At 74.1% G+C, this 56,779-nt stretch carries 47 protein-coding genes, 1 other RNA gene and 3 pseudogenes (1 of these 51 only partly in view); 22 read left to right on the top strand and 29 right to left on the bottom strand.

All coding sequences use genetic code 11. The annotated features are described in order from the left end of the window. The 7 genes from V9U70_RS23270 to V9U70_RS23240 all read right to left on the bottom strand — a co-directional run. On the bottom strand, nt 1-1,171 hold the 5' portion of the coding sequence (locus tag V9U70_RS23270; protein WP_336678187.1) for an FAD-dependent monooxygenase. 65 nt of this gene lie to the left of the window's left edge; only the first 1,171 of its 1,236 coding nucleotides appear in the window; its start codon is at nt 1,169-1,171; the stop codon falls past the left edge of the window. A gap of 37 nt (nt 1,172-1,208) precedes the next feature. Next, nucleotides 1,209-2,828 (bottom strand): class I adenylate-forming enzyme family protein, encoded by a 1,620-nt coding sequence (locus tag V9U70_RS23265; protein ID WP_336678185.1) that lies wholly within the window; start codon nt 2,826-2,828, stop codon nt 1,209-1,211. 59 nt (nt 2,829-2,887) lie between these two features. Beyond that, on the bottom strand, nt 2,888-4,360 hold the full coding sequence (locus tag V9U70_RS23260) for an AMP-binding protein (protein ID WP_336678183.1): 1,473 nt from the start codon (nt 4,358-4,360) through the stop codon (nt 2,888-2,890). Nucleotides 4,361-4,450: 90 nt separating this feature from the next. Then, nucleotides 4,451-6,571, bottom strand: a complete 2,121-nt coding sequence (gene pabB, locus V9U70_RS23255; protein ID WP_336678181.1) for an aminodeoxychorismate synthase component I — start codon at nt 6,569-6,571, stop codon at nt 4,451-4,453. 51 nt (nt 6,572-6,622) lie between these two features. Next, nucleotides 6,623-7,987, bottom strand: a complete 1,365-nt coding sequence (locus tag V9U70_RS23250) for a 3-deoxy-7-phosphoheptulonate synthase class II (RefSeq protein WP_336678179.1) — start codon at nt 7,985-7,987, stop codon at nt 6,623-6,625. Nucleotides 7,988-8,040: 53 nt separating this feature from the next. Next, nucleotides 8,041-9,420 carry an aldehyde dehydrogenase family protein gene (locus V9U70_RS23245; protein WP_336678177.1) on the bottom strand — a complete coding sequence of 460 codons (1,380 nt, stop codon included), beginning with the start codon at nt 9,418-9,420 and terminating at the stop codon, nt 8,041-8,043. After that, nucleotides 9,420-10,505, bottom strand: coding sequence for an AMP-binding protein (locus V9U70_RS23240; RefSeq protein ID WP_336678176.1), 1,086 nt, complete (start codon nt 10,503-10,505; stop codon nt 9,420-9,422). The genes V9U70_RS23245 and V9U70_RS23240 overlap by 1 nt, the downstream gene beginning before the upstream one ends. A gap of 364 nt (nt 10,506-10,869) precedes the next feature. Between V9U70_RS23240 and V9U70_RS23235 the strand changes: the two genes are divergently transcribed. The 3 genes from V9U70_RS23235 (at nt 10,870) to V9U70_RS23225 (ending at nt 13,164) form a co-directional block, all read left to right on the top strand. Then, nucleotides 10,870-11,346, top strand: a complete 477-nt coding sequence (locus V9U70_RS23235) for a carboxymuconolactone decarboxylase family protein (RefSeq protein WP_336678175.1) — start codon at nt 10,870-10,872, stop codon at nt 11,344-11,346. 67 nt (nt 11,347-11,413) lie between these two features. Beyond that, nucleotides 11,414-12,022 (top strand): hypothetical protein, encoded by a 609-nt coding sequence (locus V9U70_RS23230; protein ID WP_336678172.1) that lies wholly within the window; start codon nt 11,414-11,416, stop codon nt 12,020-12,022. Continuing rightward, a complete protein-coding gene (locus tag V9U70_RS23225; RefSeq protein WP_336678170.1) occupies nt 12,019-13,164 on the top strand; it encodes an FAD-dependent monooxygenase in 1,146 nt (381 codons plus the stop codon). The genes V9U70_RS23230 and V9U70_RS23225 overlap by 4 nt, the downstream gene beginning before the upstream one ends. Here V9U70_RS23225 and V9U70_RS23220 read toward each other — a convergent pair. From V9U70_RS23220 to V9U70_RS23185, 8 genes are all read right to left on the bottom strand, one after another. After that, the gene (locus V9U70_RS23220; protein ID WP_336678168.1) at nt 13,158-14,243 is read right to left on the bottom strand and encodes a ParB N-terminal domain-containing protein; all 1,086 of its coding nucleotides are present in this window, start codon (nt 14,241-14,243) and stop codon (nt 13,158-13,160) included. The two genes, V9U70_RS23225 and V9U70_RS23220, sit on opposite strands and share 7 nt — an antisense overlap. Before the next feature lie 142 nt (nt 14,244-14,385). Then, on the bottom strand, nt 14,386-15,453 hold the full coding sequence (locus tag V9U70_RS23215) for a class I SAM-dependent methyltransferase (RefSeq protein WP_336678167.1): 1,068 nt from the start codon (nt 15,451-15,453) through the stop codon (nt 14,386-14,388). Between the two features lie 28 nt (nt 15,454-15,481). After that, nucleotides 15,482-16,564: an alkene reductase gene (locus V9U70_RS23210; protein ID WP_336678166.1), complete on the bottom strand. Its 1,083-nt coding sequence runs from the start codon at nt 16,562-16,564 to the stop codon at nt 15,482-15,484. Between the two features lie 72 nt (nt 16,565-16,636). Beyond that, the gene (locus V9U70_RS23205) at nt 16,637-17,329 is read right to left on the bottom strand and encodes an O-methyltransferase (RefSeq protein ID WP_336678164.1); all 693 of its coding nucleotides are present in this window, start codon (nt 17,327-17,329) and stop codon (nt 16,637-16,639) included. Between the two features lie 58 nt (nt 17,330-17,387). After that, entirely contained in the window at nt 17,388-18,314 is a 927-nt protein-coding gene (locus V9U70_RS23200; protein ID WP_336678162.1) for a TauD/TfdA family dioxygenase, read from the bottom strand. Between the two features lie 14 nt (nt 18,315-18,328). Further along, nucleotides 18,329-19,867, bottom strand: coding sequence for an AMP-binding protein (locus tag V9U70_RS23195; protein ID WP_336678161.1), 1,539 nt, complete (start codon nt 19,865-19,867; stop codon nt 18,329-18,331). Next, complete coding sequence (locus tag V9U70_RS23190; protein WP_336678159.1) at nt 19,854-20,513, bottom strand: thermostable hemolysin; 660 nt, start codon at nt 20,511-20,513, stop codon at nt 19,854-19,856. The genes V9U70_RS23195 and V9U70_RS23190 overlap by 14 nt, the downstream gene beginning before the upstream one ends. 14 nt (nt 20,514-20,527) lie before the next feature. Further along, nucleotides 20,528-21,973 (bottom strand): amidase, encoded by a 1,446-nt coding sequence (locus V9U70_RS23185; protein ID WP_336678157.1) that lies wholly within the window; start codon nt 21,971-21,973, stop codon nt 20,528-20,530. A gap of 268 nt (nt 21,974-22,241) precedes the next feature. Here V9U70_RS23185 and V9U70_RS23180 point away from each other — a divergent pair, with 268 nt between their 5' ends. Continuing rightward, the gene (locus tag V9U70_RS23180) at nt 22,242-22,709 is read left to right on the top strand and encodes a MarR family winged helix-turn-helix transcriptional regulator (protein ID WP_336678155.1); all 468 of its coding nucleotides are present in this window, start codon (nt 22,242-22,244) and stop codon (nt 22,707-22,709) included. On the opposite strand, the gene V9U70_RS23175 is transcribed toward V9U70_RS23180, so the two are convergent. Next, nucleotides 22,662-23,300 carry a DsbA family oxidoreductase gene (locus V9U70_RS23175; protein WP_336678153.1) on the bottom strand — a complete coding sequence of 213 codons (639 nt, stop codon included), beginning with the start codon at nt 23,298-23,300 and terminating at the stop codon, nt 22,662-22,664. The two genes, V9U70_RS23180 and V9U70_RS23175, sit on opposite strands and share 48 nt — an antisense overlap. Nucleotides 23,301-23,724: 424 nt before the next feature. Between V9U70_RS23175 and V9U70_RS23170 the strand changes: the two genes are divergently transcribed. Next, a complete protein-coding gene (locus V9U70_RS23170; RefSeq protein ID WP_336678150.1) occupies nt 23,725-24,459 on the top strand; it encodes a ScbR family autoregulator-binding transcription factor in 735 nt (244 codons plus the stop codon). Nucleotides 24,460-24,585: 126 nt separating this feature from the next. On the opposite strand, the gene rnpB is transcribed toward V9U70_RS23170, so the two are convergent. Continuing rightward, nucleotides 24,586-24,988: RNase P RNA component class A (rnpB, locus tag V9U70_RS23165), an RNA gene on the bottom strand. A gap of 93 nt (nt 24,989-25,081) precedes the next feature. Between rnpB and V9U70_RS23160 the strand changes: the two are divergent. The 4 genes and pseudogenes from V9U70_RS23160 to eda all read left to right on the top strand — a co-directional run. After that, nucleotides 25,082-25,222 (top strand): annotated as a pseudogene (locus V9U70_RS23160) (MerR family transcriptional regulator); the annotation flags it as partial. 5 nt (nt 25,223-25,227) lie between these two features. Then, nucleotides 25,228-25,383, top strand: a complete 156-nt coding sequence (locus V9U70_RS23155; protein ID WP_336678399.1) for a hypothetical protein — start codon at nt 25,228-25,230, stop codon at nt 25,381-25,383. A 160-nt stretch (nt 25,384-25,543) separates the two neighbouring features. Continuing rightward, nucleotides 25,544-26,344 carry a peroxide stress protein YaaA gene (gene yaaA / locus V9U70_RS23150; RefSeq protein ID WP_336678148.1) on the top strand — a complete coding sequence of 267 codons (801 nt, stop codon included), beginning with the start codon at nt 25,544-25,546 and terminating at the stop codon, nt 26,342-26,344. Between the two features lie 71 nt (nt 26,345-26,415). Continuing rightward, complete coding sequence (gene eda / locus V9U70_RS23145; RefSeq protein ID WP_336678146.1) at nt 26,416-27,063, top strand: bifunctional 4-hydroxy-2-oxoglutarate aldolase/2-dehydro-3-deoxy-phosphogluconate aldolase; 648 nt, start codon at nt 26,416-26,418, stop codon at nt 27,061-27,063. A 35-nt stretch (nt 27,064-27,098) separates the two neighbouring features. On the opposite strand, the gene V9U70_RS23140 is transcribed toward eda, so the two are convergent. The 4 genes and pseudogenes from V9U70_RS23140 to V9U70_RS23125 all read right to left on the bottom strand — a co-directional run. Further along, complete coding sequence (locus V9U70_RS23140; RefSeq protein WP_336678145.1) at nt 27,099-28,481, bottom strand: bifunctional RNase H/acid phosphatase; 1,383 nt, start codon at nt 28,479-28,481, stop codon at nt 27,099-27,101. Next, nucleotides 28,481-29,224: a zinc ribbon domain-containing protein gene (locus V9U70_RS23135; RefSeq protein WP_336678389.1), complete on the bottom strand. Its 744-nt coding sequence runs from the start codon at nt 29,222-29,224 to the stop codon at nt 28,481-28,483. The genes V9U70_RS23140 and V9U70_RS23135 overlap by 1 nt, the downstream gene beginning before the upstream one ends. Continuing rightward, nucleotides 29,221-30,057, bottom strand: a complete 837-nt coding sequence (locus V9U70_RS23130) for a Nif3-like dinuclear metal center hexameric protein (protein WP_336678143.1) — start codon at nt 30,055-30,057, stop codon at nt 29,221-29,223. Before V9U70_RS23130 ends, V9U70_RS23135 begins: the two co-directional genes overlap by 4 nt. Before the next feature lie 101 nt (nt 30,058-30,158). Then, a pseudogene (locus V9U70_RS23125) lies at nt 30,159-30,399 on the bottom strand (ABC transporter substrate-binding protein); the annotation flags it as partial. A gap of 213 nt (nt 30,400-30,612) precedes the next feature. Here V9U70_RS23125 and V9U70_RS23120 point away from each other — a divergent pair. Both V9U70_RS23120 and V9U70_RS23115 read left to right on the top strand, forming a co-directional pair. Beyond that, nucleotides 30,613-31,860: a hypothetical protein gene (locus V9U70_RS23120; RefSeq protein ID WP_336678141.1), complete on the top strand. Its 1,248-nt coding sequence runs from the start codon at nt 30,613-30,615 to the stop codon at nt 31,858-31,860. A 508-nt stretch (nt 31,861-32,368) separates the two neighbouring features. Then, nucleotides 32,369-32,818 (top strand): annotated as a pseudogene (locus tag V9U70_RS23115) (response regulator); the annotation flags it as partial. 52 nt (nt 32,819-32,870) lie between these two features. On the opposite strand, the gene V9U70_RS23110 reads toward V9U70_RS23115, so the two are convergent. After that, nucleotides 32,871-34,334, bottom strand: coding sequence for an MFS transporter (locus V9U70_RS23110; RefSeq protein ID WP_336678139.1), 1,464 nt, complete (start codon nt 34,332-34,334; stop codon nt 32,871-32,873). A 648-nt stretch (nt 34,335-34,982) separates the two neighbouring features. Here V9U70_RS23110 and V9U70_RS23105 point away from each other — a divergent pair. From V9U70_RS23105 to V9U70_RS23095, 3 genes are all read left to right on the top strand, one after another. Further along, nucleotides 34,983-35,639, top strand: a complete 657-nt coding sequence (locus V9U70_RS23105; protein ID WP_336678137.1) for a class I SAM-dependent methyltransferase — start codon at nt 34,983-34,985, stop codon at nt 35,637-35,639. A gap of 61 nt (nt 35,640-35,700) precedes the next feature. Further along, complete coding sequence (locus tag V9U70_RS23100; protein ID WP_336678136.1) at nt 35,701-36,624, top strand: N-acetylmuramoyl-L-alanine amidase; 924 nt, start codon at nt 35,701-35,703, stop codon at nt 36,622-36,624. A 173-nt stretch (nt 36,625-36,797) separates the two neighbouring features. Beyond that, nucleotides 36,798-37,658: a DUF5336 domain-containing protein gene (locus tag V9U70_RS23095; RefSeq protein ID WP_336678134.1), complete on the top strand. Its 861-nt coding sequence runs from the start codon at nt 36,798-36,800 to the stop codon at nt 37,656-37,658. A 176-nt stretch (nt 37,659-37,834) separates the two neighbouring features. Here V9U70_RS23095 and V9U70_RS23090 read toward each other — a convergent pair whose 3' ends face one another. The 4 genes from V9U70_RS23090 to V9U70_RS23075 form a co-directional block, all read right to left on the bottom strand. Continuing rightward, complete coding sequence (locus tag V9U70_RS23090) at nt 37,835-38,614, bottom strand: maleylpyruvate isomerase family mycothiol-dependent enzyme (protein ID WP_336678132.1); 780 nt, start codon at nt 38,612-38,614, stop codon at nt 37,835-37,837. 105 nt (nt 38,615-38,719) lie between these two features. Continuing rightward, nucleotides 38,720-39,793: a prenyltransferase/squalene oxidase repeat-containing protein gene (locus V9U70_RS23085; protein WP_336678131.1), complete on the bottom strand. Its 1,074-nt coding sequence runs from the start codon at nt 39,791-39,793 to the stop codon at nt 38,720-38,722. Beyond that, nucleotides 39,790-40,521, bottom strand: a complete 732-nt coding sequence (locus V9U70_RS23080; RefSeq protein ID WP_336678129.1) for a class I SAM-dependent methyltransferase — start codon at nt 40,519-40,521, stop codon at nt 39,790-39,792. Before V9U70_RS23080 ends, V9U70_RS23085 begins: the two co-directional genes overlap by 4 nt. Nucleotides 40,522-40,573: 52 nt before the next feature. Further along, entirely contained in the window at nt 40,574-41,887 is a 1,314-nt protein-coding gene (locus tag V9U70_RS23075) for a glycosyltransferase family 4 protein (protein ID WP_336678128.1), read from the bottom strand. Between the two features lie 239 nt (nt 41,888-42,126). On the opposite strand from V9U70_RS23075, the gene V9U70_RS23070 reads away from it, so the two are divergent. The 6 genes from V9U70_RS23070 to V9U70_RS23045 all read left to right on the top strand — a co-directional run bounded on the left by V9U70_RS23070 (nt 42,127) and on the right by V9U70_RS23045 (nt 49,002). Next, the gene (locus V9U70_RS23070; RefSeq protein WP_336678126.1) at nt 42,127-42,738 is read left to right on the top strand and encodes a TetR family transcriptional regulator; all 612 of its coding nucleotides are present in this window, start codon (nt 42,127-42,129) and stop codon (nt 42,736-42,738) included. 340 nt (nt 42,739-43,078) lie between these two features. After that, on the top strand, nt 43,079-44,329 hold the full coding sequence (locus tag V9U70_RS23065) for a prenyltransferase/squalene oxidase repeat-containing protein (protein ID WP_336678124.1): 1,251 nt from the start codon (nt 43,079-43,081) through the stop codon (nt 44,327-44,329). After that, nucleotides 44,326-45,057 (top strand): SCO2322 family protein, encoded by a 732-nt coding sequence (locus tag V9U70_RS30635; RefSeq protein WP_419724014.1) that lies wholly within the window; start codon nt 44,326-44,328, stop codon nt 45,055-45,057. The genes V9U70_RS23065 and V9U70_RS30635 overlap by 4 nt, the downstream gene beginning before the upstream one ends. Further along, nucleotides 45,054-46,244 carry an energy-coupling factor transporter transmembrane component T family protein gene (locus tag V9U70_RS23055; RefSeq protein WP_336678122.1) on the top strand — a complete coding sequence of 397 codons (1,191 nt, stop codon included), beginning with the start codon at nt 45,054-45,056 and terminating at the stop codon, nt 46,242-46,244. Before V9U70_RS30635 ends, V9U70_RS23055 begins: the two co-directional genes overlap by 4 nt. Next, nucleotides 46,241-48,034, top strand: a complete 1,794-nt coding sequence (locus V9U70_RS23050; RefSeq protein WP_336678120.1) for an ABC transporter ATP-binding protein — start codon at nt 46,241-46,243, stop codon at nt 48,032-48,034. Before V9U70_RS23055 ends, V9U70_RS23050 begins: the two co-directional genes overlap by 4 nt. 113 nt (nt 48,035-48,147) lie before the next feature. Further along, nucleotides 48,148-49,002 carry an ECF transporter S component gene (locus V9U70_RS23045; RefSeq protein ID WP_336678118.1) on the top strand — a complete coding sequence of 285 codons (855 nt, stop codon included), beginning with the start codon at nt 48,148-48,150 and terminating at the stop codon, nt 49,000-49,002. Between the two features lie 134 nt (nt 49,003-49,136). Here the strand turns inward: V9U70_RS23045 and V9U70_RS23040 are convergent, their stop codons facing one another. Next, on the bottom strand, nt 49,137-49,652 hold the full coding sequence (locus tag V9U70_RS23040) for a M23 family metallopeptidase (protein WP_336678116.1): 516 nt from the start codon (nt 49,650-49,652) through the stop codon (nt 49,137-49,139). A 558-nt stretch (nt 49,653-50,210) separates the two neighbouring features. Further along, the gene (locus V9U70_RS23035; protein ID WP_336678114.1) at nt 50,211-52,361 is read right to left on the bottom strand and encodes a phosphatase PAP2 family protein; all 2,151 of its coding nucleotides are present in this window, start codon (nt 52,359-52,361) and stop codon (nt 50,211-50,213) included. A gap of 286 nt (nt 52,362-52,647) precedes the next feature. Between V9U70_RS23035 and V9U70_RS23030 the strand changes: the two genes are divergently transcribed. Then, on the top strand, nt 52,648-53,136 hold the full coding sequence (locus V9U70_RS23030) for a GNAT family N-acetyltransferase (protein ID WP_336678112.1): 489 nt from the start codon (nt 52,648-52,650) through the stop codon (nt 53,134-53,136). A gap of 10 nt (nt 53,137-53,146) precedes the next feature. Here the strand turns inward: V9U70_RS23030 and V9U70_RS23025 are convergent, their stop codons facing one another. After that, nucleotides 53,147-55,249 (bottom strand): MDR family MFS transporter, encoded by a 2,103-nt coding sequence (locus tag V9U70_RS23025; RefSeq protein WP_336678111.1) that lies wholly within the window; start codon nt 55,247-55,249, stop codon nt 53,147-53,149. 165 nt (nt 55,250-55,414) lie between these two features. On the opposite strand from V9U70_RS23025, the gene V9U70_RS23020 reads away from it, so the two are divergent. Next, on the top strand, nt 55,415-56,752 hold the full coding sequence (locus tag V9U70_RS23020; RefSeq protein WP_336678110.1) for a peptidoglycan-binding domain-containing protein: 1,338 nt from the start codon (nt 55,415-55,417) through the stop codon (nt 56,750-56,752). The last annotated feature ends 27 nt before the right edge of the window (nt 56,753-56,779 follow it).

Raw genomic sequence — 56,779 nt, 5'->3', positions numbered from 1 at the left:
ACTCCCCGCAGGACGGGACGACCGGCGAGATCGCCGCTCCGACGGACTGCTTGAAGCGGGTGATCCGGCTGCGGGGGCGCAGGTGGGCCAGGGCGGTCCGGGCGGCGTCGTTGTTGAAGACGGCCGCCTCCTTGCGCTCCGCGGCGAACTCGCCTATCGCCTCACGGCGCCCCGCGGGGTCCTTGCGGGCCTTGGCGATGGCGTCGGCGGCGGCGGCGGAGTCGGCGATCCCGCTGTTCATCCCCCGGGCGCCGAACGGCGGGAACAGGTGGGAGGCCTCCCCCACCAGCAGGACGCGGTGCGCCGGGTCGGTGAAGGTCTCGGCGACGACGTGCAGGAAGTGGTAGCGGGAGACCCACAGCAGCCGCTTCGCGTACTTCTCTCCGACCACCTCTGCCACCCACCGGGCGGCCTGCGCCTCGTCGGCCCAGTCCTCCGGCCGGTCGTCGTCCTTGCACTGGAGGTCCAGCTGGAAGCCGCCGGCGAACGGCACCCGCATCACGCTCCGGCCGCCGAGGCCGGGGTGCTCGTAGACGAACACCCGCTCCAGGGGCAGCGGATCGGCGGGGTCCTCCTCGACGTCGACCACCACGTGGAAGGCCTCGGAGCGCTCGCCCTGCATGGTGATGTCCTGGGAGCGGCGCACCCGGGAGCGCGCGCCGTCCGCGCCGATCACGTAGTCCGAGACGTGGACGGCGCCGTCCTCCGTGTGGACGCGGACGCCGTCCTGCGAGGACTCCACCTCGCTCACCGCGGCGCCCCAGCGGATGTCCACCTCCGCCTCGACGCACGCGGCCAGCAGGTGCCGCTCGGTCTCCACCTGCCGCAGGCTGGTGAACGGGGGGTTGCCCGCCGTCTGCTGGGCGCCGGCCGGGTAGGTGCGCGCGAACACCTCCTTGTCGCGGTAGACGGTGCGCCGGGTGGGCCAGATGACGCCGTTGTCGACCAGGGTCCGGTCGAGCCCGGGGCGGATGTGGCCGAGCACGTTCAGCGACTCGCGGTGGACGAAGAGGGCGCGGCTGCCGGGGCGGACGCGGTCCTTCGGCTCGGCCTCCAGGAGGGTGACCGGCAGGCCGTGACTCCTCAGGGCGAGAGCGGCGGTGAGCCCGACCGGGCCGGCTCCGACCACCAGGACCGGAGGCTGTTGTGACTGACGGGGATCGTGGGGCATTGCGTGGTCTCCTGGATCGTCGCTGGGGGGCGGAGCGTCAGTCGGCCGTACCCAGCACCGGCACGGTGTTCTCGCGGAGCATCCGGGTGATCTCCACGCGGCGCACCTTCCACGTCGACGTCCGCGGCACTTCGTTGAACGGCCAGTGCAGCGGCTCGGCGAGGGTCGGCAGGTCGGCGGTGGCGCGCGCCCAGCGCTCCGGGTCGAGGGGGGCGTCGCGGCGGGTGCAGACCACGGGGACGGGTTCGCCGTCGGGGCCGGGCGCGATGATCACTTCGAGGAGCTCGTCCAGCCGCGACAGCAGGCGGTCCTCCAGTTCGAGGTTGCTGTCGATGGCGTCGATCTGGTCGATCTCGCGGTCGATCAGGTGGAGCTTGCCGAACCGGCCGAGGTAGCCCATGTCGCCCAGCCGCCACCAGTCGCCGTCGGCGATGTTCTTGAGGTAGCGCTCGTGCTCGCCCAGGTAGGTCATGATGCGTCCGCGGCCCCGCAGTTCGAGGTGGCCGGCCTTGTTCCTGGGCAGCGGACGGCCGTTGTCGTCGACGACGCGCAGCTTGATGAAGCCGGGCAGGACGTAGCCGACGTCGCGGCCGTCGTTCTTGGCGGCGCTCTTCTCGGTGTACCAGGCCCCGGAGATCGGCCCGGTCTCGCTCTGCCCGTAGAGCTGGATCATCAGCGGACGCGGGCGTTCGGAGGCGGCCAGCAGGCGCTGGATGGTCCGGGGGTGGATGGCGTCGAAGGTGCTGCTGTAGTAGCGGACGCTGGCCAGCGGCGCGCCGGGGGCGGTGGCCAGGTCCTCCCACTGGATGAAGTTGTTGGGGTGCGTCTCGACCAGGCCCGGGCGGTGCCGTACGAAGATCGGGGCGATCTTGTCGGGGTCCGGGTCGCTCAGGATCACGAGCGGGTTGCCGTAGTTGAGGAACACGCCGAGCGAGTGGAAGAACCGGGAGTGCACGAAGGACATGCACAGCGCCACGGTCTCCGTCCTGCGTATGGGCCAGGCGATGACCTGCTGCGGGAGCAGGCGGTGGAAGAGCGCGCGGGCGTTGTGGACCATCAGCTTGGAGACGCCGGTGGTGCCGGAGGTGTGCGTGATGAGCGCCGGCTGCGAGGAGTGCATCCGCACGGCGGGGCGGCGGGGGAGCCCGTCCATCTCCGCGATCGTGGGCAGCCCCCCGTACGCCCCGGTTCCGGCCAGGAACGTCCCGCGGGTGAGCTCCTGGACCGGGGTGCCGTCCAGCGGGCCGGTCAGCTTGGCCGCGTCGGTGATCAGCCACGGCTTGTCCAGCCGGGCCAGCAGCTGGCCCACGATGTCGCCGGTCAGCGCCGAGGAGGTCATGACCGGCACCGCGCCGATGCGGGCGACGGCGCAGGCCAGCAGGGCGATGTCGAAGTTGTCGCTCTTGTACACCGCGACGCGTTCGGTGGGCCGGATGCCCAGCTCCCACAGCCGCGAGGCCAGATCGTCGACCACGTCCGCCAGCATGGTGTAGGTGAACTCCGTTCCCCGTCCGGGGAAGGTGGCGAGCGGCTGGTCGAGGGTGACCGGGGCGTTGGGGAACTTCTCCGCGGCCCTGTCCCACAGCAGACCCAGGTAGAAAGCCTGCTCCGGCAGCGGGTTGGTGAGCTTCGGGAGCCTGAGGAGATTGGTGAGCATGACACGGCTGCTTTCTCGACGAAGGGGCCAAAAGGGCGGGGGCGGGCAGGGGCGAGAGGTCACCAACTGCCCTGGCGGACGAGGAACCTCTGGAGTTTTCCGGTGGCGGTGCGCGGCAGGGTGTCGACGACCGCCACGCTGCGCGGGACCTTGTAGGGCTCCAGGTGGGCGCGGGCCAGGTCGACGAGCTCCCGTTCGAGCTCCGCGGGGTCGGGGGCCGGCCGGCGCGGGATGACGAAGGCGCGCAGCTTCGAGGCGCCGCGCTCGTTGCTGATGCAGGCGACCGCCACGTCGTGGACCGCGGCGTGCCGGGAGAGCACCTGTTCGACCTCGGCCGGGGAGAAGGTGACGCCCCCGACCATTTCGAGGTCGTCGGTGCGGCCGGCGTGCACGAAGCTCCCGTCGGCGTTGCGCACCACCCGGTCGCGGGTGTTGAGCCAGCCGTCCACCAGGGTGCGGGCCGTCTCCTCCGGCAGGCCGAGGTAGCCGCGGGTGACCGTGGGGCCGCGCACCCACAGCTCCCCGGCCGTGCCGTCGGGCACGGGCGCGCCGGTCCGGTCGCGCACCTGGGCCTCGAAGTCCGGAGCCAGCCGGCCGATCGTGCCCGGCGCGTGGAAGGACGCCCCGTTGGTGGCGATGGCGTGGCCGGCCTCTGTGGAGCCGAGCTGGTCGTACACCGGGGCCCCGAGGAAGGCGGTGGCCCGCTCGCAAAGTTCGTCGGTCAGCCGTTCTCCGGCCGAGACGGCGGCCCGGACGCTGGCGAAGGCCGCGGGATCGGTCTCGGCGAGGATGTTGGCGTACGCGGACGGCACGGCGAAGAGATAGGTGACCTGGTGCCGGGCGGTCAGCTCCGCGATCCGGGAGGGCTTGGGGCGCTCGGGCTCCAGGACCGCGGAGCCGCCCGACCAGAGGGGAAACGCCAGGGCGTTGCCGAGGCCGTACGCGAAGAACAGCTTCGACACCGAGAGGATGACGTCGTCCGGGCCGATCCCGAGGATCTGCGCGCCGGCGCCGGTGTGGTAGGTCTCCAGGTCCACGTGGCGGTGGACGACGCCCTTGGGCTGCCCCGTGGTGCCGGAGGTGTACTGGACGTAGAGCGGGTGGTCGCCGCCGACCGCCGCGGCGGGGGCGGGCCGCCCGGCCGCAGCGCGTTCCAGCAGCTCCTCTCCGGTGAGGTGGGCGAGGCCGGGCAGTGCGGCGGCGACCGTGCTGTCGGCGAGGACGAGCGAGGCGTCGCTGTCCTTGGCTATGTAGCGGTGGCGGTCCGGGGTGAGGCCCGGATTGACGACCACCGCCAGGGCGCCGAGCCGCGCCGTGGCCAGGAACGCGACGACCCAGGCGATGCCGTCGGGCAGGGCGATGAGCACGCTGTCGTCGCGGCCGACGCCGTGCTCGGCCAGCACGCCGGCGGCCTGCGCCGTGAGGGTGTGCACCTCTCCGTGCGTGAGTGTCCGGTCTCCTTCGTGGAAGGCGGCACGCGCGGTCCACCCGCGTTCTTCGGCCGCTCGTTCGAGGCCTACGGCTGTGTTCATGGCAGGTGACTCCTGTCGTCGGCCGGGCCGGGGGGCCGTGGCCGGGAGGGCTCGCTGTTCACCCGGTACGGGACCGGCCGCGCGGCGGGGTCAGACGGCGGCCAGCGGGTCGCCGGCCCGGTAGGCGCGCAGCGGGGCCGACGCCTTCAGGACCATCTCGTCGAACTCCTCGTCGGCGTCGGAGTCGAGCACGATCGCGCCGCCCGCTCCGATCCGCCACTGGTCGTCGACCTTCACCGCGGTGCGGATGACGATGTTGAGGTCGGCCGTGCCGTTGGTGGAGAGCATGCCGATCGAGCCGGAGTACACCCCGCGCGCCTCGGTCTCCAGCTCCTCGATGATCTCCATCGTGCGGAGCTTGGGCGCGCCGGTCATCGAGCCGCCGGGGAAGCAGGCCCGGACCACGTCGATGGCGTCGGTGTCGGTGCGAATCCGGCCGCGGATGGTGGACACCAGCTGGTGCACCGTCGTGTAGCTCTCGGTGGCCATCAGCCGGGGGACGTGGACGCTGCCGATCTCGCAGACCCGGCCGAGGTCGTTGCGGAGCAGGTCCACGATCATCAGGTTCTCTGCGCGGGTCTTGGCGCTGGCCGAGAGGGAGGCGCGCAGCCGCTCGTCCTGCTCGGGGTCCTCGCTGCGCGGGGTCGTGCCCTTGATGGGCTTGGTCTCCACGATGCCGGAGCGGTCGATGCTGAGGAAGCGTTCCGGCGACGAGCTGGCTATCTCCACGCCGCCCAGGCGCAGATAGGCGGCGTAGGGGGCGGGGTTGGCGCGGCGCAGCGCCCGGTAGTACGCGTAGCTGTCGCCCTCGGCCGGGAGCCACGCGGAGGTGGTGAGGCAGACCTCGTAGGACTCCCCCGCCCGCAGGTTGCGGTGGATCTCGTCGATCCGGGCCCGGTACTCCTCCCGGTCGTGGGTGAGCCACCGCTCCGCGTCGGCGTGCCCGGCCTGCTCCGGGACGGCCAGGGGCTCGGCCGGCCGGAGCGACAGCAGGGTCGCGGCGGTGGTGTCCAGCCAGGAGACCGCGGTCGCCTCGGTGCCGGCGGCGGGGCCGCTGAGGGCGAGCAGGTAGGTGGTGTCCTCCTGGTGGTCGACGATGATGACGCGGTCGGCGAAGATCCAGGAGGCGTCGGGGGTGGGCGAGACGTGCTTGTTGACCGAGCCGAGGTCGCCCTTGAGCTCGTAGCCGAAGTAGCCGACGTAGCCGCCGGTGAAGTCGAACGGAACGTCGGGGACGTCCAGTCGGCGGCGGCGCAGCTGGGCCTGGAGGTAGTCGAAGACCGTGCCGGGGACCCGCTCCGCCGACCCGTCGGCCCGGCCGATCTCCACCTCGCCCTCGGCCAGCCGGTAGCGGACGGTCTCGGCGAGCGGCCCGGAGGCGTCGCCGAGGTAGGAGAACCGGGAGCGGCCCGGCTCCACGTGGGCGCTGTCCAGCCAGAACGCCGGCGCCGGGGAGTCGGCGTACAGGCGGGTGAAGGCGGCCTCCGTGTCGACGGCCGTCTCCATGGTCCTCAGGTGCACCCGGTAGCCGCCGGCCGGGGTCGTGGAGGCCGCCTCCGCCCGGTCGGACCGGGGAGCGGCGGCCTGGGCCGGGACGGGGGCCGGGCGGGCCGGGCGGGCCGCGGTCCGGCCGCGGGCCAGGGTGAGGTCGCGGAAGTTGGCCATCATGCGCATGCCATGTTCGGTGCAGATGGACTCCGGGTGGAACTGCACGCCCCACAGCGGCCGGGTCCGGTGCCGCAGCCCCATGACGACGCCGTCCTCGGACCAGGCGGTCGCCTCCAGGCTGTCGGGAAGCGGCTCTGCGACGCTGAGCGAGTGGTAGCGGACGGCGGTGAACCCCTGGGGCAGACCGGCGAAGATGTCCTGCCCGTCGTGGTCGACGCGGCTGAGGTAGCCGTGCCGGGGTTCGGGCGCGGGGACCACTTCGGCCCCCGCGCTCCGGCCGATGCCCTGGTGGCCGAGGCAGACGCCGAGGACGGGGATCGGCGAGGTCTCGATCACCCGCGCGGAGACGCCGAAGTCGCGTTCCCGGGAGGGGTGCCCGGGGCCGGGCGAGATGACGACGTTGTCGAAGGAGGCCAGGTCGACGTCGGCGACGCCCGGGGCGTCGTTGGCCATGACGACCGGTTCGACGCCGGTGACCCCGGCGATCAGCTGAAAGAGGTTGTACGTGTACGAGTCGTAGTTGTCGATCAGCAGGGTTCTCATCACACGGCTTTCTCGGGAGTCACGGACGTTTCACCGGTCGGCGGGGCCGGTTCACCCCTTGGCGAGCAGCTCGGCGACGTGACGGGCCGCCAGGAGCGCCTGGTTGTCGTTGAGCCGTGGATCGCAGAGGGTCTGGTAGGCGCGGCCGAGCCCCTCCTCCGTACGGGGGCCGCCGTCGCCGATGCACTCGGTCACGGGCCCTCCGGCGACCTCCAGGTGGACGCCGCCCGGCCACTGCTCCGCGCGGAACATGACCTCGAAGAAGCCGGCGGTCTCGTCGAGGACGTCGCTCATCCGCCGGGTCTTGATGCCGCCGGCCGTGGTCACGGTGTTGCCGTGCATCGGGTCGCAGACCCACACCGGGTCGTGTCCGGCCGACCGGACCGCCTCGACCAGACGGGGCAGCACGTCGCGGACCTGGCCCGCGCCGAAGCGGGTGATCAGGGTCAGCCGCCCCGGCCTGCGGTGGGGGTCCAGCCGTGCGCAGAGCGCGACGAGGTCCTCCGGACGGGTGCTGGGGCCGATCTTGACCGCCACCGGGTTGGCCACCCGGGCCAGGAAGGAGACGTGGGCGCCGTCGATCTGGCGGGTCCGCTCCCCGATCCACGGCAGGTGGGTGGAGAGCAGGTAGTGCTCCCCGGTGTGGGAGTCCCGGCGCACCAGGCACTGCTCGTAGTCCAGGAGCAGCGCCTCGTGGCTGGTCCACATGCCGGTACGGGTCCAGGCGCCCGCGACCTCGACGGTCTGGCCGTAGTTCTTGAGGACGGAGCGCAAGCTGCCGTCCCAGGAGCGGGTGGGCAGTTGCTGGCCCGGGCCCCGCTGCTGCTCCCAGGAGACGAGCGAGGAGGCGGTCCGGTGCGCGATCAGGTGGAGCTCGTTGAGCACGGCCCGTGCGGTGGCGTACGCCGTGAGCATGCGGGTCGGGTCGGGGACCCGCGCCGCCTCGTCGGGGAGGTGGCAGTTGACCATGTCCCCCCGGTAGACCGGCAGGACGCGGCCGTCGACCGTCTCCTCCGGGCGGGAGCGCGGCTTGGCGTACTGGCCGGCGATACGGCCGATGGTGACGGTGGGCCGGCCTGAGCCCTGGCTGACGGTCTCGGCCATCTCGCCCAGGATGCGGTGCTTGCCGCCGACCGCGGCCAGCCCCTGGCTCCCGAGCGGCTCCGCGCAGTCACCGGCCTGGACGAGGAAGGCCCGGCCCGCTCCCACGTGGGCGAGCGCGGAGGCCAGTCGGCGTACGTCGGCCGGGGCGGTGAGGGCCGGGGCCAGGGACAGGGCGTCCTGAACGCGGCCGGTCGCGTCGGCGTCGGGCCACGCGGGCTGCTGCGCGGCGGGCAGGTTGCGCCACTCCGTGGTGGGGAGCGGCGGAAGGCCAGCGGACTGTGGAGCGACCGGGGGTGATGCGGCGAAGGTCACAGCTCATCTCTTCCGTCGGTGTGGCGGAGGGCTGGGGCCCTGGGAAGCGGTGGTCAGGCTCCGGTCTCTGCGGTGACCAGGCCTTTGGGTTCGAGCAGGAACTGGGCGAGGCTGCCGTCGTGGGGGGTCTCGGGCACTCCGGCCCAGGGTTTGACGCGGCCGGTGACGACCTTGCGGACGGACGGCTCCCGCAGGACGGCGTCGGCGAGGTCCGCGTGCTCCTCTGCCAGGCTGACGACCAGGGACTCGCGCAGCGGCGCCGTGCCGTCGGCGGGCCGCCAGGGGGCGACCACGACGAAGGGGAACCCCAGTTCGGTCCCGGCCGGCGGGCTGTCCGCCCGGTCGACGGAGAGGACCAGCGGCCGCAGGACGGCAGTGGCGCCCTCGTCCAGCTCGGCCAGCAGCGAACCGCCGTAGCGGTGACGGCTGTGGTCCGTGGCGTCGGACGCGAGGCCCGCGACGTAGTCCGCGATGGCCCGGCCGTTCTCCGCGCCCACGGCCGGCAGCGTGGCCCGCTCGTCGAGCACCGGCAGCACCGGCAGCGCGGCGAGGCGTTCGGCGAGCGCCTCCGCGAGCGGGTGCACCTCGCCGCTGGTGAGGACGAGGGAGATGTTGTTGCACCGCACGCCGCCGTCCTCGGCGATCCAGTCGACGAGGTCGTCGAGCAGCTCCTTGTCCTCTGCGGCGGCCGGCCCGACCAGGGCCTTGCTGCGTCCGGGGCCCCGTACGAGGACGTCGTTGCGGTGGCCGAAGCGTTCCGCGGCGGCCGGGCCGCCGTAGACCAGACCGAGGTCGGCCTGGGCGAGCAGGTTCTCGCCCGCGTCGTGGTCGCCGGGCAGGAAGGCCAGGGTGTCGGGGTCGATGCCCGCGGCGAGGAGGGCGGCGAAGAGGCGGCGCGGGGTGAAGGGGTCCTTGCTGCCCGGCCGTACCAGGACGCGGGCGCCCATGGCGAGGGCGCGCACCCAGGTCACGTTCGGCTCCGGGTGGTTGTTCGGCACGATCGCGGCCAGCAGCGCGCCCCGCGGCACCCAGGCCGTGCGGTAGCCGGTGACCGCGAACGGCTGCGGCAGCTCCGCCCCGTTGATGCGCTCGATCAGGCCGAGCTGCGAGCTGATGCCGCGGATCGCCCGGGTGATGGCGACGCCCGGAGTCCCGGTGGCCCTGACGACCCGGCTCCGGTACTCGTGCGGACTCTCGCCGTCGAGCTCGGCGGTGGCGAACAGCTCGCCGGCGTGGGCGAACAGCTCGGCGGGGGGCAGGGCCCCCGGGGCCGCGGCCCGCAGCCGGTTGAGGGCGGCCTGGGCGAGCAGCCGCGGCGCGAGTCCGACCGAGGCGAGCGGGGTCCCGTCGATGGCGTGGAGCACGGAGCGGTCACGGCTGGCGACGTCCTTGCCGCCGATGACGGGGTTGACGGCGGGCAGCTCGGCGGTCATCAGTAGACCCCTTCGATCGCGGCCGGGGCGCCCTTGGTGCGCAGCGGCGCGATGTCGGCCAGACCGTCGATGTCGTCGCCCTTGGCGGGCCGGACCCGGATCGCGGTGTCGCGCTCCAGCACGTTGGGGAGGAACATGTCCCGGCTGAGCTGGTGCACGAGGACCTGGCCGCGCTCGCCGTACTCCACGGGCCCGCCGTTCTCCGGGTCGAGCAGCTCGACGACGGACTGCGGGAAGTAGGGCCTGAAGACGCAGGCGTGCTCGTCGCCGGCCTCCTTCGGGCGCTGCGGGGCGATGCCCATCAGCGTGTTGCCGTAGATGGCCGCGATCCGGGCGTCGGGGAAGAAGGTCTCCTCGATCTGGTGCAGCGACTCGGGGCTGATGCTGGTCCCGGCCCACAGGATCGCCTTCAGCGACTGGGCGAGCCGGTCGTAGAGGGCGGGGCGGGCGCAGACGGCCTCCAGCATCGGCGGCGTGATGAACAGCACACTGATGTTCTGGGTGGTGGCGACGAGTTCCATCTGGTCGAGGAGGTACTCGCGGTACTCGGCGGCGAGTTCGGTGCGGCCCGATCCGATCAGCCGCTTCACCCAGCGCGGGTCGAAGTCGAGCGTGAAGCACAGGGAGTCGCGCAGCTGCGCCAGGTGACGGACCGTACGGCCGACGACGTGCGGGCCGGTCGGGCCGGCGTGCAGCCAGTGGCCCTGCCGCGGGAAGCCGTGGTCGGCCAGGACCCGGCTCACCCACTCCACGTTCTTGGAGCGCGCGGTGCCGTCGACCACGCGCTTGGGCGCGCCGACGGTGCCGCCGGACTCGAACACCTCGAAGTCGCCGACGACGGCGCCCCGGGGGATGAGGTCCTCGGCCGGCACGGTGCGCAGCTCGCCGCTCAGATCGGGGAAGCGGCGCAGATCGGCGATCTCGGTGATGTCGGTGAGCGGGTCGAACCCGAGGTCCTTTGCCGTGCGCAGCCAGAAGGGTGAGCCGGTCGCGGGGTCGAAGTGCCAGCTCAGCGTGGAGCGGAGGTGCTCCGACGCCGTACCGAAGCCACCGGCCTTCAGGGCGTCGTCTGCCAGCTCAGTCATGTACGTCCAACCGTTTCGTCGGGTCAGTGCCCCCGGGCTCCCGGAAGTCCGGCCTCCGGGCATGGCACAGGGCGGTCATGAACACAGGTGTGGTGCCGACGGCCCGGGGTCGGGGGGCCGTCAGCGGGGAGAGTCGCCGGAGGATGCCCCGGGGCGCCGGGGCACGAGGGTGGGGGCGGGGCGAAGCTGTGGTCTCCCCTGCGATGCCAATCTACCTTTTCCGTGAGACACCTCGGCTGTCAAGCGCCCGCGCACCTCGGCTCGCCCCGCCCGCGCACGCGCGGCGCCGACCGGGGTCTACCCGTGTTCAACTGCTGGATCAAGCACTGGCTGCCGCCGGGGGCCCCTCCTACTCTTGCCTCCCATGACTACTGGGAACAGCCAGCGCTTCGACCTCAACGCCCTTTCTTCCAAGACCTATTCAGCGATGCACCGGCTCGCGTCCACCGCCGCGGAGGCGGCTCTGGCGTCGGGCCTGGAGGCCCCGCTGCTGGAGCTGGTGCGCGTCCGCGCCTCGCAGATCAACGGCTGCGTCTTCTGCGTCGACATGCACACCATCGACGCCCGTCGCGCCGGCGAGACCGAGCAGCGCCTGTACGCCCTCAGCGCCTGGGACGAGGCCCCGTTCTTCACCGAGCGGGAGCGTGCCGCCCTGGAGTTCACCGAGGCGGTCACCCTGATCCACGACGGCCACGTCCCCGACGACGTGTACGAGCGCGCCGTGAAGGTCTTCGGCGAGGAGCAGCTCGCCCAGCTGCTCTGGATCATCGTGGTGATCAACAGCTACAACCGGGTCGCGACCACCCCTCGCCGCCTCGCGGGCCAGTACAACCCTGCCTGACCGGCAGCCAGCCGCGGCCGCCCGGCGGCCGCGGCCCCCCGCTTCCCGAGCGAAAAGGCCCCCTCCCATGTCTGCGCACACCAGAGGACCGGTCAGTCTCACACCGCTGCGGAGCCTCCCCGTGCACGGCTTCCACGACCCGTTCACCCGTCGGCTCCTGACGCACCGGGGGCTGACCACGGAGCTCCTGGAGCAGCGCGGCCAGTGCATGCTGCGGGTGCGCGTCGTACGCCAGACGCTCGCCGAGCCTTTGGTCGGCCACCGCCGCCTGCGCGGCATGCTGCTGCTGGCCCCCGGCTCCCCCGCCCTCGTCCGCCGCACCGAACTGGTGACGCCGCAGGGCAGGGTGGTCTCGCGCAACCTGGTGATCGGGCACCTGCCGCAGAGCCCCGAGCTCTGCGCCCTGGCCACCGACCACTCCGTTCCGCTGGGGCGTTCCCTGGCCGTCCGGGGCATCCCGCACCGCCGGAGGTTCCTCACGGCGGGACTGGGGGTCTGGAACGGGTCGGCAGGCGACGTTCCGGCCGCCGCCCGGGACTATCTGATGTGCCTGGACGGCGAGGCCCCGCTGTACGTCCAGGAGACCTTCCACCCCGCCGTGGCGCCCCCGGGCCGGCGCACGGGCACACTCGTCGCCGCGCCCGCCCGCGCCTCGCTGAGCGGGACGACCGCGTGAGCGCGGTCGCCGTGGTCGGCGCCGGCCCCGTCGGACTCACCGCCGCGCTCGCCGCCCACGCCCACGGCCTGGAGACGGTCCTGCTGGAGGCCAGGCCCCGCCTGAGGACGCGCCCCGGCAGCCGCGCCATCTTCGTGCACCGCGCCACCCTGGACCACCTCGCCGCGATCGACCCGGCGTTGAGCGCCGAGATCACCGCCCTCGGGCTGGTGTGGCGCACCCGGAGCACGCTGTGGGCCGGCCGCCAGGTGCACCGGCGCACCTATCCCGCCCCGTCCGGCGCCGCCCCCTTCACGAGCCTGCCGCAGACCCTGGTCGAGGACATCCTGCTCAGGGCCTGCGACGCGGCGGGCATCCGCTCGCTCTGGGGCGACGGCGTCCGGACCGTGACCTGCCGCCCCGACGGCGTCACCCTGCGGACCGGGGAGGGCGCCGTCCACGAGGCGTCCCATGTGATCGCCGCGGACGGGGCGCGCTCCACCGTGCGCGAGCAGTGCGGCATCACCCTGGAGGGCACCGCCTCCGCGACCGAGTTCGTCGTCGTCGACGTCGACGCCTCGCCCGACCCCGCGACCGCCGCGCGCGTCTTCCACTACCGCCACCCCCGCGCCGGGGGGCGCAACGTCCTGCTGGTCCCCTTCCACGGCGGCTGGCGCGTCGACGTCCAGTGCCGTCGCGGCGACGACGCCAGGCAGTGGGCCGCCACCGCGGAGCAGTGGGTGCCCGCGCTGCTGCCCGAGGTCTCCCCCGTGACCATCGGCTGGTCGTCCGTCTACCGCTTCCAGCAGCGCGTCGCCGACCGCTTCACCGACGCCCACGGGCGCGTCCTGCTGGCCGGAGAGGCCGCGCACCTGCTGCCGCCGTTCGGAGCCCGCGGCATGAACTCCGGGATCAGCGACGCGGTGGCGGCGGCGCGCGCGGTACGGGACGGGGACACCGACCGGTACGCGAGCGAACGGCGGGCGGCGGCGCAGGCCAACGTCCGGGCCGCGGGCGCGGCCCTGGACCATCTGCTGGCGCGGCGGCGCGGGCAGCGCCTGCGGCAGTGGGCCGCGGCCGCCGCCGCCCCGCTGTGGCCGTCCGCCGGCCGCTGGCTCGACGCCGCGCCCTACGGGCCGAGAATGCGCGCGGTGCGTTACTGATCCCCGTCCGGCGGCGCCGCGAGGAGGACGGGCGCCGGCCGCCGGCCACGGCGCCCCGTGCGGGCCCGCTGGGCGAACTCCCCCCAGAGCCGGGCGTTCTCCGCCGCCAGCGCGGCGACGGCCTCGACGCGGTGCACGGGAAGCTCGGCGGCCAGGTTCTGCCACTGCTCGGCCGAGAGCGTGAGGGTGCCCAGGAGCCGCAACAGGGTCCGGCCGGTCTCGCTCTGCCGCAGCGCCGGGTCCCGGCACAGCCGCCGGTAGACGTCCGCCAGGTCCTCGTCGGCGGGCGCCGGCGCGCGCCGCTCGGCGGGCTGCGGCGCCGGAACGGGCGCGGGCGCGGACCGGGGGCGGGCCTGCTCCCGTTCGCCGGCCCGCTGCCGCTCGGGCACCGGGTCCTCCCCGCGCAGCATCCGGTTCCGCACGTCGCGGACGGTGGCCGGGGAGAGCCCGGTGCGCCGCGCGATCTCCCGCAGCGAGATGTCGGAGGAACCGGTCAGCAGCCGTTGCGCCTCCCGCCGGCCCTGCGCGGTGCTCAGCGGACGCACCCGTCCGTCGCGGCCCAGCCGCTCCGGCGCGGGGGCCTCTGCGGCGGCGGCCCGGCGCAGCCCGGCCACGGTGTGGGCGGAGAGCCCCGCCGCGGAGGCGATCGCGCGGTCCGCCCAGTGGGGGTGCGAGCGGAGGATGCGCTCGGCGGCCGCGGAACGTTCGGCGAACGTCAGGGGCAGGCCGTGGCGGGTGTTGGTCTCCAGGGCGTAGACGAAGGCGTCCTCCGCGCTGCCGTCGAAGAACCGGACCTCGATGTCGGTCCGGTTGCGCAGCACGGCGGCCCGCAACCGGTAGGTGCCGTCGATGACCCGCATGGTCTGGCGGTGCACGACGATGGGCGGGAAGGGCTCGTCGGAGGCGACGAGCGCCCGCAGATGGTCGGCGTTCTCCGGAGCCCGGCGCGGTGAGTCGGCGGGTTGCAGCGCGGAGAGCGGAACGAGCGATACGGCGGTGAGCTGCCGGGTGCGAGCGGGGGGCCGGTGGCCCGCCGCCTCCACGGGCCCCGTGGCTCCGGCGATGTCGACGATGGTCATGACCTCTGCGCCCTTTCGTGCCTCGTGTGTCCGGCTCGCCCCCCGGCGAGGTTCCCTGCCTCGGTGCGGTCGCCCGCTGCGCCGCCGAGGTGGGCGACCGCGCGGGACGCACGGTCGCCCACCCCTCCCCGACGAGGACAGGTCAGCGGATCGTCCGCAGGAGCCGCACGATGGACTCCCCCGCCGCCTCGGCCTCCGCGCCGCCGGCCTGGAGCGCCGGCAGCGTGCTCGCCAGGAAGGTCGCCAGCCGTCCGCCGCCCGCCCGGAGGAAGGCCTCTGAGCCCTCCCAGAACGCGGCGCGCAGCGTGGTGGCGGTGAGATGGCCGACGGTCTCGTAGGACTCCGCCAGTTGCCGGGCGAGGCTGCTCTCCAGCTCGGTGGGGGCCCACTCCCCGCGGGCGCGCTCCTCGGCCAGGGCCCGCGCCGCGGCCTCGATCCGGGCGGGGGTGACCGGCTCCTCGGCCGGCGAGCCGTCCGCCGTACGGGCGCCGACGAGGAGGCCCGGGATGGGGTTGGCCCGGTAGTTGTCCCAGAAGGAGTCCCCGAAGCGCTCGACGGACGCGGCCGGCACTTCGGGGGTGTGCCAGGAGTACGAGGTGAATCCGGCGTCGGCCAGGCACTGGGCGAAGGCCTCCCGGCTCCACCGCGAGGTGGTGATCGTCGAGGTCTCGGTGCCGATGAGGTCGGTGACCAGCACTCCGCGGTCTTCGGCCGGCGTCTCGGAGACCACGCGCAGCCCGTACGCGTCCCACTCGGGGCCGAAGGGGTCGAAGTCGGGCCACACGGCCACGGCCACGAACCGCCCGCCCGGGACGAGGTTGTCGTGGATGCCGCGCAGCATGGAGGTCAGCTCGGCCTTGCCGGTGGCGTAGTTGAGCAGCCACACGGCGCTCACCAGGTCGAAGGCGCCCAGCCGGGGCAGGTCGGTAGCGTCGCCCACGTGGTAGCTGATGCCGAGGGGGTCCTCCTCCTCGGCCTTCCGGGCGAGGTCGACCATGACGGACGACAGGTCGACGCCCACCACCTCGGCCGCGCCCGCGGCCTTGATGACCCGGCTGTAGTGGCCGTGGCCGCAGGCCAGGTCCAGCACCCGGGCGCCCGTGAGGTCGCCGAGGTGCTTGAGGACGTTGTGCTGCTCGGGGCCCGCCAGGGGCGCGGTGTCCTTGAAGTCCGAATAGCGGTCGCCGATCACCGCGTACTGGTCGGTCATACGATCTGTGCTCCTCGTGTCGGCACGGTCAGACGGCCGAGGGCCGGTGAACGGCGAAGTCGGTGTAGCCGGCGGCTCCACCGTCGTGGAAGGTGTCCGGGTCGGGTTCGTTGAGAGGGGCGCCGAGTCTGATGCGCTCGGGCAGGTCGGGGTTGGCGGCGAAGTGCCGGGCGAAGCTCACCGCGTCGGCGTCGCCCGCCTCCACCAGGCCGCGCGCGGTCCCGGGGTCGGTGGGGGCCTCCCCGGTGAACGGGCTGCTGATGAGCACGCCGTTCCAGTGTTCGCGCAGCACGGCCCGCAGGGCGCGGTCGGGGCCCTCCACCACGTGGAGATAGGCGAGCTCCTCGCTCCCCAGGATGTCGGCCAGGAAGCCGTAGAGCGGTGCCGGGTCCTTCTCCACCGCGTCGTTGTATCCGGTGCCGGGCGAGACGCGCAGTCCCACGCGCCCCGCCCCGACCGCCCGGACCACCGCCCGCACCGCCTCGACGGCGAACCGGGCGCGTCCGGGGACGTCCTGCCCGTAACCGTCCTCGCGGAGGTTGGCGTTGTCGGAGAGGAACTGGTGGATCAGGTAGCCGTTCCCGCCCTGGACCTCCACGCCGTCGAACCCGGCGTCCATGGCGGCACGGGCGGCGTCCGAGAAGTCGTCCAACGTCCGCGCGATGTCCTCGGGCCCCATGGCCCGCGGGCGTACGGCGGCGACCAGACCGTGCGCGGTCCGGGCGTCGCTCAGCGCGGTCACCGCCGACGGGGCGAGCGGCTCGACGCCGTCCGGCAGCAGCGCGGGGTGGGCGATGCGCCCGTGGTGGGAGAGCTGTGCCACGATGCGCCCGCCCGCCTCGTGCACGGCGTCGGTGACCTTGGTCCAGCCCGCGACCTGTTCGAGGGTGTGCAGCCCCGGCTGACCGGTGGGCCCGGCCCCGACGGCGCTGACGCCGACGCCCTCGGTGACGATCAGGCCGGCCGTGGCGCGCTGGGCGTAGTACTGGGACATCAGCGCCCCGGGGACGCCGTCGGCGCCCGCCCGGTTGCGGGTCATCGGGGCCATCACCACACGGTTGGGCAGCTTCAGCGCTCCCGCCGCGAGGGGGGTGAACAGGGACGAAGGCACGACATCTCCTGGGGATCGGGGCAGGGCGTCAGGCGGGGCCGGCCGCGCGGGCGGCGAGGCGCGGTGCGGCGCTCACCGTGCCGCTTTCTGCCGGCTGGTGAGCTCGACGCCGTCACCGAGCGGCAGGTCGAGCGAGACGTACCCGTTGGCCGGGTCCCGGACGTAGGCGGTGTAGTCCTCGGGGAGCATGGACAGGTTGTCGGCGACGATCACCGCGTGGTCGGCCAAGGAGGGTTCGAGGACCTTCAGGACCGGGAGGTACAGCTCTTTCCACCCGTCGAGGAGGACGAGGTCGACGGGGCCCGGGAGGTCGGCGAGCGTCTGCCGCGCGTCGCCGGGCACGATCGTGACGAGGTCGGCGAGGCCCGCGTCGGCGAGGCCCGCACCCGCCTCGCGGATCTTGCTCTCCTCCAGTTCGCTGGTGGTCAGGTGGCCGGCTCCGTTGTCCCGCAGGGCGGCGGCGAGGTAGATCGCCGACGCGCCGAAGGACGTGCCGAACTCCACGACGTTGTGCGGGCGCAGCATGCGTACCAGCGTGTAGAGGAGCCGCCCGACGTGCGGAGCGACGGGGAGCAGGGCGTCCGCGCACAGGGCGCTGGCCTCGGCGGGGGTGGGCGGGGCGGAGAGTTCGGCGGCATCGGCGTAGGCGCGCCGCATCACGTCGGCGTCGCGGAGCTGTGCCCGCTCGTGGAGGCGCGAGAGGACCTCACGCACCTCGGGGGCTTCGAGTCCGAGGCGGGTGGATCGGACCGGTGGGACGGACAAGTTGTTCTCCCGTTGTCGTGCGGCCTGTCGGCCTGTCGATCGGAACCGGCGCCTTCGGTCAGGACGCCGCGGCGTCGAGCAGGTCGCGGCGGAGGTAGCTCTGCGCGTTGTAGATCGTCCGGCGGGTGTCGGTGATGGCCCGGCGGCCGTGCATGGCGCGGGTGTTGTCGACCAGGACGACGTCACCGTCCTGCCAGTCGATGTCCTCGGTCAGCTCTTCGGTGAGGTTCCTCATCCGGTCGAGCAGGTCGGCGGGCAGCGGGGTCCCGTCGGCGAAGGTGATGATCGGCTTCTCGTAGTTGTAGGAGGGGCCGAAGATGCTGTTGGCCCAGGCGCGACGGTCGCCGAACAGCGTGGTGGGGGCCGCGGAGGTGCGGTAGGTGTAGTGCACCGACCCGTCCGGCTGGGGGACGAGCGTGGTGCCGTCGCGGTCGCCGACCAGGTTCTGGAGGTCGTCGAGGGTGATGTCGGCGAGGTCCTTGTGGCCGGTCTGGTGGTGGACGAACTGCTTCCACTTGGCCTCCTCGACGCGACGCGCGTAGGAGATGTCCTGGGCGAAGGCCTCGCGGTCCGCCTCGTCGGCGGCGTCCCACACCCGGTAGCCGTCGCACACTGTCGTCTGCGACCCCTCGGCGGCGGCGCGTTCGCACAGGAACCAGGTCAGGTCGGGGCCGAAGGGGCTGTTGCCGTTCTCCAGGTGGAGACCGATCTCGTCGGTCCCGGCGTCGACCTTCTGCGCGACGTCACCGCCGTGGAAGGAGCGCGCGGGGTCCAGCGTCACCCGGTCGGAGTGCTTCTTGACGAAGAGCGAGAAGTCCTCCAGGGAGGGCCGGAACCCGCGGAGCAGCAGGAATCCGGCTTCCGCGAGCAGTCGCACGGTGTCACGGGGGTCGAGGTCGGCCAGCGTGCCGCAGCCGGGCACGGCGTGGACGAGCCGCCCCGTGCCCGTCCCGAACGGCTGGATGCTCGGCTGGGTCGCAGTCATGGTGGGCTCCTTCTTCATCGGGGTTGAACAGCGAGCAGTTCCTTGACGACGGCCGCGCGCACGGGCCGGCCGGTGACCGTGAAGAGCCGGTGATAGGCGTCGTCGTCGGCGCGCAGCAGCCGCACGCTCTCCACGCGTTCCACCTCGGAGAGGTGCTCGGCCCCGAAGGCGGCGATCGCCTCCTCCGCATCGTCGGCGCCGATGGCGGGGTCGATGACGAACAGGCCGCTCAGGCACGGCAGGTCGTTGCCGACGACGGCGACGGCCCGGACGAACGGCAGGCGCGTGTACTGGGCTTCCACCCACTCGGGCGCGACGTTGCGCCCGGCGGCGGTGATGATGATGTTCTTCTTCCGGCCGGTGATGGTGATGTAGCCGTCCTCGTCGATGCCGGCCAGGTCGCCGGTGTGCAGCCAACCGTCCACGAGGGCGCAGCTGGAGGGGTCCTCGCGGGTGTAGCCGTCGAACAGCGAGGTGCTGCGCACGAGGAGTTCGCCCTCGGGGCTCTGTCGGACCCGGACGTGGGCGAGCGGCCGGCCCACGGTGCCGACCCGCCGGGCGCCGGGGGTGTTCCAGCTGACCACCGAGCTGTTCTCGGAGAGGCCGTACCCCTCGTAGACGGCGATGCCGTGGCGGTCGAGTTCGGTGAGGGTGTCGGGGTGGACCGGGGCGCCGCCGCAGCAGATCATCGGCGCCTGGGGAGCGCCGAAGAGGCTGTGGTTGACGTCCTCGCCCGCCGCGAGCGCCCGGCGCGCTGCGGCCGCCAGGGCGGTGACGAGGGCGGGGGTGGCCACGACCGCGGTGGGTCGCGCGGCGGCCAGTTGCGGCAGCGCGGTCTCCACGGCCCCGGCGCTGGTGCCCACCAGCGGGGTGCGGGGCGAGAGCAGGGTGACGCAGCCGCCGTCGAGGAGCACCAGGTACAGCCCGGTGACCTGCTCGATGAGCAGGCTGAACGGCACGAAGGACAGGTATCGGGAGAAGGCCTTCGGCGGCATCGCGGCGTGCAGGGAGTCGATGAGCGCGCCGACACCGTGGGCGCGGATGCGCACCCCCTTGGGGCGCGAGGTGGTCCCCGACGTATGGATGATCTTGCAGATCCAGTCCTCACCGGTCTCGGGGACGGTGTAGGGGAGGGAGGTTCCGCCCAGGTCGCCGAGCGAGACGTCGATGACCCGGCAGCCGGGGGGCAGTACGGCGTCGCGTCCCCAGGCGTCCAGGCGTGCCGCCCCGTGGGCGTCGACGAGACAGACGTCGGTCTCCTCCAGGAGGCCCGCGGCCTGCTCCCTGCTGAAGGCCAGCGGGACGGGGACCTCGACGGCGTGCAGTGAGAGCAGGGCCAGGTCCGCGACGACGAACTCCGGGGTGTTGCCGCACAGGACGCCGACGCGCGCGTGGGGCGCGAGCGCGGGCAGCCGTGTGGTCAGCGCCCGCGCGGCACGGGTGATGTCGCGGTAGCTGAACCGCGCGAAGTCGCCGCCGTCCTCGTCCAGGACCCGCACCAGGGTGCGGTCGGACTCGGCGTAGCGTCTGAGGGCGTTCTCAACGGCCCGCACTGCCGGCCACCTCCTGCGGCGCCGTGGTGTCGGCGAGGAGTTCGATCACGGGTTCGAGGAAGGTGTACCGCCCGGTCGCGCCGGCGAACAGCGGCGCGAGGACGCGCAGTTCGATGCACCCCACCTGCGGTTTGCGGTCGTAGTAGGTGCCCCACGACCGCCGTTCCTCCGCAGGGAGGCGGTCCGGGTCGGCGGGCCCCAGGACGGTGAAGGTGATGCCGAGCTCTTCCAGGCTCAGGCGCAGGGGCTCGGTGACGGTGCACAGGATGTACTCCATGCCCATGCACCAGGCGATGATCGGGATGAGGCGGGTCATCTCCCGTCCCGAGCCGCCCTGTCCGGCGAGCGCGCCGATCTCGATGATGCGCTCCCGGGCCACCGGGCGGCCGGTGGTCTCGGCGATGACCTCCTCGATCGGCTGGTCGAGATAGCGCTCGGAGAAGAAGGGCCGGGCAGAGGCGTGGGTGCAGCCGGCGCATCCCACGATGGAGGCGGTGCCGTCGGGGGCCGTCGCCGTGGCGATGATGAAGGCGTCGGGATCGGGTCGGATGTCGGCCGCGTAGGCGGCGGCGTAGACGGAGCGGGCGAGGGCGCCCGCGTCCCGCCAGGCATCCGTCGTCCGCGGGGCCGAGGATATCTTCAACAAGACTGGGTCTCCGATCACGGATGCGCGAGGTCGGGCAAGCGGTGCGCCCAGGGGCGGGCCTTCTCCAGCTGCGCGGCGAGGGCGAACAGCGTCGCCTCTTCGCCGTAACGCCCTGTGACGTGCACGCCGACCGGGATTCCGGCCTCGGTCCAGTGGAGCGGGACCGACATGGCGGGCTGTCCCGTGAGGTTGGCCAGGGGCGTCTCGTGGGCGAAGTCGGCGCCGCGCAGGATCTGCTGCCGGGGGGTGCCGCCCTCGAAGTACCCGAGGGGCGGCGCCGGGGCCGCGGTGACCGGCCCCAGCAGTGCGTCGTAGTCCAGCTGGAACACGGCCAGCCGCCGGGCCGCCCGTTGCAGCGTGCCGACGGCCAGCAGGTAGTCGGCCGCGCTCAGCGAGCGCCCGCGCTCGTAGAGGTCCCAGGTCAGCTCCTCGAACAGGGGCTCCTCCGGGGTCCGCCCGCTGAGCTGGGCGTAGGAGCTGATGGCGGAGGAGACCCCGGCCGCCCAGAGGACGAGGAAGGGGTCCACCAGGTCGGCGAAGGCGACGTCGGGCGCCGCTTCGACGACCTCGTGCCCCAGCTCCTCGCAGAGCGCGACGGCGTCCAGCACCGCCGCCTCGCAGGCGGGGTCGAGCCGGCCGCTGGCGCCGGGCCGGGTGGTGAAGGCGAGGCGCAGCCGACGGCCCGGCCCCTCCTCCGCGGACCGGCGGAACGAGCCGGTCACCGGCGGGGCGCCGTACGGGTCTCCCGGTGCGGGGCCCGCCACGGCGTCGAGCACGGCGGCGCTGTCCCGTACCGAGCGGCTGACGACGTGTTCGCACGCCAGACCGCTCATCAGGTCGCCCACGGCCGGGCCCAGCGGGGTCCTGGCCCGGGTCGGCTTGAGCCCGAAGACACCGCAGTTGGAGGCGGGGATGCGGATGGAACCGCCGGCGTCGTTGGCATGGGCCACCGGGACCAGCCCGGCCGCCACGGCCGCGGCGGCCCCTCCGCTGGAGCCTCCCGCGCTGAGCCGGGGGTCCCAGGGGTTGACCGTGGGCCCCTGGGCGTGGGGCTCCGTGGTGGGCAGCACCCCGAACTCCGCCGTCCTGGTCTTGCCCAGAATCCGCAGGCCGGCCGCCTCGAAGCGGGTGACCAGCTCGCTGCCCTGGGACGGGACGAAGCCCCGCAGGAAACGCGACCCCATCGTCGCCTCCAGGCCCGCGGCGGTCGGTCCGAGGTCCTTGAGGAGGAAGGGGACTCCGTACAGGGGGGTGGCGTACGACGGGGCCGAAGCCGCTTGCCGCGCGGAACTCAGCCCGTAGTCGAAGGACGTGACGGCGATGGAGCCCAGCCGTCCGTCGAACTTCTCGATGCGCTCCACGGCCGCCGACAGGAGTTCGGCCTCCGTCAGCTCACCGGTGCGCACCAGTTCGGCCTGCGCGAGCCCGTCGAGCCCTCGCAGGTCCTCTAAGGAGGACATGCCGCCATCCTTCCTATAGCTTTCGCTAAAGCTATCGCGCGAGATACTAACCGGCGCGTCAGGGGCGATCAACCGATTCACGAGCTTCACCCGGACACCCTGCCCCCATATCGGGGCAAAACGGCCTCACTTCGGGTGGGCCTTTCCAGCCCGTGACGCCCGATGCTTTGCTGGTGGTCGCAGATGTGCCGCCGCCGGGGACCGACACCCGCCCCAGCACGGAACATCTGCCCGACAGCGCCAGGAATCGCTGTAGAACAGGAGAAGGATGGACAACTCCACACCGGCCGAGCCCGTGGTGCTGCTGGATCGCTTGGCCGAGAAGGCATCGCTGCTGGCGCGGTCGCTGAACGCCGCCGCCGACGCCGCAGCGGCCGACGCCGGGCTCACCAAGGCCGACGCGGACGTGCTGGTCACCCTGCACGACGCCCCGGAGCACCGGCTGAAGCCGAGCACTCTGGCGACGTTGTGCGACCTGTCCTCCGGCGGCACGAGCAATGTCATCCTGCGGCTGACCCGGGCCGGTTACGTCAACCGCGAGGCCCATCTGCACGACGGTCGCAGCTCCTGGGCGCAACTCACCCCGGAGGGCGAGAACGTCGCGCGGTTCGTCCTGGAGTCGGCGGCCTCCGGTCGCGCCACCCTGCTCCGGCGATGGCCCGACGGGCTTGCGCACACGCTCGACGAGCTACTGGACACGGCGCTGCGTCATATCGAAGATCACTCCCTCCGATAGCACCCTTCGCCCACCGGCCCAGGAGCGCGCGTTCGCCGCGAGGAGCCTGGCGAGCTGCGCGTCACCGGGGACGCCCTCCAGCACGTAGTCGCCGATGCCGAGAGTGGGCGTGGTCCTGACGGAGGGGCAGCGGGCGGCGGCCGCCAGGTGCCGGTCGAGGTAGTACCGCGAGCCGGCCACGGCCTCGAAGTGCTCCGGGTCGAGACCCGCGCGCCCCGCCGCCTCGGCCAGCACCTTCGCCCTGCTCACGTCCTGCGCCCTCGCGAAGAAGGCCGAGAACACCTGCTCCCGGTACGCGCAGCCGCGCCCCCGGTCCAGTGCGTACTGGTAGCCCTGGACGGCGAGACGGGTCGAGACGGGACGCGGCGCGAGATCCGACACGGCCACCCCGAGCCGCCCGGCCAGCGGGCGGACACTGTGCTTCCAGATCCGGGCGGCGGTCACGGGCTCCTTCAGAACGCCGGACTCGGCGTCCCGGGCGTGCCAGCACGCCCGGGTCCCCGACTCCGCGAGCGGCTTGGACAGGACGCGCCGCAGTAAATAGCTAAAGGGACATCCGAAGTCGAACCAAACATTTATCACTCCGTCCATCGCAAGCACACGCCTCCACGGCACTGAGCCCTATGCGCCGAAGCAGGCCGGATCGCCGGTCCGCCCATGCGCCGACGGGCGCTCTCACAGCCGCCGGCGCACCACACTCTCCCCATTCACACCGCTGGGGCAGCCGAAGTGGCCGCCCCAGCGGGGTCAGTACCTTGCCCAGACGGGTCCGTGCACTCCCCCCTCAGCGCGCACAGAAGAATGGAAACATACCAGCCTCGCGGTTTTCAATGCGAACACAAGATCGACATATACAAGCCTTCGGGCCGCCGCCCTTTCCAACCAAATCGCGCCACACCACAGGTGAGTGACGCCCTATAGGGTGCCGGACCCCCCTGGGGCGGCTTCCAGGAAAACTACAGTTAACAGACCGAGGAGTCTGCTTCTGCGGAGTAAACGAAAGGTCGTACACAGCATGCCGAAACAGGAGCGCAGTGCCCGCACCCGCCGGACACTCCTGCTCGCAGCGGCCCGCTCGTTCGTCCAGCACGGTTACACGGCAACCACCCTGTCCAACATCTGCACGGAGACGGGAGTGACCTCAGGGGGGTTCTACTTCCACTTCGCCGGGAAGGCCGCCGTCGCCGAAGCGGTGGTCAGCTCGGCCGCCCGCACCCTCCACCGCACCGCCCGCCTCGCCCGGACGGGCCAGCCGCTCCCCCTCCAGGCCCTCATCGACACCTCCCACGCGCTGGCCCAGGTCATCCGGCAGGACGCCGTCGTACAGGGCAGCCTCCGCCTCGCCGACGACCGCCACCGCACCTTCCCCAGGAACGCCGTCACGCAGTGGCAGGACCTCATCCGCCATCTGCTGCACCGCGCCGCACAGGAGGGCGCGCTCCTCCCGCACGCCGCGCCCGGTGAGCTCGCCACCACCATCACCGCCACGACCAGGGGCGTGGAGGTGATGGGCCGCCACGACCCCGCCTGGCTGGCCCCCGCCACTCTCACCACCCTGTGGGGCGTGCTGCTGCCCCGGCTGGCCACCGCGGACCAGCTGCGCCTGCTCAACCCCGCCGGGACCGACGCCGTGGACCGGGCCGCCGCCGGGGCGCTGTCCGTCCACGGCCCGCCGCAGGACGAACCGGAAACCGACTTTCAGCCGTTTCCTCCGGAGCGCGCCCACCGCCCGAACTCCTGGGATGGCTGAAATCCGCACAGGCCCTTGGACGGCGTTCGCACAGGATCGAACATGCGGCATATGCAATGCAGATATCGAAGAGGGACCCTGGTCCAGGCGCATGCGCCTGGACCAGGGTCCCTCGTGTCGACCGGCAGAACGAGTCGGCCTCTACGCCGGGTTCTGTCACCCGGTCGCCTCGCGGCGGCCGGGGAGACGGCCATCCATCTAGGACCGGCATTGCTGCCGGCCTCCTGCGGTCTACCCGCGAACTCGGGCGGGCAGCCCTCGACCATTCGCGCAGGGCCGTCCTGGAACGACCCCTCTTGACCTTGCTCCGAGTGGGGTTTACCTAGCCGCCTGAGTCACCTCAGGCGCTGGTGGTCTCTTACACCACCGTTTCACCCTTACCCGGGACCGAGGTCCCGGGCGGTCTGCTTTCTGTGGCACTGTCCCGCGGGTCACCCCGGGTGGCCGTTAGCCACCACCCTGCCCTGTGGAGCCCGGACGTTCCTCGGGAGAATCCTGAAGATCCCCACGCGACCGTCCGGCCGACTCGTCTGCCGTGCCCCCCATCCTACCGGGCCGGGGACGTGCGGCCGGCGGGGCAGGGAATTGACCTTGCCGCGACGTCGGGGTCTGTACTGGCCCCATGCGTATCGGAGAGATCGCCGCGCTCGTGCGGGTCACCCCCAGGACCGTCCGGCACTACCACCAGATCGGCCTGCTGCCCGAGCCCGCCCGGCAGCCCAACGGGTACCGCTCCTACAGCGTCCGCGACGCCGTGCTGCTGAGACCGTGGAGCTGACCGGCCCGGTGGAGTTCGTCCGGCCGTTCGGCCGGTCCGGAAGCGCCCGGAGGCTCCGCTTCCACGCCGACGACCCGTCGGCCGCGGTCGCCGCGCTCACCCGGGGGCGGGCAGCGGCGCCGCCGGGCCCGGGACAGGACGGCTGAGCCGGCGTGCGGCCGCTCCCCGGCCGATGGCCGGCCCTGCGCGTGCTGCCGGGCGGAGCGGCCGGCCCGGCCGGCGAGCCCGCCCCCGTACTCTTGCCGGGGGCCTCGTGCGCACACCGGGGCCCTGTGCTGTTCGCCGTGCGTACGAAGGAGAACCCCCGTGCTCGTGCTGTTGCCGCCCTCAGAAGGAAAGGCCGCCGCGGGGCACGGGCCGTCCCTGAAGCCGGAGGAGCTGTCACTGCCGGGGCTGGCCGCAGCCCGGGAGGCGGTGCTGGACGAGCTGGTGGAGCTGTGCCGGGCCGACGAGGAGAAGGCCCGCGCGGTGCTCGGTCTGAGCGTGGGGCTGCGGGGCGAGGTCGCGAAGAACGCCGAGCTGCGCACCGCGGGCACGCGCCCGGCCGGAGAGCTGTACACGGGCGTGCTGTACGACGCCTTGGACCTGGCCTCGTTGGACGCGGACGCGCGCCGGCGGGCGAACACGTCGCTGCTGGTCTTCTCCGGGCTGTGGGGGGCGGTCCGGATCGACGACCGGGTTCCGCCGTACCGCTGCGCGATGGGGGTGAAACTGCCCGGGCTCGGCGCGCTCGGCGCCCACTGGCGCACTCCGATGGAGACCGTCCTGCCCGAGGCCGCCGGGGACGGGCTCGTCCTGGACCTGCGGTCCTCTGCGTACACCACGGCGTGGAAGCCGAAGGGCGAGGTGGCCGCGCGGACGGCGAGCGTGCGGGTGCTGCACTCCCAGACGGTGGACGGGGTCGAGAAGCGGTCCGTGGTGAGCCACTTCAACAAGGCGACCAAGGGCCGGCTGGTCCGCGACCTGCTGCGGGCGGGGGCCTGCCCCGAGGACCCGGCGCGGCTGACGGAGGCCTTGCGGGACCTGGGCTACGCGGTGGAGACCGGGGCTCCCGCGCGGGCCGGGCGGCCGTGGTCGCTGGACGTGGTGGTGACGGAGGTCCACTGAACACCTCACCCCTGTTGCGCACTGCGCAACGCGCGTTGCAGGTGACGCCTTGTTCGCGGCAGGATGGGCCCATGACCCCCTTCCCGCCGCCCCTCGCCGCCGACGCCTCCGTCCTGGACCTGGCGCCGGTCATCCCCGTCGTCGTCCTGCACGACGCGGCCGACGCGGTGCCGCTGGCGCGGGCGCTGGTGGCGGGCGGCCTCCCGGCGATCGAGGTGACGCTGCGGACGCCCGCCGCACTGGACGCGCTGGGGGCCATCGCCGCGGAGGTTCCGGGCGCGGTGGTGGGCGCGGGCACGGTGATCTCCGCGCGGCACGTGCGGGACACGGTCGCCGCCGGGGCCCGCTTCCTGGTCAGCCCGGGGTGGACCGACACGCTGCTCGACGCGATGACGGCCTCCGGGCTGCCGTTCCTGGCCGGGGTCTCGTCGGCCTCCGAGGTGGTGGCCCTGCTGGAGCGCGGAGTGCACGAGATGAAGTTCTTCCCGGCCGAGGCGGCGGGCGGCACGGCCTATCTGAAGGCCCTGTCCGCCCCCCTGGCGCAGGCGCGTTTCTGTCCCACCGGCGGCATCTCCCTCGCCTCCGCCCCGTCCTATCTCGCCCTGCCCAACGTCGGCTGCGTGGGCGGCAGCTGGATGGTCCCGAGCGACGCGGTCGCGGCCAAGGACTGGGACCGGGTGGCCCGCCTGGCGGCCGAGGCGGCGGCGCTCGCGCGGTAGCGCCCGCGCCGGCCGCCCTCCCCGGCGGGCCCCCGTCAACGCAGGTGCGAGGTGTCGTTCAGCAGGCGTACGGAGGCGTTGCCGTCCCCGTAGTACGCGACGGTGGAGATCGAGGCCGCCGACAGCTCCATCCGGAACAGCGAGCGCGCCGGGGCCTCCAGGGCGAGCCGGACCAGCGTCTTGATCGGGGTCACATGGGTGACCAGCAGCACGGTGCGGCCGGCGTGGCGGGCGACGATCCGGTCCCGGGCGGACGCGACGCGTTCCGCGACCTCCGCGAAGCTCTCGCCGCCGCCGGTCGGGGCGGCGTCGGGGGAGGTCAGCCAGGCGGTGAGGTCGTCGCCGTACCGGTCCCGCACCTCACCGAAGGTCAGCCCCTCCCAGGCGCCGAAGTCCGTCTCGCGCAGCCCCTCGTCGACACGGACGTCCAGACCGAGCCGGTCCGCCACGACGCCCGCGGTCTCACGGCAGCGGCGCAGCGGGGAGCTGATGATGTCCTGGACGGAGCCCAGGGCGGCGAAGTGCCCGGCGGCCCGCTCGGACTGCCCGCGGCCGACGGCGGAGAGCTCCGGGTCGGTGCCGCCGCTGCCGGAGAACCGCTTCTCGGGCGTGAGAGCCGTCTCGCCGTGCCGGAGCAGGACGAGAGTGGCGGGCGCGCCCAGATCGGGGGCCGCCCCCCACCCGACCTGCGGGGCCGCCGTGGGATCGGTCGGGCCGGACGCCGCCCCCGGGGCCGGCCGCTCGGCGGCCTCGGCCGACGGGGTCCACGGAGCACGGGCGTCCGGCGCCGGGAACAGCCCGTCGGCCTCCGGGGGCGGCGCACCCGGCGCGATCCCGGCGCGGGCGGCCGCCAGGGCCGCACGGGCCCGGGAGGCGCCCGCCGCCGCGTCGCCGGGCGGGCCCTGGGCGGGCGGTGCAGCGCTCGCGGAGCGCGGCGGAGCCTCCAGCGCGGCCGTCGAGGCGGACGCCTCCCACTGCCGGCCGTCGCGCCCCTCGTCCATCGCCTCGTTGGCGAGCCGGTCCGCGTGCTTGTTCTCCGCGCGCGGAATCCACTCGTAGGTGACACGGGACGGCGGCAGGATCGCGGCGGCTCTGGCGGCCAGCGGCTTCATGTCGGGGTGCTTGATCTTCCAGCGCCCCGACATCTGCTCGACCACCAGCTTGGAGTCCATCCGGACGTGGACCCGCAGGGTCTCCCCCGCGTCCGGGAACAGGGCCTTGGCGGCCGTCAGGCCGGCGATCAGGCCGCGGTACTCGGCGACGTTGTTCGTCGCGACGCCGATGTACTCGGCGGCCTCTGCGAGGGTTTCGCCGGTGGCCGGGTCGAGAACCACGGCGCCGTAACCGGCGGGCCCCGGGTTGCCCCGGGACCCGCCGTCGGCCTCCACGACGACCCGGCGGGCGGCGGGCGCGGACATTACAGGCCCGACTCCGCGGTGCGCACCAGGATGCGGTGGCAGTTCTCGCAGCGCAGCACCGTGTCGGGGGACGCGGCCTTCACGTCGTTGACCTCGGTGATGTTCAGCTCCAGGCGGCAGCCCTCGCAGCGGCGCTGGTAGAGCCGGGCCGCGCCGACCCCGCCCTGCTGGGCGCGGAGCTTGTCGTACAGCTTCATCAGGTCGGCGGGAACGACCTCGGCGACGACCTGGCGGTCCTTGGCCACCGTGGCGGCCTCTGCGTCCAGCTCGGCGAGGGCGGCGTCGCGGCGGGCGGTGGCGTCGTCGACCTTGGCCTGGACGGCCGAGACCCGCTCGGTCAGCTCGGCGACCCGCTCCTGGGCGGCCTCCCGGCGCTCCATGATCTCCAGGACGACGTCCTCCAGGTCGCCCTGCCGCTTGGCGAGCGAGGCGATCTCGCGCTGGAGGCTCTCCAGGTCCTTGGGCGAGGAGACCGCGCCGGAGTCCAGCCGCTGCTGGTCGCGGACGGCGCGCTGGCGCACCTGGTCGACGTCCTGCTCGGCCTTGGTCTGCTCGCGGGTGGTGTCGCTCTCCTCTGTGGTGGAGGCGACCAGCAGGTCACGCAGCTGGGCGAGGTCGTTGCTGAGCTGCTCGATCTCGGCGTGCTCGGGCAGCGAGTCGCGCTTGTGGGCCAGCTGGGCGAGACGGAGGTCGAGGGCCTGGACGTCGAGAAGTCGGTTCTGGTCGGCGGGCGCGGCGTTCAGTTGGGGGCTCCAGAGGAATGGTGGGTGGTCCAGGGGTCGGTGACCCGCTTCGAGACATGGACCCGCAGGTCCCATCCGTGGCGGTCGGAAAGCGCGTCGAGCTGCGCGGCGGCCTGCTCGCACCAGGGCTGCTCCGTGGCCCAGTGCGCGGCGTCGACCAGGCCGAGCGGGGAGTGCTGCACGGCCTCGGACGCCGGGTGGTGGCGCAGGTCCGCGGTGAGGAAGGCGTCGACGCCCGCGGCGCGCACGGCGTCGAAGAGGCTGTCGCCGGAGCCGCCGCTGACGGCGACGGTGCGCACCAGCGCCTCCGGATCGCCGGCCAGCCGGATGCCCTGCGCGGTGGCGGGGAGCCGGGCGGCGGCGCGGTCCGCGAAGGCGGCCAGGGTCTCGGGGCGGTCCAGCTCGCAGATCCGGCCGAGTCCGCGCCGCCCTTCCGGGTCGGTGGGGTCCGGCACGAGGGGTCCGGTGACGCGCAGGCCCAGGGCCCCGGCCAGGGCGTCGGAGACGCCCGGGTCGGCGGTGTCGGCGTTGGTGTGCGCGACGTGGAGGGCGACGCCGTGCCGGATGAGGGTGTGGACGACCCGGCCCTTGAAGCTGTCGGCGGCCACCGTCGTCGTGCCGCGCAGGTACAGGGGGTGGTGGGTGACGATCAGCTGGGCGCCGAGCCCCAGGGCCTCGTCGGCGATCTCCTGGACCGGGTCGACGGCGAACAGCACCCGGTCGACCTCCGCCTCCGGGTCGCCGCAGACCGTCCCGACCGCGTCCCACCCCTCGGCCCGCTCGGGGGGCCAGAGGGCGTCGAGGGCGGCGATGACTTCAGACAGACGGGGCACGGGGGAAAGGCTACCTGTCCACCGCACCCCGCCGCCCCTGGCCACTGGGCCGCCGGGCCCCGAGCGGCTCCCCGGCGCCAATCGTTACGTCACGGGGCCGGGGTCCTGACCATGGCGTGGGTGACCGTGCGGGGGGACTCGCCGGCCTCGGCGTCGGTACCGCGCCCCGCCGTCTTCTTCGCCGCGTCAGCGAAGTCCTTGCCGCCGACGGCGACCGCCGCCTTCTTGGCGCCGCCGGCCTCGGACGCGGCCGCGCCGTCGTTCCCGCCCCCGCAGGCCGACAGGGCGGGCGGCCGCCACGGCCAGGGCTCCCGCGGCGGTACCGCGGGGTCGAAGGGACACCGTGTGCCCCAAGCCTGTTCCGCGGGCGCGCACGAGGCACAACCCTGTGGTGAGGGCTGCCTCACCACAGACAGAGGCGACTTCGGCAGCACACGCGCCCCCTCCTTCTCAGGAGAATCCGGGCATCGCCACCCTTATGTGTGAAGTGGCATGACGGGTGTTGTCCGACCGCGAGCGCGAAACCTAGTTTTCGTAGCTGGAGGTGACGATCCCATGACTGCCTGTGCCATCGAGGGGCCGACCGCCGGGGCGGTGGCCCCGGGACCGGAAGGGCCCGGGGCGTCCGGGGGCCCCGCCGGGGCCGACGCCCCCGGCGGCCTGACCCTGACCGCGGACGGGGCGTACGCGGCCCGCCTCACCGCCGCGCCCGGACCACCGGGCGAGCGCGCCTGGTACCCGGAGCGGTGGACGCTGGACGGACCGGAGCCGTACGCGGTGCCGCTCCCCCTCGACCGCCCCGAAGCGCCGGACTCCCCGGTGGTCCCGCTCGCCGACGGGCGGGTCGTGATCATGCGGCGGGTCGCGGGGCGGCGGACGTTCTCGCTGCTCTACCCGACCGGCCCCGTGACCGGCGAACTCCCGCTGGGCGCGGTCGAGTGCTCCGGGATGACGCTGCTGCCGCCGTCGCCGGACGGCCGCAGCGTGTACGCCCTCACGGTCGGCGAGCACGTCTCGTCCCTGTGGCGGGTCGTGGGCGGAGCCTTCGGGCCCGAGCGGATCGCGCGCATCCCCGGCCGCTGCTCGGGCGGGGTGTGGCTGGACCGCACGGGCCGGATGCTGGCGCTGGACCGGCGGCCGGCGGGCGGCGCTCCCCTCAAGACGGTCGCCGTCGACCTGGAGCGGCACGGCGAGGTCACGCCGCTGCTCCAGATCGCGCCCGAGAGCAACGACCGGCTGCTGCTCGCCGACGCCGACAGCGGGCTGCTGCTGCTCCGCTCCGACGCCCCGGGACACGACCGGCTCGGCTGGGGCGTGCTCGGGAGCTGTCGGCCGGTCAGGTTCCCGGAGTGCCTGCGCCTCGCGGACGCGGCGGTGACGCCGTTCGCGGTACGGCCCGGCCAGATGCTGATGCCCGAGAGCTGCGAGGTGGCGTTGCGGATCGACGGTGCGGCGGGCAGCCGGGTGGGGGTCTGGCGTCCGGCGGGACGTCGGCTGCATGTGCTGGCGGCCCCGGACGGCTGGTCGCCGGGGGCCGGTTACTGGAGCCGGGACGGGGTGCTGCACCTCCCGTACGCGAACGGGGCGACGCCCTGCGGCGTGGCCCTGCTGGACGCCCCGCCGGACGGGGAGCCCTCCCCCGCGACCGGCCCGGCGACCGGATCGGAACCGTCTGCCGCCGGGCCCCCTCCTCCCGTGTGCAGGCCCGTCCCCTTGGGGCAGGCTCCTCTGCACCGGGCAGGCGCCCGGGTGACCGCGTCGCCGGGCGGGGCGGGGCCGACGGCACCCGTACGGGCGACATGAGCAAGCGATCACAAACGGGGTGACTTCCCCTGCGTCCGAAGCACGAACCGACATGAGCCGGACGCGCCCGCAGGGGGCGGACGAGGGAGCCGGAACCGGTGGTTCAGGGAAGCACCGCGGGGGTGGGTCGATGGAGAACACGTCGGTGCGGCCGCACGGACGCCACCGCCGGCCCGCCGAGGAGGCGTCCAGGGCTGCCTGAGCCCGGGGCGGCGCCCTGTCCGCACCGACTCACGCCTGCGTGACCGTGTGACCGGCCGGGCGACCGCACGACGTCTGTCCCAGGGGCCCGGCCCGGCCGGCAGCCGGGCCGGGCCGCTGGCTGTGTCACCAAGTCCCTGAGCGAGGTGGGGAACCTGACGGCAGAGGGCCCCGGCGCGGTCGTCGCCTCCTCGGGCGCCGACGGCGTACGGGGCGGCGGGACGTGCCCCCCGGACGCGCCGGAGGGCCCGGCCACCGGATACGGGCCGCGCCGGGAGGGGCCGCCTACCCTGGGCCGGTGAACGAGATGCCCCGGGAGCACCGGCCCACCAGGTCCGTCCGCGTCCTGCTCGCCGAGAACGGGGCGGGCGCCCGCGGCGCCCTGGCCGTACGGCTCGGCATGGAACGGGACTTCGCCGTGGTCGCGGAGGCCGGCACCGGGGAGGCGGTCGTGGCGGCGGCCCTGACCGCGCGCCCCGACGTGGCTCTGCTGGACATCGAGCTGCCGGGTCTGGACGCGCTGGAGGCCGCCGCAGCACTGCGCACGGAGGCGCCGGAGTGCCGGGTGCTGGTCCTGGCGACGTTCGGCGGCCCGGACCGGCTGCGCCGGGTGACCGCGGCGGGGGCCGCGGGCTTCGTCGTCAAGGACGGCCCGGTGCAGGACCTGGTCCGGGCGGTCCGGGCGGTCCTGACCGGGGAGACGGTGATCGACCCGGCGTTCGCGGGCGGCAGCCCTCCCGGCGCGGACCCCCGGCCGCCGAGCGGCTCCTGACCGCCCCTCACCCGGCGCCGGACCGGCCGGCCCCGGCTCACCCCTTCGCCGGGACCCCGTCCTCGGAGCGGGGGGCGCGGTGGTTCGGCAGCCAGAGCAGCATCAGGACCACGCCGGCCAGCAGCACCCCGCTCGCCGTGCGGAAGGCCATCGCGTATCCGGCGGTGATGTCCGCCGCGTCGCCGGAACCGGCGGTGCGGGCCGCCGCGACGGTGGAGAGCACCGCGAGGCCGAGCGCCCCGCCCATGGTGCGGGAGGTGTTGACCAGGCCGGAGACGAGCCCGGCGTCCCCCGGGGCGGCCCCGGAGGTGGCGAGGGTGGCGAGCGGCGTGGAGGCGAGGCCCGCCCCGGCCATCATCAGGACGCCGGGCAGGCAGATCGCGGTGAGGTAGGAGCCGTCCACGCCCATCGTGGACTGCCAGCCGAATCCCGCGGCGGCGGTCAGGACTCCGGCGACGGCGAGGTGCTTCGCACCGGTGCGCGCCATGATGCGGGGCGCGAGTTTGGAGCCGATGACGACGGCGGCCGAGGTCGGCATCAGCGCCAGACCGGCCTGCAACGGCGTGTATCCCAGGACGTTCTGGGCGTAGACCGTCATGAAGTACCACATGGAGAAGGTCGCCGACCCCATGAGCAGCATCGAGACGTTGGCCGAGGACACCGCCCGTACGGTGAACACCCGCAGCGGGACCAGCGGCACCGCCGTCCGCGCCTCGACCGCCACGAACGTGGTCAGCAGCGCTGCCCCGGAGAGCAGGGGGACGAGCGTGGCGGCGGCCGTCCAGCCCTCGGCCTCGGTCTGGACGACGCCGTACGCGACGGAGGCGAGGCCCGCGGTGACGAGGACCGCGCCCAGGAGGTCGATCCGGCGGCGGTCCCCCGCGCGGCCCTCGGTGATCCGCAGGGCGGCGGCGATCAGGACGAGGGCGCCGATGGGCACGTTGATCAGGAGGACCCAGCGCCAGGAGAGGGCGTCGGTGAGCACGCCGCCGATGAGCCCGCCGGCCGCGCCGCCGCCCGCGCCGACCGCCATCCAGGTGCCGATCGCCTTCGTCCGGGCGGGCCCCTCCGGTACGGCCGCGGTCAGGATGGTGAGGGTGGCCGGCGCGAGGACGGCGGCCCCGAGTCCCTGCGCGGCGCGGGCGGCGAGGAGTTGCCAGCCCTCCTGGGCGAGTCCGCCGGCGAGGGAGGCGGCGGTGAAGAGCCCGAGCCCGACGAGGAACATCAGCTTGCGGCCGTATATGTCGGCGGCCCGCCCGCCCAGAAGCATGAATCCGGCGAAGGCGATCGAGTAGGCGTTGACGACCCACTGGAGCGCGGCGGCGCTCAGCCCCAGGTCGGCCCGCATCGAGGGCAGCGCCACGTTGACGACGGACACATCGAGGACGACGAGGAACTGGCCGGTGCAGGCGGCGAGGACGACGGCCCAGGTGCTGGGGGGTATCCGCGGGGCGGCCGGGCGGACGGTGACGGGCGTGGTGACATCAGGCATGAGGGTCATGGTCCCAGGCGGCGAGCGGCCCGTACATCAGGTAATCACGCAGGCGGAGTCGACGGGGGCCGCGCGTCGGCTCCCCGCACGCGGAAGCGCTCTTCACGGCCGCGCGGGAGGGCCGGCGCCCCGGCGTGCGCGGAGCGGTCGGGGCGCCCGCCGGAGGACGGCGTGCGCCCCGCGCCCGGCAGCGCGCCCGGCACCCCGCCTCGCCGTGCGGCCCCGGTGTACGGCACGCTGGACGACCCGGGCGGGGAGACCCTCGCCACGCCGCGCACGACGACGGGAGACAGCCGATGAAGAAGCGGACAGCGGCGGTGATCCGGCGGGAGGCACGGCACGTCGCCGTACTGGTGGTACCGGTGGGCCTCGCGATCCTGCTCTTCGACCGCGCCCTCGGCAACGGATAGACCCGGCCGGGCCCCACGCGGGCCGGCCCGCCCCCTCCCGGCGGCCGGCCCGTGCGCCCGGCGCCCTGACAGCCCCGCGCCTGGCCGGCGGGCGCACTCCCGGAGGGTACGGACGGGCCCCCGCCCTGCCGGCCTCTCCTGGCGATCGGGCCTGGCGGCCGGGCCGCCGCTGACCCGCCGACCGCCCCGGCGGACGGGTACGGCACGATGGACCGCCGTCCCCACCCGTCCTGCCAGGAGGAACCCTGTGGCTCCCGAGCCCGCCGCCGGACCCAAGCCGGAGCTTCTCGCCGCGTTCGAGGCCGCCAAGGGCTTCCTGCCCGCTCACGAGGGCCTCGCCCTGTACGCAGCCGCCACAGAGGCGGGCGCACTCGGGCTGCCGCTGTTGGAGGTGGGCACGTACTGCGGGCGCTCCACCATCCTCCTGGCGGACGCGGCGCGGGCCGCCGGGGTGAGCGCCCTCACCGTGGACCACCACCGGGGCAGCGAGGAGCAGCAGCCGGGCTGGGAGTACCACGACCCGAGCGTGGTGGACCCCGACGTCGGGCTCATGGACACCCTGCCGACGTTCCGCCGCACCCTGCACCGGGCCGGCCTGGAGGACCACGTCGTGGCCCTCGTCGGACGCTCCCCGCAGGTGGCCGCCGTGTGGGGCGGGCCGCTCGGGCTCCTCTTCATCGACGGCGGACACACCGACGCGCACGCGAACGCCGACTACGAGGGCTGGGCCCCGCATCTCGTCGAGGGCGGACTGCTGGCCATCCACGACGTGTTCCCCGATCCGGCGGACGGCGGGCAGGCCCCCTACCGCGTCTACCTGCGGGCGCTGGCCTCCGGGGCGTTCACCGAGGTGTCGGTGACGGACTCGCTGCGGGTCCTGCGGCGCACCGGCGCGGGGATCTGAGTCCGCCCCGCGTCCGCCCGGCTGCGCCCGGGGAGCACCGCGGCCCGGATAGCATCGCCGCGTGCCGAACGACGTCAGTCCTCCCCCTGCCCGCCGCGCCCGGCCCCCGGCCGTGGCCGCCGCACTGGCCGCGCTCTGTCTGACCGCCGCCGGATGCGGCGGCGGCCCTGGGGCCGACCGGGCCGGCACGGCCCCGCCCCGGCCCGGCGCGGACGCCGGGTCCGCGGCGCCGGCGCCGGCCGGGAGTTCCGACCCGCCCCTCTCCCCGCGCCCCTCGCCCTCCTCGCCCAGCGCGAAGCCGCTGCCCGGGGGCCCGTTGACCGGTCGGACCGTGGTGATCGACCCCGGGCACAACCCGGGCAACCGGGAGCACGTCCGGGAGATCGGCCGGCAGGTCGACATCGGCACCGGGCGCAAGGAGTGCGACACGACCGGCACCTCCACCGACGACGGTTACGCGGAGGCCCACTTCACCCTCGACGTCTCGCGGCGGCTGCGGTCGCTGCTGGAGGAGAAGGGCGCCCGGGTCCTGCTGACGCATGACGGGGACCGGCCGTTCGGGCCGTGCATCGACGAGCGCGCCCGGATCGGCAACGAGGCAGGGGCCGACGCGGTGGTCTCCGTGCACGCCGACGGCTCGGCGGTGGGCAACCGGGGCTTCCACCTGATCCTGCCCGCCGAGGTCGAGGGCGGCGGGGCGGACACGTCGAGGATCGTGGAGAGTTCGGCCGATCTCGGGGCGAGGATCGGAGGTCACTTCGCCCGCACGACCGGAAGTGCCCCCTCCAATTACGTCGGGGGGAAAAGCGGACTGGACACGCGCGATGATCTCGGCGGACTGAATCTGTCGACCGTGCCCAAAGTGTTCATCGAATGCGGCAATATGCGTGACCCGAAGGACGCCGCCCTGCTCACCAGCGGGAGTTGGCGCCAGCGGGCGGCCCAAGGCGTGGCCGACGGCATCGCCGGCTATCTGAAGGGGTAGTTCTGCGGAGACCGCGGGGGGATGGCCCTGCAAGGACCGGGCAGGGGCACAACCCGCCCGGGCAGACGATAGATTCATCCGTACGATGGGGGGCCGCTCCCGAGCCTCGTGCCGTACCCGCCGCACCGGCGGCAGCGACGACCGCCCCGACGAGACCGACTAAGGACCTTCACGTGAATATCCGCTCCCTCACTCGAGGCGACGGCGTGGTGATCGGAGCAGCGGTCGTGCTGTTCATCGCCTCTTTCCTCGACCTCTCCGGCTACGACTGCCCGCAGGGCGTCGACTGCTCCCGGTTCAGCTCGAACGCCTGGGACTCCCTGACGCTCCTGATGAGCATCTTCCTCGCCGGTGTCATCGGTGCGGCGCTGGTCGTCGTCAACCGTGCCCTGCCGGGCCGCAAGGTCGCCGGGCTCGACATCGGGCAGTTCGGCACGGCGCTGACCGTGTTCGCGCTGTGGACCACGTTCTGGACGATCATCGACACGAGCGACGCCGGCGCCGGTCTGATCCTCGGCCTGCTCGCCACCATCGTCCTCGCCGCCGGCGCTGTCGCCGGCCCGCTGGTCCCCGCCCTCAAGGCCCCGCTCGCCGGCTCTCCGCGCCCGGCGCAGGCGGCGCAGACCCCGTACGGCGCGCAGCCCGGCCAGGGTTACGGCTACCCGGGCGCCCAGCAGCCCTACGGGGCCCAGCCCGGTCAGCAGCAGCCGTACGGCGCGCAGCCGGGCCAGCCCGGACAGCCGGGAGAGCCGAGCCAGAGCGACCCCGCGCACGCTCAGCAGGCGCACGCCCCGCAGCCCTCCCAGCCCTCCCAGGGCGGCAACGCCCCGGCGGGCGACTTCACCCCGTTCTGGTTCGCCGTTCCGGTGGCGCGCCCGCTCTACGGCGAGGACGGTTCGCCGAACCCGATCGCCGAACTGGCGCCCGGCACCTGGTACCTCGCGGTCGAGCAGCGCGGCCAGGGCCTCATCGCCCAGACGCAGGACGGCCGCCGCGGCGTCCTCCAGGACACCACGGGAATCCAGCGCGGCTGATCTCGCGCCCGATCACTCCCTTGGGCCTCGGCCCGCCCCGATGCTCCTGGCAGCACGGTGGACCTCGATCGGTCACCGGGCCGCCAGGAGCTTCGTCGTCGCGCCGGGCCGTGACCCACCGCGCCGGGCCCGCGCACACCGCGGGTCCTGTGGACCTCGACGGCCGGGCGGCGTGCTCATCCGAACGAGGAACGGTCCAGCCAGAAGTCCAGCAGCTCCGCGTCGCCCAGCACCTCGACCCGCTGACTGGTCGGCTCCAGGCGGCGGTTGAAGACGAGCAGCACATCGGTGAGCGTGCCCCGCAGCGCGACCGTCGCCTTCTCGTGGGCGTGCCGCCAGGTGAAGCGGTCCTCACCGAACTCGATCAGCCACTCCGCGCCCGGCGCGTCGGTGGCGTGCAGATGCAACGAGCGTCCCCCGCCGCGCAGTTCGGCCGCCTCCGGGTCGCCGTTCTCCTGCGCGAAGGAGACGATCCGCAGCCATTCGTCGATGGTGTCGGCCGCCACGTCGGGATCGACCGTGAACGGGACCCCCGCGGTGAGCGCCGCGTCCGCCCGGTGGACGACCGTCTCGTGCGTCATGCGCCGCGCCCAGAAGGCCGTGCGCCGCTCCCACGCCCATGTCCAGACCTCGGCGTCCGGCCCGGCCTCCCGCAGCGCCGCCACCGCGTCCGCCGCCCCCGTGGCGAGCCAGGCGTCCAGTGCGGCGGCCTCGTCGCCGTCGGGCCCCTGGAAGCCCGGCGCCTTGTCCTCGGGGACGTCGTCCGTCGCGCGGGTGCGCACGATCTCCCCCACCCAGCGGTGTGCGCCGCCGACGTGCACGGCGAGTTCACGCAGGGTCCAGTCGGGGCAGGTGGGCACGGTCGCGGTGAGGTCGGCTCCGGTCAGAGCCGAGCGCAGGGCTTCGGTCTCCGCCAGGATCTGGTCACCGTAGCGGTCATAGGAGAGAAGTGGCATGCACCGCAGCGTAGGACGCCCGCCCCGACCGTGGAAGCCGCCCGGGCGCCGGGGGCCTGCCGTGGGCGCGCGGGTGCGGAGAGGCAGAACCGGCCGGGCGCCGTGTCAGCGGCAGCAGTCCGGTTCCAGGCCGGTCGGCAGCCGCTCGCCGCTGAAGACCGCGGTGGTCGCCTCGTCCCCTCCGAGCGCGGCCACCGCCAGCAGCAGGGAGCCCGCCGTCCAGGTGGTCAGCTCCTCCGGCCAGAAGGCCCGGTTGCCCTCGAAGACGTATCCCGTCCAGTACAACCCGCCCTCCGCGCGCAGATGCTGGACCGACTGGAGGATCTCCAGCGCCCGGTCCGACTCCCCCGTCACCCACAGGGCCAGGGCGAGTTCGCAGCTCTCGCCGCCGGTCACCCAGGGGTTGGGCAGCACGCAGCGCACCCCGAGTCCGGGGACGACGAAGCGGTCCCAGCCCTCCTGAATCCGGGCGGTGGCCTGCGTCCCGGTGACCGCTCCGCCGAGGACCGGGTAGTACCAGTCCATCGAGTAGTGGTTCTTGTCGAGGAAGCGCTCCGGGTGGCCGCGGATCGCGTGGGCGAGCGCTCCGGTGGCCAACTCCCAGTCCGGCTGCGGCTCTTCCCGGCGCTCGGCGATGGCCAGCGCGCAGCGCAGGGCCTGGTGGATAGAGGACGAGCCGGTCAGCAGCGCCTCCTTCACGGGCGTGCCGTCGGCTTCCCGCTTCCAGCCGATCTGCCCGCCGGGCTGCTGGAGACCGAGGACGAACTCGATCGCCGCGAAGACCGTGGGCCACATCCGGTCGACGAACGCGTCGTCCCCGGTGGCCAGGTAGTGGTGCCAGACGCCGACGGCCACGTAGGCGCAGAAGTTGCTCTCCAGGCCCCGGTCGGTGGGCTGCCCGGGGTCGCCGTCGTGGTAGGCGGCGTACCAGGAGCCGTCGGCGTTCTGGTTGCGGGCGAGCCAGTCGTAGGCGCGTGCGGCGGCCTCGTGCTCGCCGGCCGCGTCCAGGGCCATCGCGGCCTCCGTGTGGTCCCACGGGTCGAGGTGGTGGCCCCGGTACCAGGGCAGCGCCCCGTCCTCGCGCTGGACGGCGGCGAGCGCGGCGACGGTCTCCGCGGCCTCCGCGGCGGTCAGGACCCCGGGCAGGACGAGGTGTTCGGTCTGTTCGGGTGTGCTCACGCCTCGGCCTTCGGGAGGTGGGGCTTGGTGGCGTAGGCGACGAAGCTCTTGCCGACGACCGGATTGAGGAGCTGCTCCGCGATCCGGGTGGCCATCGGCTTCTTCATGATGTCCCAGACCAGGAGCTTGTGGTAGGCCCGCACCGGCAGGGCCCGGTCGTTGTCGACGCCGAAGGCGCACTTCAGCCACCAGTACGGCGAGTGCAGCGCGTGGGCGTGGTGGGTGCCGTACGGCTTGAGCCCGGCCTCGCGTATCCGGTCCAGGAGCTGGTCGGCCCGGTAGATGCGGATGTGACCGCCCTCGACCTCGTGGTAGGCGTCGGAGAGGGTCCAGCAGACCTTCTCGGGGCCGTAGCGCGGGACCGTGACGGCGATGCGGCCACCGGGCTTGAGGACCCGGACCATCTCGGCGAGGACGCCCTTGTCGTCGGGGATGTGCTCCATGACCTCGGAGATGATCACCACGTCGAAGGAGGCGTCGGGGAACGGCAGGTTGAGGGCGTCGCCCTCCATCGCGGTCGCGGTGGCGCCCTCGGGGGCCTCGCCGGCCTCCTCCATCGCGGCGAACCACGTGGCGACCTCGCGGATCTCCTCGCTGTTCCGGTCGAGGGCGACGACCCGCGCACCGCGCCGGTAGCACTCGAAGGCGTGTCGGCCGGCACCGCAGCCCAGGTCGAGCACTCGGTCGCCGGCGGCGAGCGGGAAGCGGGTGAAGTCGACGGTCAGCACGGGGGCCTGCCTTCGAGGTCGGAGGTACGGGTTCCGGTCAGTGGGGCCACGGTCACCTGCGGGCCCCGCGGGAGGCGATCGCCTGACGGTACAGCTCGGCCGTGCCCGCCGCGGCCCTGGCCCAGGTGAACCGGTCCAGCACCCGCGCCCGGCCCGCCGCCCCGAGCCGGGCGCGCAGCTCCGGGTCTGCCAGCAGCCGGGCGAGCGCACCGGCCAGCGCGTCCGGGTCGCCGGGCGGCACGGCCAGGCAGGTCTCCCCGTCGCGGCCGGAGACCTCGGGGATCGCGCCGCCGGTGGTGGCGACCAGCGGGGTGCCCGTGGCCATGGCCTCGGCGGCGGGCAGCGAGAACCCCTCGTAGAGCGAGGGCACGCAGGAGATCTGGGCGCTGCGCACCAGGTCGACCAGTTCGGCGTCGCTGATGCCCTTGACGAACTCGACGGCGTCCCCGAGCCCGTGCCGCTCGATGGCGCGGGCCACCGGCCCGTCCTCCGCGCGCTTGCCGACGACGACGAGGTGGGCGGCGGGGTTCCCGGTACGGAGCTTGGCGAGCGCGTCGACGAGGTGGACGAGCCCCTTGAGCGGGACGTCGGCGCTGGACGTGGTGACGATGCGGCCGGGCACCTCGGCGACGGAGGGGTCGGGCGACCACAGGTCCGTGTCGGCGCCGATGTGCACGACGCTGATCCGGTCCGGGCGCACGCCCAGATCCTCGACGATCTCGTCGCGGGAGGACCCGGAGACGGTCAGGACGGTGTCCAACTTGCGGGCGACCCGCTTCTGCATCCGGGTGAAGGCGTACCAGCGGCGTACGGAGGCCCTGCGGCGGCGGCCGGCGGCGGCCGCCAGGTCGAGCCTGCGGTCCACGGTGATCGGGTGGTGGATCGTCGTGACGAGCGGGGCCCCGAGGTCGCCGAGGAGCCCGTAGCCGAGGGTCTGGTTGTCGTGGACGACGTCGAACTCGCCGCGCCGCTCCCGTAGATGGCGGCGGGCGCGGAGGCTGAAGGTGAGCGGTTCCGGGAAGCCGCCGGTCCGCATGGTGGCGACCTCGGCCAGGTCGATCCAGTCCCGGTACTCGCCGCGCCCCGGCGTCCGGAAGGGGTCGGGCTGCCGGTAGAGGTCGAGGCTGGGCAGCTCGGTGAGCGGTACGCCTTCGTCGAGCACCGGGTAGGGCTGCGCGCCGATCACTTCGACACGGTGGCCCAGCCGGGCCAGCTCACGTCCGAGGTGGCGGACGTACACCCCCTGGCCACCGCAGAACGGGTTGCCCTTGTAGGTGAGGAGCGCGATGCGCAACGGCCGGTCGCCGGCTCCGGCGGAGCTGCCGCCGCCTGTGCGGGGGCCCGTCTCTACGGCCTCAGCGGTCACACTCGGCCCCCTTCTGACTGCGTGTTCGCCGGAGCGTAACCGGTCGCGCTAATCTAGAACAAGTTACAGACTTGGTCGTGCGGCGTGCCTCGAATCTACCGGCAGGTAGCGTCGGCGTGACGGCCGGATCAGGTGATTCGCACCACGGCGGAAGCCCTGGCATGCTGTGCGCGCCCGGGACGCCCGTCCGTCCGCTCCGGATGCCGGGAGACCGGCCATGGATCATGGATGGTGACAGCATGACCGCGGACGCCAGACCGGCGGCGACTCCGTTGACCGAACGGCAGGAGGCCCGCCGCCGCCGCATCCTGCACGCCAGCGCCCTGCTCGCCGGCCGGGGCGGATTCGAGGCGGTGCAGATGCGCGAGGTGGCCGAGGCCGCCGAAGTCGCGCTCGGCACCCTCTACCGCTACTTCCCCTCCAAGATCCACCTGTTGGTCGCCACCATGCAGGACCAGCTCCAGCATCTGCACGCCACCCTCCGCAAGCGCCCCCCGGCCGGCGACGACGCGTCCCAGAGGGCGGCCGAAACCCTGATGCGCGCCTTCCGCGCCCTCCAGCGCCGACCGCACCTGGCCGACGCCATGGTCCGCGCCCTCACCTTCGCGGACCGCAGCGTCAGCCCGGAGGTCGATGCCGTCTCCCGGCTGACCACGGCGATCATCCTGGACGCGACGGGCCTGGAGCACCCGACGCCCGAGCAGCTCTCCGCCGTCCGGGTGATCGAGCACACATGGCACTCGGCGCTGATCTCCTGGCTGTCGGGGCGGGCGTCGATCGCCCAGGTCGGGATCGACATCGAGACGGCCTGCCGCCTCATCGACCTGACGGCGGGGCCGGAGCGGGCCTGATTCCCCGCGCGGGCGGGGACCGCGCCCCGCGACGCCCCACGCGCCGGGTGGCCCTCCGGGGCCCCGGGCGTCCGCCGGGCCCCGGGCCGCCCCCCGCGGCCCGGTAGAGTGGGCAGGTCGTCATCATGCCCGTCCAGGGGGAAGCCGGTCCGCGTCCGGCGCTGCGCCCCAGCCGTGAACCGTCCCGTCCGACGGCAGCCGGACCGCCCTCCTGGCGGAGCGTGACCGGCTCGGGCCACCGGAACCCCGGTGGCCGGCACCGTCGAGGCATACGGGGCCGGAGCCCGGCGCCCTCGTGCGCCGGCGGAGTCCGGCCCCCGCAGGAGAGGCCCAGCCAGCCATGACCGTACGCCGCAGCGCAGCCGCGCTCGCGACCACCGCCCTGCTCCTGGGCGCGGCGGCGCCCGCAGCGGTCGCCGCACCGAGCCCCTCCCCGTCGGTCCAGCTGCCGCCGGGGCTCTACGGCACCACGGACCCGACGTACGACGGGGTCTGGCGCCAGTCGCTGGCCTTCCTCGCCCAGAAGATCGAGTACGTGACGCCGGCCACCGCCGCGGTGGACTGGCTGGTGGGCCAGCAGTGCGAGAGCGGTGCGTTCGCCTCGTACCGGGACGCCTCCGAGCCCTGTGACGCGTCGACCGTGATGGACACCAACGCCACCGCCGCCGCCGTGCAGGCCCTCGTCGAGGTGAACCAGCACCGCGACGCCGCGGACAACGGCGCGGACTGGCTCAAGTCCGTGCAGAACGACGACGGCGGCTGGGGCTACAACCCCGGCAGCCCGAGCGACGCGAACTCCACCTCCGTCGTGATCGGCGCGCTCGCCCGCACCGGCGTCCCCGTCAGCGAGCTCACCACCGCCGACGGAAGGACCCCGTACACCGCCCTCCAGGCGCTGGCCATCCCCTGCGGGAAGGAGGACGGCGGCGCGTTCGCCTACCAGCCTGGCAAGAAGGGCGAGCTCGTCGCCAACCTGGACGCCTCGGCGGCCGCGGTCCTCGGTCTCCAGGGCAAGGGCATGGCCGTCGGGAACGCCAACGCGGTGAAGGACCCGGTCTGCACGGAGGGCGACGACCTCAGCCCCGAGCAGAGCGCCCAGAACGGCGCCTCGTTCCTTGCGAAGACTCTGAAGGAGTCGCCGTACCTGCGGCAGCCCCCGATGCCCGGTGCGGAGGACAGCGCCCCGCAGCCCGACTACGGCAACACGGCGGACGCGGTCGTCGCGCTCGCCGCCGCCGGCCACAAGGACAAGGCGGAGGCGTCCGTCGCCTGGCTGGAGAAGAACGCCGGGAGCTGGGCGCAGCAGGGCGGCCCGGCCGCCACCGCCCAGTTGATCTTCGCGGCGCACGCCACCGACGCGGACGCCCGCAGTTTCGGCGGTGCCGACCTCGTCAAGCAGCTCAACGAGACCGGTCCCGCCCCGGCCGCCACCGCGGCGCCCTCGGCGGAGCCGACCGGTGCGCAGCCCTCCAGCGGCACCAGCAGCGACGACGCCGGGCTCGGCCTGTGGTGGCTGGTGGGCATCGGTCTCCTCTCCGGCGTGGGCATCGGATTCCTGCTCAGCATGCGCCGGAAGAAGCAGCAGCCGTGAGGCGTGCCGGAGCGCGGGGGCGGCCGGCGTCCCCGGCCGTGGCGCTGCTGACCGCTCTGGCCGCGGCGGCGGTCGTCCTGCTGGGCGCGGGCAGCGCAGAGGCGGCCGGCTACCGCTACTGGTCCTTCTGGGAGGGCCAGGGCGAGAACTGGGAGTACGCCGCCCAGGGGCCGTCCCTGCTGCGTCCGGACGACGGCACGGTCCAGGGCTTCCGGTTCGCCGTGAGCGAGGACGCGAGCGACGCGGCCCAGCCGCGCCGTGCCCCCGACTTCGGATCGATCTGCGCGGGCGCCCCGGCGCGGGACGGCGCCAAGCGGGTGGCGCTGGTGATCGACTTCGGGACCGGGGCGCACGCCCCGGACGGGGAGGAGCCGCCCGCGCCGCGCACGGCGTGCGCGCGGGTCGCTCCGGACGCGAGCAGCGCGGACGCCCTCGCCTCTGTGGCGAAGCCGCTGCGGTACGACAGCAGCGCGATGCTCTGTGCGATCTCCGGCTATCCAAAATCGGGCTGCGGCGAGCAGGTCTCCGGTGACGGCAGCGCGGAGCCGTCCGCCTCCGCTCCCGGGCAGGACGGCGGTGCCGGGGACGGCTCCGGAGACGAGACCGCTGCCGGCACGGGCCCGGACGACGGGGGCGGCGGGGGCCCGTCCGCCGGTCTGCTCGTCGGCGTCGCCGCGGTCCTGCTGCTGGGGCTCGCCGCCGTGGTCCAGGCCCGCCGCCGCCGGTGACCGCGTCCCCGCGCCCGGCCCGGCTGCTGCACCGCGCTCTGCGCCCGCCGGAGGCGGACCGCGGCAACGCGCTGCCCGCCGGGGCGTGGTGGCTGTGGGCGCTGGGGCTCGCCACCGCGGCCTCCCGCACGACGAACCCGCTGCTGCTCGGCCTGCTGGTGGGCGTGGCGGGTTATGTGGTGGCGGCCCGGCGCACGGACGCGCCGTGGGCCCGTTCCTATGGGGCGTTCGTCAAGCTGGGGCTGTTCGTCGTGGCGCTGCGCCTGGTCTTCTCGGTCTTCCTCGGATCGTCGATCCCCGGCTCGCACACCGTGCTGACGCTCCCCGAACTCCCGCTGCCCGGCTGGGCGCAGGGCGTGCGGATCGGCGGCCGGGTCACCGCGGAGCAGCTGGTCTTCTCGCTGTACGACGGGATGAAGCTGGCGGCGCTGCTGATCTGCGTCGGCGCTGCGAACTCGCTGGCGAACCCGGCCCGGCTGCTGAAGTCCCTGCCCGGCGCGCTGTACGAGGCGGGGGTCGCCGTCGTCGTGGCGATGACGTTCGCTCCGACGATGGTGGCCGACGTGCTGCGGCTGCGCACCGCGCGGCGGCTGCGGGGCCGGCCGACCGGCGGGGTGCGGGCGGTCGCGCAGATCGGGCTGCCGGTGCTGGAGGGGGCGCTGGAGCGGTCGGTGGCCCTGGCCGCGTCGATGGACGCGCGCGGGTACGGGCGGACGGCCCTGGTCCCGGCCGCCGTCCGGCACACCACGAACGTCCTCACCCTGGGCGGGCTCCTCGGGGTGTGCGCGGGCACGTACGGGCTCCTGGCCGCGCAGGGGGCGGTGTACGGGCTGCCGTTGCTGCTGACCGGGCTGGCCGCGGCGATGGCGGGGCTGCGGCTCGGCGGCCGCCGCTCCGTGCGCACCCGCTACCGCCCGGACCGGTGGCGGACACGGGCATGGCTGGTCGCGGGGTCGGGTGCGGCGGTCGCCGCGGCGATGATCTGGGCCGCGGCCGTGGACCCTTCGGCGCTGCGTCCGGGTGTGGTCCCGCTGACCGCCCCGGTGCTGCCGCTGTGGCCGGCCGCCGCGGTGCTGGCCGGGCTGGCGCCCGCCCTGGCCGCCCCCGTACCGCCGTCCCCCGGCCGGGCCAAGAAGCAGGCACGCCGTGCCGAGGATTCGGCGCGTCCCAGCAAGGAGCAGGCGTGATCAGGTTCGAGCGGGTCGCCGTGCGGTACGAGGGCGCGGAGCGGCCCACGCTGTCCGGCGTCGACCTGACCGTCCCCGAGGGCGAACTGGTCCTGCTCGTCGGACCGTCAGGAGTCGGCAAGTCGACGTTGCTGAGCGCGGTGTCCGGCCTCGTCCCGCACTTCACGGGCGGGCTGCTGTCGGGCCGGGTCACGGTGGACGGGCGTGACACCCGTACGCACAAGCCCCGGGAACTGGCGGATCTGGTCGGCACGGTGGGGCAGGACCCGTTGGCCCACTTCGTCACCGACACGGTCGAGGACGAGTTGGCGTACGGCATGGAGTCGCTGGGCCTGGCTCCGGACGTGATGCGCCGCCGGGTCGAGGAGACGCTCGACCTGCTGGGCCTGGCCGAGCTGCGCGACCGGCCGATCGCGACCCTGTCGGGCGGTCAGCAGCAGCGGGTGGCGATCGGTTCGGTGCTCACCCCGCACCCGAAGGTCCTGGTGCTCGACGAGCCGACGTCCGCGCTGGACCCGGCGGCGGCCGAAGAGGTCCTCGCGGTGCTCCAGCGGCTGGTCCACGACCTCGGGACGACCGTGCTGATGGCCGAGCACCGGCTGGAGCGGGTGGTGCAGTACGCGGACCGGGTCGTGCTGCTTCCCGCGCCGGGCGCCGCCCCCGTGACGGGGTCGCCCGCCGAGATCATGAAGGTGTCGCCGGTACGGCCGCCGGTCGCCGAGCTGGGGCTGCTGGCGGGCTGGGACCCGCTGCCGCTGTCGGTGCGGGACGCCCGGCGAGCGGCGGACGGCCTGCGGGCCCGGCTGGCGTCGGCGCGGCCCCCGGCGACGGCTTTCGAGGTCGGGCCTGCTTTGGAGCCGGCCGTGGGCCCGTCGGACCTTGCGGGCGCCGCGGGCTCTTCGGACGCCGCGGGCCCTGGGGCCGCACGTCCCCCGGCCGCTCGACCGCCCGCCGGCCGCGTGAAGCCCGGGAGGCTGGCCCGGTTGCTGGGCCGCCGGGGGCCCGGCGCGTCCGGCGCCCCGGCCGGCGACCCGGTCACCCGGGTCGAGGGGCTCGGGGTGCGGCGCGGCCGGGTGGAGGCGCTGCGGCGGGTGACGTTCACCGTGGCTCCGGGCGAGACGGTGGCCCTGATGGGCCGCAACGGGTCCGGCAAGTCCACGCTGCTCGGCGCGCTCGTCGGCATGGTCGAGCCCACCGCGGGGGCCGTGCTCGTCGGCGGCCTCGCTCCGGCCCGCACGGACCCGCGGGCGATGGTGCGCCGGGTCGGCCTGGTCCCGCAGGAGCCACGCGATCTGCTGTACGCGGACACGGTGGCCGCCGAGTGCGCGGCCGCCGACCGGGACGCGGGCGCGCCGGAGGGCAGTTGCCGGGCCCTCGTGTCGAAGCTGCTGCCGGGCGTCGGGGACGCCGCCCACCCCCGGGACCTCTCCGAGGGCCAGCGGCTCGCCCTGGCCCTGGCGCTCGTCCTGACCGGCCGCCCGCCCCTGTTGCTGCTGGACGAGCCCACGCGCGGCCTGGACTACGCGGCCAAGGCCCGCCTCGTCGGCGTATTGCGAGGCCTGGCGGCCGAGGGCCACGCCATCGTCCTGGCGACCCACGACGTGGAGCTGGCGGCGGAACTGGCACACCGGGTGGTGATCCTCGCCGACGGTGAGGTCGTCGCGGACGGCCCGACCGCGCGGGTGGTCGTCTCCTCCCCCGCGTTCGCCCCGCAGACGGCGAAGGTCCTGGCCCCGCAGGAGTGGCTGACCGTGTCCCAGGTGCGCGGGGCGCTGGACGCGGGCGCATGAGCGGCGGCCGCGGGGGCGGGGAGGCCGGAGGCGGACGGAGCGGGGGGCGGGGGGCCGCGCGGCGAAGACGCTGGAGAGGACCGCGCGGTGCGCGTACGGAAAGGAGCCGGACGGTGAGCGGAGGCACGGGTGAGGGCCGGGCTGCGGGCGTGCGGGAGGGGGCCGCGCGGCCGGTGCGGCTCGGGCCGAAGTCGGTCGCCGCGCTGGCGCTGATCGGGGCGGTGGGCGTGGTCGCCTTCGGGTGGCCGCTGCTGGCCGACGCCGGGTCCGGACTCGCGCACGCGCGGGACGCGCCGTGGCTGTTCGCGGCGCTGCTGCCGCTGCTGGTCGCGGTCGTGGTGGCGACGATCTCCGAGTCCGGCATGGACGCGAAGGCGGTCGCCATGCTCGGCGTGCTGGCGGCGGTGGGCGCCGCGCTGCGCCCGCTGGGCGCGGGGACGGCGGGCCTGGAGCCGATGTTCTTCCTGATGGTGCTGAGCGGCCGGGTGCTGGGCCCCGGCTTCGGATTCGTCCTCGGCTCTGTGACGATGTTCGCCTCCGCGCTGCTCACGGGCGGGGTGGGGCCGTGGATGCCGTTCCAGATGCTGTCGATGGGCTGGTTCACGATGGGCGCGGGACTGTTGCCGGGACCCGACCGGCTGCGCGGCCGGGCTGAGCTGGCGATGCTGGCCGTCTACGGCTTCCTCGCGGCGTTCGCGTACGGCACGGTGATGAACCTGCACGGCTGGACGATCATCACCGGGATGGGGTCGGGCATCTCGTTCGTCGCGGGCGACCCGCTGCACGAGAACCTGGTGCGTTTCCTCGCCTACTGCGCGGCGACCTCCCTCGGCTGGGACCTGGGCCGGGCCGCGCTCACCGTCGTCCTGACGGCAGCGATCGGCCCGACCCTGCTGAAGGCGCTGCGCCGGGCCACCCGCCGGGCCGCCTTCGACGCCCGCCCGGCCTTCGAGCGGCCCGACGCGTGACGCCCTTCGGGACCCCGGCGGTCACCGCCGCCGGCCGACCGTCCTCTCACCCCTGACCGGCGCTCCTCCCGCCCGACGGGCTTCGCCCCGGCGCGGCGCCGGCGCTGTCGATACGAGGCTGAGGACCGGCGGGGTCAGGCGTAGGAGTTCACGCTGACCGGGCGGGTTCCGGTGTAGGGCGTCCAGCCCTGCAACGTGGCGGGCAGGCCCACGCGGCTGTTGCAGTCGATCACCTGGAAGTGCAGGTGGGGGCCGGTTGAGGCGCCCGTGCTGCCCGACCAGCCGACGACCCGGCCCTGCGGAACCCAGGCGCCCGCGTTGTAGATCGCCCGGTTCAGGTGGGCGTAGTGGGTGCACTGGCCGTTCGAGTGCCGGATGATCACCTCTATGCCGTTCTCCCAGTAGGGCGACCAGTCGGAGTAGACGATCGTGCCTCCCTGCGCGGCGGAGACCTCGTAGTTCGCCGGGAGCCCGAAGTCCCAGGCGTACTCGTTGTACGGACCGGTGTGCGAGTACGTGCCCTCCGGGCCCTGGGTGACCGTGTAGGCCTCGCCCGCCGGGTACGGCAACTCGTAGTAGTAGTCCGCGGCCGCGGCCGGGGAGGCTCCCGTCACCGTCACGGCCGCCGCCGTCATCAGCGCACCGGCCATGACCGCAGTTCCGCGCAGGACCCTTTTCGCTCGATTCACGTATTTCTCCAGCCATTAGTTTCGACAGACCCTGACTCCGCGATTCCACTGGTGCGGAGAGAGTGAAGGATCTGGCCTCATGGCCGGTCACGCAAGGGCCCCACGAGTGCCGTCGCGTCCCGTTATTGGTCTTGACCACTGGCTTCTCGGACATACCGGCACACGGCGTCGGCGCAGGCCGAACGGGTGGAGAAGCCCAGTGACGCCATAGCGCCAGGCAGGAAGCCACGTCCGGCGGGGCAGCGTGCGCCCGGCATCCGCACACCGGTCGGCAGCCCCGCCCGCGCGACGCGCTTTTGCACAGGTCAATGAAAGTCGAGCGAGAAATCGGGCCAGTGGCTATTCATCTCGACTTCTTCCGACTTGGCTCCCGACCTATCACGGCCCGGGGCGGAAGCCGCCGGTCAGCTTGCTCTTCGTCCGCCCTTGCCCGCCCTTCTCCCTTTTCCTGAGGGCCTCGGGCCGTCTGGCGGCCTGGCCCGGCGAAAGAAGCTCGGCGATCACGACCCCGTACAGCCCTCAGGGGCCGCCCACCTTCGCCGCGGCCCCGGGCCCGGGCACCGACGCGGGTACGGATTCCGCTACGGGAGGGGACTGCGCGGGGAAGGACGGGACCTCGGGCCGGGGCTCGGCGGACCGCTCGGCGAGGGACCGCGGTTCCGTGGGCCCTCCCCCGTCGGCCCGGTCGGTGGTCAGCGCTCTCGGCCCCGACAGCAGGTAGGTCAGGGCGAAGCCCAGCGCGACGACCAGGGCGCCGCCGACCGCGTCCAGCACCCAGTGGTTGGCGGTGGCCACGATCGCGGCGATGGTGAAGAGCGGGTGCAGCAGCCCCAGCGCCTTCATCCACATCCGCGGGGCGAGCATCACGATCACCACCCCGCACCACAGCGACCAGCCGAAGTGCAGCGACGGCATCGCCGCGTACTGGTTGGTGACGGTGGTCAGCGTCCCGTAGTCGGGCTTCGCGAAGTCCTGCACCCCGTGCACCGTGTCGATGAAGCCGAGGCCGGGCATCAGCCGGGGCGGGGCCAGCGGATAGAGCCAGAAGCCGACGAGCGCCAGCAGGGTGGCGAAGCCGATGGAGGAGCGGACCCACCGGTAGTCCGCGGGCCGCCGCACGTAGAGCACGCCGAGGATCGTCAACGGGACGATGAAGTGGAACGTGAGGTAGTAGTAGTCGAAGAACTCGCTCAGCCACGTGATCCGGACGACCGTGTGGTTGACCCAGTGCTCGATGTCGATGTGCAGCCACTGCTCGATCGCGTGGATCTGCCGGCCGTGCTCCTCTGCGAGCGGGCGGCCCGCGGTGGCGGCGAGGCGGACCTGCGCGTAGGCGGAGTAGACGACCCGGATGAGCAGGAGCTCCAGCAGCAGGTTGGGGCGGCTGAGCACCCGCCTCCAGAACGGCAGGAGGGGCACCCGCCGCCAGCGTGCGGCGACCGGCTTCGCGTGGTCGGTCGGGACCGGGTGCTGCCAGTACGGCGAGGTGCGGAGCAGGAACGGGGCGACGCAGGCCGCTCCGAGGGCCGCGAGGAGCAGCACGTTGTCGCGTACGGGGAGAAGCGTCTCGATGTTCGGCAGCAGCATCGTTCCCGGCAGGGTGACGGCCAGGACCACGACCGCCGGCCAGACCAGCCGGTCGGCAGCCTGCTTGCCGACCCTGCCGACGCCCGCGAGGAGCACCCACAGCAGCTGGTGCTGCCAGGCGGTCGGCGATACGGCCACCACGACGCAGCCGGTCACGGCCACGGCGAGGAGGAGCTGCCCGTCCCGCGCGTACCGCACGGCGCGGCGCAGTCCGAGGACCACGACGACGGCGGCGAGCGCGAGGAACACGGCCGTCTCCAGGGGGCCTTCGAACCCGAGCCGGAGCAGCGCCCCGTGCAGGGACTGGTTGGCGAGGCTGTCCGGCCGCTCCCCCAGCCCGGCGCCCCCGGCATGGTGCAGCCAGTACGTCCACGAGTCCTTCGGCGCCAGGGCCCAGGCGGCGGCCGTGGCCAGTGCGAAGGCCGCCCCCGCGCTCCCCGCGGCCCGCCGCCTGCCGGTCAGCCAGAGCAGGACGGCGAAGAGCAGCAACACCGGCTGGAGCGCGGCGGCGAGCCCGGCCAGAACGCCCGCAGCCCGGTGCTCCCGGACGACGAAGCAGGCCAGGAGCACCAGCAGGACCGGCAGGACGCTGGTCTGCCCGAGGTGCAGGGCGTTGCGGACCGGCAGCGACAGCAGAAGCAGGATGATCGCGACGGGGGCCGCGAACAGGGCCGTCCGCCGGCCGGCCGGCCGGGGCAGGGCGCGGGCCGCGACGACGCCGAGCGCGACGACCAGCAGGAGGGAGCCGAGCGTCCACGCGACGCCGAGCGCCTGCTGGGCCGAGGCGGTGAGAGGTTTCAGCACAAGACCGGCGAAGGGCGTTCCCGTGAAACGGCCGCCGTCGTACAGCGAGCCAGTCGACCGCAGGACTCCGTTCTCCCCGGTCCAGGCCTCCAGGTCGAGGAACCGTTCCCCCGGCGGCTGTCGGAGCACCACCGTCGCCTGCCGTACCGCGAGCACGGCCACGACCAGCCAGAGAACGACCCGGGCCGCCCCGGTCCTCGTCCCCTCCTCCGCCGCCGCGCCACCGCGCACACTGTGATCCGCATTCGCCACGCTGCGCCGCCCCTCCCGCCGTCCCATGCACCGCCCCTTCCATGAGGAGCCGTGCCGGATGAAGCCTCGCATTGCCCTACGGGGTAGACACAATCAACCCCCTCTTTGCCTGACTGTCATCATGGCTTCCGTCCCGACGCCCGCGGGCCGAGGGCGGCGGCGGGGCACGCGCGGGCGTACGCTGCCGGAGCCGCGTCCGGCGGCGGCCCGGCCCCGCCGCCCCTCCCGGCCGCCGCCTGCCCGGACTGCGCTGCTTCCCCCCTCCACGTAATTCCGTGGCCGTCACGCTGCGGCGAGGGCGAGAATGCGCCCCATGACGTGGACCGTGACCGCCGAGCGCTTCGACTCACCAGACGCGACGGCGTTGCGCCGGGACTACTACGAGGAGGTCGCGAGCCGCTACTGGCTGCGGCAGGCGACCGACGAGGAGATCGCCGCGGGGCTCGCGGACGACGGGGCCGACCTGCTGGCGCCCCCGACCGGGCAGTTCGTCCTCGGCCGCAGAGACGGGACGGCCGCGAGCTGCGCCGGGCTGGTGCTGACGGAGGCCGCCGGAGCGGGAACGGCGGAGCTGACACGGGTCTACGTGCGGCCGGGGTTCCGGGGCACGGGCGGCGGTGGGCTGCTCCTGGCCGCGGTGGAGGAGGCCGCGCGGGGGTTCGGCGTACGGCTGCTGCGGCTGGACACCCGCAACGACCTGGTCGAGGCGCGCGGTCTGTACACGAAGCACGGGTACCGGGAGGTGCCCGCCTTCCACCGCCGCAACCCCTACGCGGAGCGCTGGTTCGCCAAGGAGCTGTGACGCGGAGCGTTCACGGGGCCGGGGGCCCGTGACGGTCGGGGTGGGGGTCGTGGCGGGCGTCGTGGTCCCGCCGGGCCTCGTGGTCGCGGGACGGTTCCGGGGCGCGCGGGCGTTCCTTGCTCGAACCGCTCATCTCGGCGGTCAGCTCGGAGACGAGGTTGACCAGGTCGGTGGGGCGCTCGGGCCCCCACCAGTCGCCGAGGAGCTCGGCGAGGGAGTCCTCGCGTGCCTGGGAGAGCCGGACGACCGCCTCACCCCCCGCGTCGGTGAGGACCATCTGCGGCCCCTCCCGGCGGGCCAGCCCTCGCTCCTCCACCTGCCGGGCCGCCTCGGTGATCACGCGCAGCGGCACGGGGACCGCCTCGGCGAGCCGACCGGGCTCCACAGTGCCGTGCCGCCTGATGCGCAGCAGGAGCCAGGAGGCGGCGGGCAGCAGGTCGTACCCCGCCCTCGCGGTGATCTTCTCGTAGATCTCGCGGCGGCCCTCGCGGGTGGCGAGCGTCGACAGGGCGCGGGCGCACTCGTCGCGGGAGGAGCGCTCGACGGGGTTGGAGGCGAGGGTCTGGCTGGTGTCGGGCGCGGTCACCGAGGTCCGGAGCTTGTCCTCCCGGAGGAACCAGGCGAGGACGAAGGCGAGCGCGACGACCGGGGCGGCATACAGGAAGACGTCCGTGATGGCGGTGGAGTAGGCGCCGAGCACGGACGGGCGCAGGTCCGCGGGCAGGTCCGCGATGGCCCGGGGGTCGGACGCGAGCCGGTCGGCGTCGACGCCGGGCGGCAGCGTACGGCCGGCCAGTACGCCGTCGAGCCGGCCGGTGAGCCGGCCCGTGAAGACGGTGCCGAAGACGGCCACGCCGAACGACGCGCCGATGGAGCGGAAGAACGTGGCCCCGGATGTGGCGACGCCCAGGTCCTGGTAGGAGACCGCGTTCTGCACGACGAGGACGAGCACCTGCATGACGAGGCCGAGCCCGGCGCCGAACACGAAGAAGGAGAGACTCATCTCCCAGGTGGAGCTGGAGGCGTCGAGGCGGTGGAGCAGCAGGAGGCCCACGGCGGTCAGCGCGGTGCCCGAGAGGGGGAACACCTTCCAGCGGCCGGTGCGGCTGACGATCTGCCCGGAGCCGGTCGAGGTGAGCAGCATGCCGAGGACCATGGGCAGCATGTGGACGCCGGACATCGTCGGCGTGATGCCGTGGACCACTTGGAGAAAGGTGGGCAGATAGGTCATCGCCCCGAACATCGCGAAGCCGACGATGAAGCTGATCACGGCGACGAGGCTGAAGGTGCGGATACGGAAGAGTCCCAGCGGCAGGACCGGTTCCGCGGCACGCCGCTCTGCGGCGACGAACGCGGTCAGCAGGACGACGGCGAGCAGCGCGAGCGCGATGATCCGCGCCGACCCCCAGTCCCAGGTCGTACCGCCGAGGGAGGCGATGAGGACCAGGCAGGTGGCGACGGAGGCGATGAGGAAGGTGCCGAGGTAGTCGATGGTGTGCTTCTCCCGGTGGACCGGGATGTGCAGCACGGCCGCGATGACGAGCAGCGCGACGACGCCGATCGGCAGGTTGATGTAGAAGACCCAGCGCCAGCTGAGGTGCTCGGTGAAGAAGCCGCCCAGCAGCGGTCCGAGGACGCTCGTCGCGCCGAAGACGGCACCGAACAGGCCTTGGTACTTGCCGCGCTCTCGGGGCGGGACGATGTCGCCGACGATCGCCATCGACAGCACCATGAGCCCGCCGCCGCCGAGACCCTGCAGGGCCCGGAAACCGATCAGCTGGGGCATGTCCTGGGCGACGCCGCAGAGGGCGGAGCCGACCAGGAAGATGACGATCGCGGTCTGGAAGAGCTTCTTGCGGCCGTACTGGTCGCCGAGCTTGCCCCAGAGCGGGGTCGCCGCGGTCGCCGCCAGCATGTAGGCGGTGACCACCCAGGACAGGTGGTCCATGCCGCCCAGCTCGCTCACGATGGTCGGCAGCGCCGTGGACACGATGGTCTGATCGAGTGCCGCGAGCAGCATGCCCAGGAGCAGGGCGCCGATCGCCACCAGGACCGTCCGGCGGGTCTGCCCTTCACCAGGGGCCGGAGGCGGCGGGCTCAGCTGCTGGGCCATGGGCGTCTCCTCGGTCCGCTGATCCGCTACACCCCCATCCTGGCCGTTTCGCCCCGCTCTGGCCTGCCGGGCGCCGACGGCCCGCGACCCGGCCGGCCGGCGGGCCGTTGGGCTCGCCCGGGGCGGGCTGCATAATCGCAGGCAGTTCAAGGGGAGGGGCCCACGATGACCGGACACGTATGCCCGGAGTGCGGAAGACGGACGGCCGGGACGCCCGGCGCGGCGCACGGGGAGCCGTGCCGCTGCGGCGCGGGCGCGGAGCGGGCGACGCCCGCGCGGGAGCGGGAGCGGGAGCGCGCGGCGGAGATCGCGGCGGCCGAGGACTTCGACCCGCTGCGCATCAGGCCGTACGTGACGCTGCCGAACGACCCGACGCCGGGCGCGGACCCGGCGGACGGGGCCGGGTACGACGGCGCGCCGGAGAGCGGGGCCCCGTACGGCGGCCCGGCGGGGCGCGAGGGGCCGTTCGGCGCACCGGAGGGCGGCGCGGCGCCCGGCGGCGCGGGCTCACACGGCGGCGCGCGGGTAGGCGGCACGCAGGCCGGCGGCGTTCCGTACGAGGGCGCACCGGGAGGCGACAGGCTGCCGCCTCCCGGTGCGCCCGGAGGCGGAGCCCCGTACGCCGGGGCGTCGGGAGGCGGCAGCCCGAACGCCGACGCGTCGGGAGGCGGTGCTCACCGTGCGGGGGAGCCGGACGCGGGGGCGTCCGCGGCGGGCCCCGGGCCGGGGGCCGGCGTTCCGGATGCGGCCACCACCCTGCCGTTGTTCCTGGGCGGCGCCGGGCCCGCGGGGGGCACTGCGGCTGACGGCAGCCGTCGGCGTACGCCCGCCGGAGCCGGGGGCGGGCGCCCCGGCTACGCGGCCGACCCCGTGCAGCCGCGCCGCAGGCGCCCCATCGCCGCCCTCGCCGCAGGGGCGGCCGTGGTCGCCGTGGTCGGCACGGCCGCCTTCGCCGGGGGGCTGTTCGGCGGCGACGACCGTCGTGACGAGGCGCTGCCGGAGGCGACCGCGAGCGTCCCGGACATCGAGGAAGAGCCGGCGGCGTCGGTGGCCCCGTCCCCCTCCCCTTCCGCCGCTCCCTCCCGCAGCCTCTCCCCCTCCCCCACCGTCTCCGCCTCTCCCTCCGCGTCCGCCTCTCCGACGAGGAGCGAGACGGCACGTCCGACCGCCACGACGGCGGCGGCGCCGACGGCGTCGGCCCCGTCCCCCGAAGCCACTGCCGACCGGGCCTCGAAGACGCCGTCCGCCCCCGCGCCCGTGGAACCCGCCGGAGTCTCCCTGCGGCGCGGCGACCACGGCCCGGAGGTCTCCGACCTGCAGAAGCGGCTCATGGAGGTGTGGCTCTACCAGGGGCCGCCGGACGGGAACTACACCGACCGGGTGGAGAACGCGGTGATCATCTACCAGTCGTACAAGTCGATCGAGGGCGACCCCGTCGGCGTGTACGGGCCGAACACGCGGCGCGTCCTGGAGGCGGAGACGCACGGGCGCGGGCGCCGCTGAGCGGGCGCGGGAACCACCGATCCGGGG

Origin of the sequence: Streptomyces pratensis (assembly GCF_037137275.1) — a bacterium.
In the GTDB taxonomy this organism is placed as follows: Bacteria; Actinomycetota; Actinomycetes; order Streptomycetales; family Streptomycetaceae; genus Streptomyces; species Streptomyces pratensis_B.
This window is presented reverse-complemented; position numbering and strand designations above follow the sequence as displayed.

Excerpts from the sequence above, each read along its gene's own strand:
- V9U70_RS23200 (WP_336678162.1), bottom strand. The coding sequence starts at position 18,314 with ATGACTGCGACCCAGCCGAGCATCCAGCCGTTCGGGACGGGCACGGGG.
- V9U70_RS23185 (WP_336678157.1), bottom strand. The coding sequence starts at position 21,973 with ATGTCCTCCTTAGAGGACCTGCGAGGGCTCGACGGGCTCGCGCAGGCC.
- V9U70_RS23230 (WP_336678172.1), top strand. The coding sequence starts at position 11,414 with ATGTCTGCGCACACCAGAGGACCGGTCAGTCTCACACCGCTGCGGAGC.
- V9U70_RS23245 (WP_336678177.1), bottom strand. The coding sequence starts at position 9,420 with ATGACCGCCGAGCTGCCCGCCGTCAACCCCGTCATCGGCGGCAAGGAC.
- pabB (WP_336678181.1), bottom strand. The coding sequence starts at position 6,571 with ATGAGAACCCTGCTGATCGACAACTACGACTCGTACACGTACAACCTC.
- eda (WP_336678146.1), top strand. The coding sequence starts at position 26,416 with ATGACCCCCTTCCCGCCGCCCCTCGCCGCCGACGCCTCCGTCCTGGAC.
- V9U70_RS23240 (WP_336678176.1), bottom strand. The coding sequence starts at position 10,505 with ATGACTGAGCTGGCAGACGACGCCCTGAAGGCCGGTGGCTTCGGTACG.
- V9U70_RS23235 (WP_336678175.1), top strand. The coding sequence starts at position 10,870 with ATGACTACTGGGAACAGCCAGCGCTTCGACCTCAACGCCCTTTCTTCC.
- V9U70_RS23035 (WP_336678114.1), bottom strand. The coding sequence starts at position 52,361 with ATGGGACGGCGGGAGGGGCGGCGCAGCGTGGCGAATGCGGATCACAGT.
- V9U70_RS23220 (WP_336678168.1), bottom strand. The coding sequence starts at position 14,243 with ATGACCATCGTCGACATCGCCGGAGCCACGGGGCCCGTGGAGGCGGCG.
- V9U70_RS23090 (WP_336678132.1), bottom strand. The coding sequence starts at position 38,614 with ATGCCACTTCTCTCCTATGACCGCTACGGTGACCAGATCCTGGCGGAG.
- V9U70_RS23140 (WP_336678145.1), bottom strand. The coding sequence starts at position 28,481 with ATGTCCGCGCCCGCCGCCCGCCGGGTCGTCGTGGAGGCCGACGGCGGG.
- V9U70_RS23040 (WP_336678116.1), bottom strand. The coding sequence starts at position 49,652 with ATGGCCGGTGCGCTGATGACGGCGGCGGCCGTGACGGTGACGGGAGCC.
- V9U70_RS23070 (WP_336678126.1), top strand. The coding sequence starts at position 42,127 with ATGACCGCGGACGCCAGACCGGCGGCGACTCCGTTGACCGAACGGCAG.
- V9U70_RS23180 (WP_336678155.1), top strand. The coding sequence starts at position 22,242 with ATGGACAACTCCACACCGGCCGAGCCCGTGGTGCTGCTGGATCGCTTG.
- V9U70_RS23175 (WP_336678153.1), bottom strand. The coding sequence starts at position 23,300 with ATGGACGGAGTGATAAATGTTTGGTTCGACTTCGGATGTCCCTTTAGC.
- V9U70_RS23265 (WP_336678185.1), bottom strand. The coding sequence starts at position 2,828 with ATGCTCACCAATCTCCTCAGGCTCCCGAAGCTCACCAACCCGCTGCCG.
- V9U70_RS23120 (WP_336678141.1), top strand. The coding sequence starts at position 30,613 with ATGACTGCCTGTGCCATCGAGGGGCCGACCGCCGGGGCGGTGGCCCCG.
- V9U70_RS23020 (WP_336678110.1), top strand. The coding sequence starts at position 55,415 with ATGACCGGACACGTATGCCCGGAGTGCGGAAGACGGACGGCCGGGACG.
- V9U70_RS23110 (WP_336678139.1), bottom strand. The coding sequence starts at position 34,334 with ATGACCCTCATGCCTGATGTCACCACGCCCGTCACCGTCCGCCCGGCC.
- V9U70_RS23215 (WP_336678167.1), bottom strand. The coding sequence starts at position 15,453 with ATGACCGACCAGTACGCGGTGATCGGCGACCGCTATTCGGACTTCAAG.
- V9U70_RS23065 (WP_336678124.1), top strand. The coding sequence starts at position 43,079 with ATGACCGTACGCCGCAGCGCAGCCGCGCTCGCGACCACCGCCCTGCTC.
- V9U70_RS23170 (WP_336678150.1), top strand. The coding sequence starts at position 23,725 with ATGCCGAAACAGGAGCGCAGTGCCCGCACCCGCCGGACACTCCTGCTC.
- V9U70_RS23030 (WP_336678112.1), top strand. The coding sequence starts at position 52,648 with ATGACGTGGACCGTGACCGCCGAGCGCTTCGACTCACCAGACGCGACG.
- V9U70_RS23260 (WP_336678183.1), bottom strand. The coding sequence starts at position 4,360 with ATGAACACAGCCGTAGGCCTCGAACGAGCGGCCGAAGAACGCGGGTGG.
- V9U70_RS23025 (WP_336678111.1), bottom strand. The coding sequence starts at position 55,249 with ATGGCCCAGCAGCTGAGCCCGCCGCCTCCGGCCCCTGGTGAAGGGCAG.